Source organism: Marivita geojedonensis, from assembly GCF_002115805.1.
Lineage (GTDB): Bacteria > Pseudomonadota > Alphaproteobacteria > Rhodobacterales > Rhodobacteraceae > Marivita > Marivita geojedonensis.
In genome coordinates, this window is record NZ_JFKC01000017.1 from 1 (window position 1) to 54,764 (window position 54,764).

General features: G+C 61.5%; 63 protein-coding genes (1 of these 63 running past the window's edge). 21 read left to right on the top strand and 42 right to left on the bottom strand.

Translation table 11 applies throughout. The annotated features are described in order from the left end of the window. Positions 1–271, top strand: a 271-nt coding sequence (locus tag MGEO_RS14795; RefSeq protein ID WP_408607524.1) for an AMP-binding enzyme, incomplete at its 5' end; no start/stop codon positions are given. Positions 272–419: 148 nt separating this feature from the next. Beyond that, complete coding sequence (locus tag MGEO_RS14800) at positions 420–680, top strand: hypothetical protein (protein ID WP_085639415.1); 261 nt, start codon at positions 420–422, stop codon at positions 678–680. Here the strand turns inward: MGEO_RS14800 and MGEO_RS14805 are convergent. After that, the gene (locus tag MGEO_RS14805) at positions 643–2,145 is read right to left on the bottom strand and encodes a class I adenylate-forming enzyme family protein (RefSeq protein WP_085639418.1); all 1,503 of its coding nucleotides are present in this window, start codon (positions 2,143–2,145) and stop codon (positions 643–645) included. The two genes, MGEO_RS14800 and MGEO_RS14805, sit on opposite strands and share 38 nt — an antisense overlap. Positions 2,146–2,291: 146 nt before the next feature. Between MGEO_RS14805 and accB the strand changes: the two genes are divergently transcribed. From accB to aat, 3 genes are read left to right on the top strand one after another with little or no spacing between them, the layout of a single operon-like run. Further along, positions 2,292–2,783, top strand: a complete 492-nt coding sequence (gene accB / locus MGEO_RS14810) for an acetyl-CoA carboxylase biotin carboxyl carrier protein (protein WP_085639421.1) — start codon at positions 2,292–2,294, stop codon at positions 2,781–2,783. Between the two features lie 13 nt (positions 2,784–2,796). Further along, the gene (accC, locus tag MGEO_RS14815) at positions 2,797–4,155 is read left to right on the top strand and encodes an acetyl-CoA carboxylase biotin carboxylase subunit (protein WP_085639424.1); all 1,359 of its coding nucleotides are present in this window, start codon (positions 2,797–2,799) and stop codon (positions 4,153–4,155) included. Positions 4,156–4,195: 40 nt separating this feature from the next. Then, positions 4,196–4,831 (top strand): leucyl/phenylalanyl-tRNA--protein transferase, encoded by a 636-nt coding sequence (aat, locus tag MGEO_RS14820; RefSeq protein ID WP_085639427.1) that lies wholly within the window; start codon positions 4,196–4,198, stop codon positions 4,829–4,831. Here the strand turns inward: aat and MGEO_RS14825 are convergent. The 5 genes from MGEO_RS14825 to MGEO_RS14845 form a co-directional block, all read right to left on the bottom strand. Then, positions 4,795–5,157, bottom strand: a complete 363-nt coding sequence (locus tag MGEO_RS14825; RefSeq protein WP_085639430.1) for a DUF2155 domain-containing protein — start codon at positions 5,155–5,157, stop codon at positions 4,795–4,797. The two genes, aat and MGEO_RS14825, sit on opposite strands and share 37 nt — an antisense overlap. A gap of 42 nt (positions 5,158–5,199) precedes the next feature. Further along, the gene (locus MGEO_RS14830; RefSeq protein ID WP_085639433.1) at positions 5,200–5,583 is read right to left on the bottom strand and encodes an NADH:ubiquinone oxidoreductase subunit NDUFA12; all 384 of its coding nucleotides are present in this window, start codon (positions 5,581–5,583) and stop codon (positions 5,200–5,202) included. Between the two features lie 67 nt (positions 5,584–5,650). Beyond that, entirely contained in the window at positions 5,651–6,019 is a 369-nt protein-coding gene (locus MGEO_RS14835) for a RidA family protein (RefSeq protein WP_085639683.1), read from the bottom strand. 65 nt (positions 6,020–6,084) lie between these two features. Continuing rightward, complete coding sequence (gene clpX, locus MGEO_RS14840) at positions 6,085–7,350, bottom strand: ATP-dependent Clp protease ATP-binding subunit ClpX (protein WP_085639436.1); 1,266 nt, start codon at positions 7,348–7,350, stop codon at positions 6,085–6,087. Positions 7,351–7,501: 151 nt separating this feature from the next. Further along, a complete protein-coding gene (locus MGEO_RS14845) occupies positions 7,502–8,131 on the bottom strand; it encodes an ATP-dependent Clp protease proteolytic subunit (RefSeq protein ID WP_085639439.1) in 630 nt (209 codons plus the stop codon). A gap of 146 nt (positions 8,132–8,277) precedes the next feature. Between MGEO_RS14845 and MGEO_RS14850 the strand changes: the two genes are divergently transcribed. Continuing rightward, the gene (locus MGEO_RS14850; RefSeq protein WP_085639442.1) at positions 8,278–9,483 is read left to right on the top strand and encodes an FAD-binding domain-containing protein; all 1,206 of its coding nucleotides are present in this window, start codon (positions 8,278–8,280) and stop codon (positions 9,481–9,483) included. Between the two features lie 143 nt (positions 9,484–9,626). On the opposite strand, the gene MGEO_RS14855 is transcribed toward MGEO_RS14850, so the two are convergent. From MGEO_RS14855 to MGEO_RS14905, 11 genes are all read right to left on the bottom strand, one after another. After that, a complete protein-coding gene (locus tag MGEO_RS14855; protein ID WP_085639445.1) occupies positions 9,627–10,895 on the bottom strand; it encodes an NAD(P)/FAD-dependent oxidoreductase in 1,269 nt (422 codons plus the stop codon). Positions 10,896–10,947: 52 nt separating this feature from the next. Beyond that, entirely contained in the window at positions 10,948–11,607 is a 660-nt protein-coding gene (locus MGEO_RS14860) for a c-type cytochrome (RefSeq protein ID WP_233139943.1), read from the bottom strand. A 397-nt stretch (positions 11,608–12,004) separates the two neighbouring features. Beyond that, positions 12,005–13,189, bottom strand: coding sequence for a c-type cytochrome (locus tag MGEO_RS14865; RefSeq protein WP_085639452.1), 1,185 nt, complete (start codon positions 13,187–13,189; stop codon positions 12,005–12,007). Next, the gene (soxC, locus tag MGEO_RS14870; RefSeq protein ID WP_085639456.1) at positions 13,173–14,447 is read right to left on the bottom strand and encodes a sulfite dehydrogenase; all 1,275 of its coding nucleotides are present in this window, start codon (positions 14,445–14,447) and stop codon (positions 13,173–13,175) included. The genes MGEO_RS14865 and soxC overlap by 17 nt, the downstream gene beginning before the upstream one ends. A 20-nt stretch (positions 14,448–14,467) precedes the next feature. After that, entirely contained in the window at positions 14,468–16,165 is a 1,698-nt protein-coding gene (soxB, locus tag MGEO_RS14875; protein ID WP_085639459.1) for a thiosulfohydrolase SoxB, read from the bottom strand. Positions 16,166–16,259: 94 nt separating this feature from the next. Next, positions 16,260–17,111 (bottom strand): sulfur oxidation c-type cytochrome SoxA, encoded by an 852-nt coding sequence (soxA, locus tag MGEO_RS14880; protein ID WP_085639463.1) that lies wholly within the window; start codon positions 17,109–17,111, stop codon positions 16,260–16,262. A 59-nt stretch (positions 17,112–17,170) separates the two neighbouring features. Further along, the gene (gene soxZ, locus MGEO_RS14885; RefSeq protein WP_085639466.1) at positions 17,171–17,497 is read right to left on the bottom strand and encodes a thiosulfate oxidation carrier complex protein SoxZ; all 327 of its coding nucleotides are present in this window, start codon (positions 17,495–17,497) and stop codon (positions 17,171–17,173) included. Between the two features lie 31 nt (positions 17,498–17,528). Further along, on the bottom strand, positions 17,529–17,945 hold the full coding sequence (gene soxY, locus MGEO_RS14890) for a thiosulfate oxidation carrier protein SoxY (protein WP_085639469.1): 417 nt from the start codon (positions 17,943–17,945) through the stop codon (positions 17,529–17,531). Positions 17,946–17,974: 29 nt separating this feature from the next. Beyond that, a complete protein-coding gene (soxX, locus tag MGEO_RS14895) occupies positions 17,975–18,454 on the bottom strand; it encodes a sulfur oxidation c-type cytochrome SoxX (RefSeq protein ID WP_085639472.1) in 480 nt (159 codons plus the stop codon). A 128-nt stretch (positions 18,455–18,582) separates the two neighbouring features. Next, the gene (locus MGEO_RS14900) at positions 18,583–19,161 is read right to left on the bottom strand and encodes a thioredoxin family protein (RefSeq protein ID WP_085639475.1); all 579 of its coding nucleotides are present in this window, start codon (positions 19,159–19,161) and stop codon (positions 18,583–18,585) included. Positions 19,162–19,190: 29 nt separating this feature from the next. Next, the gene (locus MGEO_RS14905) at positions 19,191–19,928 is read right to left on the bottom strand and encodes a cytochrome c biogenesis CcdA family protein (RefSeq protein ID WP_085639478.1); all 738 of its coding nucleotides are present in this window, start codon (positions 19,926–19,928) and stop codon (positions 19,191–19,193) included. 69 nt (positions 19,929–19,997) lie between these two features. On the opposite strand from MGEO_RS14905, the gene MGEO_RS14910 reads away from it, so the two are divergent. The 4 genes from MGEO_RS14910 (at position 19,998) to MGEO_RS14925 (ending at position 23,098) form a co-directional block, all read left to right on the top strand. Further along, positions 19,998–20,402: a thioredoxin domain-containing protein gene (locus MGEO_RS14910; RefSeq protein WP_085639481.1), complete on the top strand. Its 405-nt coding sequence runs from the start codon at positions 19,998–20,000 to the stop codon at positions 20,400–20,402. A 9-nt stretch (positions 20,403–20,411) separates the two neighbouring features. Next, positions 20,412–20,747 (top strand): ArsR/SmtB family transcription factor, encoded by a 336-nt coding sequence (locus tag MGEO_RS14915; RefSeq protein ID WP_085639484.1) that lies wholly within the window; start codon positions 20,412–20,414, stop codon positions 20,745–20,747. 80 nt (positions 20,748–20,827) lie between these two features. Continuing rightward, positions 20,828–21,889, top strand: coding sequence for a YeeE/YedE family protein (locus MGEO_RS14920; RefSeq protein ID WP_085639487.1), 1,062 nt, complete (start codon positions 20,828–20,830; stop codon positions 21,887–21,889). A 144-nt stretch (positions 21,890–22,033) separates the two neighbouring features. Further along, positions 22,034–23,098: a Hint domain-containing protein gene (locus tag MGEO_RS14925; RefSeq protein WP_085639490.1), complete on the top strand. Its 1,065-nt coding sequence runs from the start codon at positions 22,034–22,036 to the stop codon at positions 23,096–23,098. Between the two features lie 15 nt (positions 23,099–23,113). Here the strand turns inward: MGEO_RS14925 and MGEO_RS14930 are convergent, their stop codons facing one another. Next, on the bottom strand, positions 23,114–23,635 hold the full coding sequence (locus MGEO_RS14930) for an SH3 domain-containing protein (RefSeq protein WP_085639686.1): 522 nt from the start codon (positions 23,633–23,635) through the stop codon (positions 23,114–23,116). A gap of 118 nt (positions 23,636–23,753) precedes the next feature. Between MGEO_RS14930 and MGEO_RS14935 the strand changes: the two genes are divergently transcribed. Genes MGEO_RS14935 through speB form a run of 4 tightly spaced genes read left to right on the top strand, consistent with a single transcriptional unit; the run spans position 23,754 to position 26,872 of the window. Next, on the top strand, positions 23,754–24,740 hold the full coding sequence (locus MGEO_RS14935) for a 2-hydroxyacid dehydrogenase (RefSeq protein WP_085639493.1): 987 nt from the start codon (positions 23,754–23,756) through the stop codon (positions 24,738–24,740). Between the two features lie 51 nt (positions 24,741–24,791). Further along, positions 24,792–25,472 carry a ligase-associated DNA damage response endonuclease PdeM gene (gene pdeM, locus MGEO_RS14940; protein ID WP_085639496.1) on the top strand — a complete coding sequence of 227 codons (681 nt, stop codon included), beginning with the start codon at positions 24,792–24,794 and terminating at the stop codon, positions 25,470–25,472. A gap of 26 nt (positions 25,473–25,498) precedes the next feature. Then, positions 25,499–25,912 (top strand): PaaI family thioesterase, encoded by a 414-nt coding sequence (locus MGEO_RS14945; protein WP_085639689.1) that lies wholly within the window; start codon positions 25,499–25,501, stop codon positions 25,910–25,912. 12 nt (positions 25,913–25,924) lie between these two features. Further along, positions 25,925–26,872: an agmatinase gene (gene speB, locus MGEO_RS14950; RefSeq protein WP_085639499.1), complete on the top strand. Its 948-nt coding sequence runs from the start codon at positions 25,925–25,927 to the stop codon at positions 26,870–26,872. A gap of 25 nt (positions 26,873–26,897) precedes the next feature. Here the strand turns inward: speB and folD are convergent, their stop codons facing one another. From folD to MGEO_RS14965, 3 genes are all read right to left on the bottom strand, one after another. Next, on the bottom strand, positions 26,898–27,797 hold the full coding sequence (gene folD, locus MGEO_RS14955) for a bifunctional methylenetetrahydrofolate dehydrogenase/methenyltetrahydrofolate cyclohydrolase FolD (protein ID WP_085639502.1): 900 nt from the start codon (positions 27,795–27,797) through the stop codon (positions 26,898–26,900). A gap of 133 nt (positions 27,798–27,930) precedes the next feature. Continuing rightward, complete coding sequence (locus MGEO_RS14960; RefSeq protein WP_085639505.1) at positions 27,931–29,607, bottom strand: formate--tetrahydrofolate ligase; 1,677 nt, start codon at positions 29,605–29,607, stop codon at positions 27,931–27,933. Positions 29,608–29,755: 148 nt separating this feature from the next. Then, positions 29,756–30,352, bottom strand: a complete 597-nt coding sequence (locus MGEO_RS14965; RefSeq protein ID WP_085639508.1) for an MOSC domain-containing protein — start codon at positions 30,350–30,352, stop codon at positions 29,756–29,758. Between the two features lie 159 nt (positions 30,353–30,511). Here MGEO_RS14965 and MGEO_RS14970 point away from each other — a divergent pair, with 159 nt between their 5' ends. Continuing rightward, positions 30,512–30,943 (top strand): hypothetical protein, encoded by a 432-nt coding sequence (locus MGEO_RS14970; RefSeq protein WP_085639511.1) that lies wholly within the window; start codon positions 30,512–30,514, stop codon positions 30,941–30,943. Positions 30,944–31,098: 155 nt separating this feature from the next. Here the strand turns inward: MGEO_RS14970 and ftsH are convergent, their stop codons facing one another. From ftsH to ruvC, 13 genes are all read right to left on the bottom strand, one after another. After that, a complete protein-coding gene (gene ftsH, locus MGEO_RS14975; protein WP_085639514.1) occupies positions 31,099–33,018 on the bottom strand; it encodes an ATP-dependent zinc metalloprotease FtsH in 1,920 nt (639 codons plus the stop codon). Between the two features lie 78 nt (positions 33,019–33,096). Continuing rightward, positions 33,097–34,446, bottom strand: coding sequence for a tRNA lysidine(34) synthetase TilS (gene tilS, locus MGEO_RS14980; protein WP_233139939.1), 1,350 nt, complete (start codon positions 34,444–34,446; stop codon positions 33,097–33,099). Then, on the bottom strand, positions 34,443–35,261 hold the full coding sequence (locus MGEO_RS14985; RefSeq protein WP_198948116.1) for a tetratricopeptide repeat protein: 819 nt from the start codon (positions 35,259–35,261) through the stop codon (positions 34,443–34,445). Before MGEO_RS14985 ends, tilS begins: the two co-directional genes overlap by 4 nt. An 11-nt stretch (positions 35,262–35,272) precedes the next feature. Next, entirely contained in the window at positions 35,273–35,791 is a 519-nt protein-coding gene (gene pal / locus MGEO_RS14990) for a peptidoglycan-associated lipoprotein Pal (RefSeq protein WP_085639517.1), read from the bottom strand. 134 nt (positions 35,792–35,925) lie between these two features. Further along, positions 35,926–37,251 (bottom strand): Tol-Pal system beta propeller repeat protein TolB, encoded by a 1,326-nt coding sequence (tolB, locus tag MGEO_RS14995; RefSeq protein WP_085639520.1) that lies wholly within the window; start codon positions 37,249–37,251, stop codon positions 35,926–35,928. Further along, positions 37,248–38,393, bottom strand: coding sequence for a cell envelope biogenesis protein TolA (locus tag MGEO_RS15000; protein WP_085639523.1), 1,146 nt, complete (start codon positions 38,391–38,393; stop codon positions 37,248–37,250). The genes tolB and MGEO_RS15000 overlap by 4 nt, the downstream gene beginning before the upstream one ends. 8 nt (positions 38,394–38,401) lie before the next feature. After that, entirely contained in the window at positions 38,402–38,872 is a 471-nt protein-coding gene (gene tolR / locus MGEO_RS15005; RefSeq protein ID WP_085639526.1) for a protein TolR, read from the bottom strand. A gap of 3 nt (positions 38,873–38,875) precedes the next feature. Continuing rightward, positions 38,876–39,571 (bottom strand): protein TolQ, encoded by a 696-nt coding sequence (gene tolQ, locus MGEO_RS15010; protein WP_085639530.1) that lies wholly within the window; start codon positions 39,569–39,571, stop codon positions 38,876–38,878. A gap of 117 nt (positions 39,572–39,688) precedes the next feature. Continuing rightward, a complete protein-coding gene (gene ybgC / locus MGEO_RS15015) occupies positions 39,689–40,078 on the bottom strand; it encodes a tol-pal system-associated acyl-CoA thioesterase (protein WP_085639533.1) in 390 nt (129 codons plus the stop codon). After that, the gene (locus tag MGEO_RS15020) at positions 40,078–40,719 is read right to left on the bottom strand and encodes a hypothetical protein (protein ID WP_085639536.1); all 642 of its coding nucleotides are present in this window, start codon (positions 40,717–40,719) and stop codon (positions 40,078–40,080) included. The genes ybgC and MGEO_RS15020 overlap by 1 nt, the downstream gene beginning before the upstream one ends. Before the next feature lie 76 nt (positions 40,720–40,795). Continuing rightward, complete coding sequence (gene ruvB / locus MGEO_RS15025) at positions 40,796–41,824, bottom strand: Holliday junction branch migration DNA helicase RuvB (protein ID WP_085639539.1); 1,029 nt, start codon at positions 41,822–41,824, stop codon at positions 40,796–40,798. Between the two features lie 4 nt (positions 41,825–41,828). After that, positions 41,829–42,497 (bottom strand): Holliday junction branch migration protein RuvA, encoded by a 669-nt coding sequence (gene ruvA / locus MGEO_RS15030; protein WP_085639541.1) that lies wholly within the window; start codon positions 42,495–42,497, stop codon positions 41,829–41,831. After that, on the bottom strand, positions 42,494–42,982 hold the full coding sequence (ruvC, locus tag MGEO_RS15035; RefSeq protein WP_085639544.1) for a crossover junction endodeoxyribonuclease RuvC: 489 nt from the start codon (positions 42,980–42,982) through the stop codon (positions 42,494–42,496). Before ruvC ends, ruvA begins: the two co-directional genes overlap by 4 nt. 316 nt (positions 42,983–43,298) lie before the next feature. Here ruvC and MGEO_RS15040 point away from each other — a divergent pair, with 316 nt between their 5' ends. Then, a complete protein-coding gene (locus tag MGEO_RS15040) occupies positions 43,299–43,490 on the top strand; it encodes a DUF1127 domain-containing protein (protein ID WP_085639547.1) in 192 nt (63 codons plus the stop codon). 90 nt (positions 43,491–43,580) lie between these two features. Here the strand turns inward: MGEO_RS15040 and MGEO_RS15045 are convergent, their stop codons facing one another. Beyond that, positions 43,581–43,928: a hypothetical protein gene (locus MGEO_RS15045; RefSeq protein ID WP_085639550.1), complete on the bottom strand. Its 348-nt coding sequence runs from the start codon at positions 43,926–43,928 to the stop codon at positions 43,581–43,583. 133 nt (positions 43,929–44,061) lie between these two features. Further along, on the bottom strand, positions 44,062–44,937 hold the full coding sequence (locus MGEO_RS15050; protein WP_085639553.1) for a 50S ribosomal protein L11 methyltransferase: 876 nt from the start codon (positions 44,935–44,937) through the stop codon (positions 44,062–44,064). Between the two features lie 148 nt (positions 44,938–45,085). Between MGEO_RS15050 and MGEO_RS15055 the strand changes: the two genes are divergently transcribed. After that, positions 45,086–45,475 carry a hypothetical protein gene (locus MGEO_RS15055; RefSeq protein WP_085639556.1) on the top strand — a complete coding sequence of 130 codons (390 nt, stop codon included), beginning with the start codon at positions 45,086–45,088 and terminating at the stop codon, positions 45,473–45,475. A gap of 3 nt (positions 45,476–45,478) precedes the next feature. Here MGEO_RS15055 and MGEO_RS15060 read toward each other — a convergent pair whose 3' ends face one another. Further along, the gene (locus MGEO_RS15060; protein WP_085639698.1) at positions 45,479–46,714 is read right to left on the bottom strand and encodes an MFS transporter; all 1,236 of its coding nucleotides are present in this window, start codon (positions 46,712–46,714) and stop codon (positions 45,479–45,481) included. A 242-nt stretch (positions 46,715–46,956) separates the two neighbouring features. On the opposite strand from MGEO_RS15060, the gene MGEO_RS15065 reads away from it, so the two are divergent. Together MGEO_RS15065 and MGEO_RS15070 are read left to right on the top strand one after the other, a co-directional pair. Further along, positions 46,957–48,018, top strand: a complete 1,062-nt coding sequence (locus MGEO_RS15065) for a YeeE/YedE family protein (RefSeq protein WP_085639559.1) — start codon at positions 46,957–46,959, stop codon at positions 48,016–48,018. A gap of 168 nt (positions 48,019–48,186) precedes the next feature. Then, positions 48,187–48,516: a hypothetical protein gene (locus MGEO_RS15070; protein WP_085639562.1), complete on the top strand. Its 330-nt coding sequence runs from the start codon at positions 48,187–48,189 to the stop codon at positions 48,514–48,516. 40 nt (positions 48,517–48,556) lie between these two features. On the opposite strand, the gene MGEO_RS15075 is transcribed toward MGEO_RS15070, so the two are convergent. Together MGEO_RS15075 and MGEO_RS15080 are read right to left on the bottom strand one after the other, a co-directional pair. Next, positions 48,557–49,318, bottom strand: coding sequence for an ABC transporter permease (locus MGEO_RS15075; RefSeq protein WP_085639566.1), 762 nt, complete (start codon positions 49,316–49,318; stop codon positions 48,557–48,559). Continuing rightward, a complete protein-coding gene (locus MGEO_RS15080; protein WP_085639568.1) occupies positions 49,315–50,247 on the bottom strand; it encodes an ABC transporter ATP-binding protein in 933 nt (310 codons plus the stop codon). The genes MGEO_RS15075 and MGEO_RS15080 overlap by 4 nt, the downstream gene beginning before the upstream one ends. Positions 50,248–50,341: 94 nt before the next feature. On the opposite strand from MGEO_RS15080, the gene MGEO_RS15085 reads away from it, so the two are divergent. After that, entirely contained in the window at positions 50,342–51,376 is a 1,035-nt protein-coding gene (locus MGEO_RS15085; RefSeq protein ID WP_332908320.1) for a DMT family transporter, read from the top strand. A gap of 49 nt (positions 51,377–51,425) precedes the next feature. On the opposite strand, the gene hemE is transcribed toward MGEO_RS15085, so the two are convergent. Beyond that, positions 51,426–52,460, bottom strand: coding sequence for a uroporphyrinogen decarboxylase (gene hemE / locus MGEO_RS15090; protein ID WP_085639571.1), 1,035 nt, complete (start codon positions 52,458–52,460; stop codon positions 51,426–51,428). Positions 52,461–52,561: 101 nt separating this feature from the next. Between hemE and hemC the strand changes: the two genes are divergently transcribed. Beyond that, positions 52,562–53,524 carry a hydroxymethylbilane synthase gene (hemC, locus tag MGEO_RS15095; protein ID WP_085639574.1) on the top strand — a complete coding sequence of 321 codons (963 nt, stop codon included), beginning with the start codon at positions 52,562–52,564 and terminating at the stop codon, positions 53,522–53,524. 12 nt (positions 53,525–53,536) lie between these two features. Here hemC and MGEO_RS15100 read toward each other — a convergent pair whose 3' ends face one another. Both MGEO_RS15100 and MGEO_RS15105 read right to left on the bottom strand, forming a co-directional pair. Further along, positions 53,537–54,343, bottom strand: coding sequence for a DUF4198 domain-containing protein (locus MGEO_RS15100; RefSeq protein ID WP_085639577.1), 807 nt, complete (start codon positions 54,341–54,343; stop codon positions 53,537–53,539). Beyond that, on the bottom strand, positions 54,340–54,764 hold the 3' portion of the coding sequence (locus MGEO_RS15105; protein WP_085639580.1) for an SRPBCC family protein. 43 nt of this gene lie beyond the right edge of the window; only the last 425 of its 468 coding nucleotides appear in the window; the start codon falls outside the window, past its right edge; the stop codon is at positions 54,340–54,342. The genes MGEO_RS15100 and MGEO_RS15105 overlap by 4 nt, the downstream gene beginning before the upstream one ends.

Genomic DNA, 54,764 nt, shown 5'->3' on the forward strand with positions numbered 1-54,764 from the left:
TTGCTACGTCACCCTGATGAACGGCGTGGAGCCGAGCGACGAGCTGATGAAAGAGCTGCGCACCTGGGTCCGCACCGAAATCGGCCCGATCGCCTCTCCCGACCTCATCCAGTGGGCCCCCGGCCTGCCGAAAACCCGCTCCGGCAAGATCATGCGCCGCATCCTGCGCAAGATCGCCGAAAACGACTACGGCGCCCTCGGCGACACCTCAACACTCGCTGACCCATCCGTCGTCGATGACCTCATCGAAAACCGGATGAATAAGCGCTGATTGTTCGGGTTTTCCAAAAAAAGGGCGGTCTACGGGCCGCCCTTATTCGTTGCGCCGGTATTAACCAGTTCCCCAGTCTTCAGCAGAAATCGAACGCGGTCTGAGCTATGATGCACCATGTGGGGGCTCCAGATCTTCGGAGCAGAAAATGTCATTGATCCAGTCAACCATGCCCAGCGCGGCATCGCACGTGATCCGAAAACCAGACGCGACAGCGCGCATTCAGCCGGTTTTCATAACGGTTCCACCTGTGGCACAGGCCAGCCCGGACCACAGAACCACGAATGATCAGGTCGTGGCACCGGCGGCACCGCCCTCAGCGGTTCAGCTTCAGATCAAGGCACTGATCAGCGAACAGGTTCAGACAGTGGTTAACGCACAGCAAGGCGTGCCCGCAGATCCGTCTTGAGCACCTTGCCATAGTTGTTCTTGGGCAGGTCGCCGACGAAGTGATACTGCTTAGGCCGTTTGAAGCGCGCAATATGTTCAAGGCAGTGCGCCCCCAATGCCTCTGCATCGCACTGCGCGCCGTCCCGAAACACCACGAAGGCGACAACTTCCTCGCCCCATTCGGGATGCGGCTGCCCCACCACGGACACTTCGGACACGGCGGGATGCTGCAGAAGAACGTCCTCTACCTCGCGCGGATAGATGTTCGACCCGCCGGAAATGATGACGTCTTTCGAGCGGTCCATCAGAGTCAGGTAACCCCTGTCATCCAACGCGCCCATGTCCCCGGTCCGCAGCCAGCCGTCCCGAAGGGTCTTGGCCCTGGCGTCCGGAGCATTCCAGTAACCGGCCATGACCGTGTCGCCCTGCACCTCGATCTCGCCAATCTCGCCGGGCGCGGCGCTACTGCCGTCCTGCCGCCGGATGCGCAGATCGACCGCAGACTGCGCACGGCCAACCGAGTTCAACCGCGCACGCCACCCTTCCGACTGCCGATCCGCAACCTCTGACTTGGTCAGCGCGGTGATCCCCATCGGGCATTCCCCCTGCCCGTAAATCTGCGCGAAGACAGGGCCGAAATGCGTCACCGCGCGCAGAATGTCGGCCTCGTACATCGGGCCGCCGGCATAGACGACGGTTTCCAGCCCGGCCCCGTCCTGCCCGGTGGCAATGGCAAAATCCGTCAGGCGCTTCACCATGGTCGGCGCAGCAAACATGTGGGCCTGTCCATGCACCCGGGCCAAGTCCAGCACCTCGGATGGATCGAAGCCACGCGACGGCGGAAACACGTGTCGCGCCCCATGCAGAACATGCATCAGGCTGTAGAGCCCCGCTCCATGGCTCATCGGCGCGGCATAGATGGCACAGTGATCCGCGCGCACTGCATCGACATCACCCTGATAACAAAGGCTCATCGAGATCAGGTTGCGGTGGGTGATCTGCACCCCCTTGGGCCGTCCGGTGGTTCCGGAGGTATAGAACAGCCAGGCGGTATCGGATGCCTCGCAGACCGCTGGGGCAACCTCAGCCGCTGGCAGCCCAGCGGTGTCCTGCTCGATCACCGCACAAGGCACATCGATATCGCAAAGCGCTTCCGCCAGCTTCCCCTGAGACAGACACAGGCGCGCGCCCGCGTTTTCGAGAATCCAGGCCACCTCTTTCGCGTGCAGCTTCGCATTGACCGGAACGGCAATTCCTCCGGCATACCAGATACCGAAAAGATGGATCAGGTAATCGGGGCAGTTGGGCAGGACCAAAGCCACACGGTCCCCGCGTGAAATGCCCTGCCCCATCAGCCAATGCGCCACCCGCTGTGCGCGGTCATGACACTCTGCATAGGTTCCTACCTGGATGGTCCCGTCGAAAAGCGCGGGGCGTTCTCCGTGCGCCAGTGCTGTTCTCTTGAGCCAGAATGCGATATTCATGATGCGCTTCCCCTTGCTCCTGCCATTTAATCGGTGCAAGGAAAGACGTGCAATGCGGGTGGTGCCCGTAGGTAAAGCGAGCCCTCGGCCCCTTACCCAGCGGGGCCGTTCCATGGGCCAAGACAAAGAACCGGGCGAGGAACAGCATGACCAAGACCAACCATGAAGCAGACGTGGCTTTTATCGAGGCTCTGGCGAAATTGCTTCGTGAAAACGATCTGACCGAGCTTCAGGTCAAGCGGGAATACGGGGAAGATGACAGTCTGAACGTCCGGGTCAGCCGTGTGACCCAAGCCGCGCCGGTCGTCGCGTCTGCACCTGTCGCTGCGCCCGTTGCGCCGCAGCAAGCTGCGCCCGCCGCTGCGACAGCATCCGCCACCCCACCGGAAGACCCTGCAGCGCATCCCGGTGCCGTGACATCGCCGATGGTCGGCACGGTCTATATGCAGGCCGAGCCTGGCGCGCCCGCATTCATTTCCGTTGGACAGCAGATCAACGAAGGCGACACGCTTCTCATCGTCGAGGCGATGAAGACCATGAACCACATCCCTGCCCCGCGCAGCGGAACCGTGAAACGCATTCTTGTCGAGGACGGAGCCCCCGTCGAATACGGGGCACCTCTCGTGATCCTCGAATAACCGGGGCGCTGGCATGTTTGACAAAATCCTGATTGCCAACCGGGGCGAGATTGCCCTCCGTGTCGTCCGCGCCTGCCGCGAGATGGGAGTGGCAAGTGTCGCAGTTCATTCGACCGCCGATTCGGACGCGATGCATGTGCGCATGGCAGACGAGGCCATCTGCATCGGACCGCCGTCTTCGGCGGACAGCTACCTGTCGATTCCCGCAATCATCTCCGCCTGCGAAGTCACCGGGGTACAGGCAATTCACCCGGGCTACGGTTTTCTGTCCGAGAACGCGCGCTTCGTTCAGATCGTTGAAGACCACGGCCTGACCTTCATCGGCCCGACCGCTGAACACATCAGGATCATGGGTGACAAGATCACCGCGAAGGACACGGTGAAAGCGCTCGGCGTGCCTTGCGTGCCCGGCTCCGATGGTGGCGTGCCTGATCTGGCGACCGCAAAGGCCATCGGCGAAGACATCGGCTATCCGGTGATCGTCAAGGCGACCGCTGGCGGTGGCGGGCGCGGCATGAAGGTTGCGAAATCCGCAGCCGAGATGGAACGTGCCTTTCAGACCGCGCGCTCCGAGGCTAAGGCGGCGTTCGGCAATGACGAAGTCTATATCGAGAAATACCTGACCACGCCGCGCCATATCGAGGTGCAGGTGTTTGGCGATGGCAAAGGCAAAGCCGTTCACCTTGGAGAGCGTGACTGCTCTTTGCAGCGTCGCCACCAGAAGGTGCTGGAAGAGGCCCCCGGCCCCCGCATCACACCGGAAGAGCGTGCCGAAATCGGGCGGATCTGCGCCGATGCCGTATCGAAGATCAACTATGCAGGCGCGGGAACGATCGAGTTCCTGTACGAAAACGGCGAGTTTTATTTCATCGAGATGAACACCCGCCTGCAGGTCGAACATCCGGTCACTGAAGCGATCTTTGGCGTAGACCTTGTCCGCGAGCAGATCCGCGTGGCTGCCGGCCTTCCCCTGTCGTTCGAACAGGACGACCTGACGATCAACGGCCATGCCATCGAGGCACGGATCAACGCAGAGAAACTTCCGAACTTTGCACCGTCGCCGGGCCGCATCACGCAGTATCACGTCCCCGGCGGTCTTGGTGTGCGGATGGACAGCGCGCTTTACGACGGCTACCGGATTCCGCCCTATTACGACAGCCTGATCGGAAAGCTGATCGTGCATGGCCGCGACCGGGATGAAGCGCTCGCCCGCATGTCGCGCGCGCTGGGAGAGTTGATCGTCGATGGCGTGGACAGCACCGTGCCCCTGTTCCGCGATCTGATGCAGGATCCGGACGTGCGCAGCGGCGATTACAACATCCACTGGCTCGAACACTGGCTTGAGCGCACCTATGCGAACCCGCAAGGATAAGGCCTGCGCCGCAACCCGCCGAGGCACCCGGCCATGACCCATGACCGTCACGCCTGACCTTCTACTCGAAGCCTATCGGGCGGGCGTATTTCCCATGGCCGAGCATCGGGACGACCCGGACTTGTTCTGGGTCGATCCGCGCAGACGCGGCGTGTTTCCCCTGGATCGGTTCCACATCTCGCGCAGCCTGGCGAAAACCCTTCGGCGGGACGCATACCGCGTGACGCGCAACACGGCGTTTGCCGAGGTGATCGACGCCTGTGCGGATCGCAGCGAAACATGGATCAACCACGATATCCGCGTGCTCTATGAAGAGCTGCACAGAAGGGGCGACGCCCATTCGCTTGAGGTGTGGATGGGTGACCGTCTGGTGGGGGGCGTCTACGGCGTAACGGTTGGTGCGGCGTTCTGCGGGGAAAGCATGTTTTCACGCGAACGCGACGCGTCCAAGATCGCGCTCGCTTGGCTTGTCGATCTTCTGCGCAGAACCGGTTTTGTGTTGTTCGACACGCAGTTTCTGACCAATCACCTCGCCTCGCTGGGCGCGGTCGAGATCACGCGGACCGATTACCGCACGCAACTGGCCCGCGCGCTTACGCTGTCAGCCGATTTCAACGGCGAGCCTCTGGCTGCGTCGGGTCAGGACGTCGTGCAGCGCAACACCCAGACGTCGTAGCGCTGGTGATCCATGGGGTTCAGCGCCGGAGATGATGCGATCATCCATCCCTGAAACACAGGAGCCTCTTTCCCGACTTCGGTGATGACAAGCGACGCATAGGCTTCACCGGCGGGATTCCCCTCGGGATAGCGGCACTCATTCACCGTTACGGTGATGCGGCCATATGTTGAAGATTGCCGCGAGGCGATCTGAAGGTCCGCGACCTTGCCGGTGAGCTTGTCCAGAGCACGAACGGTGACGCCCGTGCCGGTCGATGTGGCCAGCTGCGCCATGCCGACACTGGCCAGCATAAGCGAAGTGACGAAAACAATCAGACGTGCCATCAGCGGTTCGCCTCTGATTCAGCCTGCCAAAACCGGGCGGGCTTATTCCGGGCTCCACGCCTCGTAGTCGCGGCGTTCCTGAGGTTCGGGGCGGCGGAGCGAGCCAGCGGGTGCATAGGCCAGCGCCGTACCCGTCAGGTTTTCCTGATGCGGCTTAACCCAGTCTTTCTTGGGCAAAGGCCGCTCGGTCGGCGGCTCCTTGAAGGTGTGGTGCAGCCAGCCATGCCAGTCCGCATCAACGCGGCTTGCCTCAGCCTCGCCATTGTAGATGACCCAGCGCTTCTTCCCGTCCCGCGTCTGGTAGAAGATGTTGCCCTGGGTGTCCTCACCCACCTTTTCGCCCTTACGCCACGTATAGAACTGTGTGCCAAGCGTCTGCCCGTTCCACCAGGTGACAGCGCGAAGAAGGGTATTGAGAATGCCCATGGAACGACTCCTCGGGGGTTGGTTTGGCGCCGTTATAGGGCGCTTTGCGGGGTGAGGTCCAGCGCAGCTATGACGCAGTCGGTGCCAGCGCCGTCACTTCAATTTCGATCCGGTATTTCGGGTCGATCAGCCCACATTCGATCATTGTCGCAGCTGGCGGGTTGTCGCCGAAGGTCCGGGCCAGGATTGCATGGCACGGTTCGAACTCGTGGCGGTCCGGCAGGTAGTAGGTGACACGGACAACATCGGCCATGCTTGCGCCCGCTTTCTCTAGCGCTGCCGAAATGGTCGCGAGCGCGCTTTCACATTGTTCGGCCACGGTATCGCCCTGGCCGACTGTTCCTGCGACATGAACAAAGCCCCCGGCGACGACTGCCCGGCAATAGCCGATCTTGGCTTCGAATTCCCCGCCCGAGCGGATGCGTGTGATGGTCATATGTGTGTTCCCAAAAAGAAAGGCGGGCAAAAAGCCCACCTTTCTCCATGTCTGCCGCGATGCCCTTAACCGGCTTCGGCGGGTTCCTTTTTCTGATCTGCGTAGATCATCAGAGGTTTGGCCTCGGAGGTGACCGCCTCTTCGTTGACGACCACTTCGACCACCTCGTCCATGCCCGGAAGTTCGAACATCGTGTCAAGGAGAATGTCTTCGAGGATGGAGCGCAGACCCCGCGCGCCCGTTTTGCGTTCAATCGCCCGCTTCGCAATAGCGCTCAGTGCGTCGTCGGTGAAGGTCAGGGTCGTGTCCTCCAGCTCGAACAGGCGCTGATACTGCTTGACCAGAGCGTTCTTCGGCTGTGTCAGGATGATCACCAGCGCGTCCTCATCGAGATCTTCGAGCGTGGCGATCACTGGCAGACGGCCGACGAATTCGGGGATCAGACCGAATTTCAGCAGATCTTCCGGCTCCAGCTCTTTGAAGGTCTCGCCCACGCCCGCGTCGCTTTCATCGCGCACATCGGCTCCAAAGCCCATGGCCGAGCCTTTGCCGCGCTGCTTGATGATCCGGTCGAGGCCGGCAAAGGCACCGCCGCAGATGAACAGGATGTTCGTGGTATCCACTTGCAGGAACTCCTGCTGCGGATGTTTGCGCCCACCCTGCGGCGGCACAGAGGCCACGGTGCCTTCCATCAGCTTCAGCAGCGCCTGCTGCACACCTTCGCCCGATACGTCACGGGTGATCGACGGATTTTCGGACTTCCGGGTGATCTTGTCGACCTCGTCGATATAGACGATGCCGCGCTGCGCACGTTCGACGTTGTATTCCGACGCCTGAAGCAGCTTGAGAATGATGTTCTCGACGTCCTCGCCGACATAACCCGCCTCGGTCAGGGTGGTGGCATCGGCCATGGTGAACGGCACATCCAGTATCCGCGCCAGTGTCTGCGCAAGAAGTGTCTTGCCGCACCCGGTCGGGCCGATCAGCAGAATGTTCGACTTCGCCAGTTCGATATCCGAGGACTTCTGGGAATGATTCAGGCGTTTGTAGTGGTTGTGCACGGCAACGGACAGAACCCGCTTGGCCAGCGACTGACCGATCACGTAGTCATCAAGCACATCGCAGATCTCGCGCGGGGTCGGGACGCCATCGGTCGACTTCAGGCCACCGCCCTTGGTCTCTTCACGGATGATATCCATGCAAAGCTCGACGCATTCGTCGCAGATGAAGACGGTCGGCCCGGCGATCAGCTTTCGGACTTCATGTTGGCTTTTGCCACAGAAGCTACAGTAGAGGGTATTTTTGCTGTCGCCGCCAGAATTCGTCGCCATGTCTTTACCTTTCCTGACACATTTTTAGGAGAGTCATCCGAAGAAATATCGCCCTAAACGTGCGTCATGTTTTCTTCCCAGAACCTTAGGACAGCACAGGATGGGCCACAACGCCAAAAACACATCTGTGACGGCGTGGCCCGATCACGATTTACTCTCCGTCTGTTCCTTTGGCGCGGCTCTCCACGATTTCATCGATGAGACCCCAGTCCTTCGCCTCTTCCGGCGACATGAAGTTGTCGCGCTCCAGCGCCGCTTCGACCTTTTTCAGCGTCTGGCCGGTATGCTTCACATAGATCTCGTTGAGGCGCGTCTTGAGCTTCTGGGTTTCCTGCGCGTGGATCATGATATCCGTCGCCTGCCCCTGATAGCCGCCCGAGGGCTGGTGCACCATGACCCGGCTGTTGGGCAGCGAGAAGCGCATCCCCGGCTCACCTGCCGTCAGCAGAAGCGACCCCATGGAGGCCGCCTGTCCGATGACCAGCGTGCTGACCTTGGGCTTGATGTACTGCATGGTGTCGTAGATCGACAGACCGCTGGTCACCACACCACCGGGGCTGTTGATATACATGCTGATTTCCTTGGAGGGGTTCTCGGCCTCGAGGTGCAGAAGCTGCGCCACGATCAGCGAAGACATGCCGTCATGCACCGGTCCGCTCAGGAAAATGATCCGTTCCTTCAGCAGCCGCGAGAAAATGTCATAAGCCCGTTCGCCACGGCTTGTCTGCTCGACCACCATGGGAACGAGGGTATTCATATATGTCTCAAAGGGATCTTTCATCTGTGCCTGCCATGATGATGCGCCCGCCGGATGCCGGGCTTGGTTGCGAGTTGCCCTGAGACTAGTGTCGGGTTCTGGGGGCTGCAAGGGGCAGCGGATCACCCCCGCGACTTGACCCTGCGACCAACGGATTTACCTCGCCCCGCATGTCAGATCTCTTTCCCCCAACCCGAACGGCTGCTCTTGAAAAGCTGTCGGCCTTCGTGCCCAAAGCCGGCCGTGACTACACGGCGCAGCGCAATTATGATCGTGGACTGGGACATCACGACGCTGTCTCGACCCTGTCGCCCTATCTGCGTCACCGCCTCATCACCGAGGCCGAGGTCCTGGAGGCGGTGCTGGGTCGCTACTCCCTGAGCAGCGCCGAGAAATTCGTGCAGGAAGTGTTCTGGCGCACCTATTGGAAAGGCTGGCTGGAAATGCGGCCTGCGGTCTGGGGTGGCTATCAGCAGGGCCTTCTGCGGGCATGGGATCAGGTCCAGACACAGTCCGGACTGCGCAGCGAATGGGAAGCGGCGTGCAAAGGCGAGACCGGGATTGACTGCTTCAATCACTGGGCGCACGAATTGGTCGAAACCGGCTATCTGCACAATCACGCGCGCATGTGGTTTGCATCGATCTGGATCTTCACCCTGCGCCTGCCCTGGGAACTCGGCGCGGATTTCTTCCTTCGTCATCTCTACGACGGAGACCCGGCCTCCAACACGCTGAGCTGGCGATGGGTGGCCGGGTTGCAGACGCAGGGCAAGAATTATGTCGCCCGTGCCTCGAACATCTCGAAATACACCGAAGGGCGGTTCTCGCCGCTCTATCAGCTCGCCTCGAATCCCGAGCCGCTGCAAGGGCCGCCACATCCGCCACGCATGGATGCCCCTGTGGGCGACACTCTCGACCCGTCAAAACCTTCGGTGCTTGTGCTGCACGAAGACGACCTCTGCCCCGGATGGCTGTTCGATCTGGGCCTGAAGCCGCTGGCCACCGCCACGCTGGATGCCACAGGCCAGATCAGCCCGCTGCACGTTGCACCTCGGGTCAAAGCGTTCAAAACCGCGATCATGGCCGACTGCGCAAGCCGTTGGTCGGCGTCGCTTGGCCCGATCACCTCGGGCATGTCCACGGCACAGGAGATTGAAGACTGGGCCCGCGCCGCCGGAGCTGACCAGATCGTCACCTCCTACGCCCCCGTCGGGCCCGTCGCAACGCTACTGAACGACATCCGCGCGCTGCCGGTGATCCGGCCGCTGCGCGCCTATGATCGCCGCGCCTGGCACCATGCCACAGCCGGCTTTTTCAAGTTCAAAGCCAAAATCCCGGAATTCGTGGGCGCGATGAAGGGGCTGCAACCCGTCTGATCTTCATCTTGCCAATCAAACTCCGGGGGGTTTGGGGGGCTGGCCCCCCAAACGGATCGGATCGCGCCGCGATCCGAGACACCCCAAAAAGCGAAAGGCCGGGACATGAAGCCCGGCCTTCCCCAAATACCTGAATCAGAAGATCACCCGAACATGTCGGTTGTGATCCCCTCATACCAGCCGATGCTTTCCTCGTAAGTCGCCTTGCGCAGCGCTGCGTCCTCGCCCGTCTGGCTGACAAAGCTCGACACGCTGGCGATCTTTTCGTCGTTCGGCTCGTAAGCCGCGCCGACTTTCACGCCATCATCGGTTGCAATGAGCGACCAGCAGGTGTTCGAGAACTTCGCCAGGAACACGCGGCTGCCGGTGAGCGCACCGCGCACCGCCATCGCTGCGACCTTGGCCTGCGAATTCGCGGAATAGCCGGATTTCGGCATGTCGCCCTGATTGGTGGCGTCGCCCAGAATGTGGATGTTTTCATCCAGACGCGACACCATGCTGTGCCCATCGACAGGCGCCCAGTTGCCCTCGGTCAGACCGGCAGCGTCGCAGATCAGACCCGCCTTCTGCGCCGGGATCACGTTGACCACGTCAGCCTTCACCACTTCGCCGTCGATGTTGACGGTCATGGCGGCTGGATCGACCGTCACGTTGCCGCCACCGAAATCCGGACCGATGCGTTCGACCATGCCGGTGTAATGCTTCTGCCAGCCTTCTTCGAACAGCGCCTGTTTCGAGAACTTTTCCTTCGGATCGGCAATGATGATCTTGGCCGTCGGATTGGTCTCTTTCAGGACATGCGCCACCATCGAGATCCGTTCATACGGTCCCGGCGGACAACGGTACGGATTGGGTGGTGCGACCATCACATAGGTGCCGCCTTCGGGCATCGCCATGATCTGTGCCTTGAGCAACTCGGTCTGGCTGCCAGCCTTGTAGGCGTGGGGCATCGCGTTCTGCGCCGAGAGGTCCCAACCGGGCACCGAGCCTTCGACGAAGTCGATACCGGGGCTGAGAATCAGCCGGTCATAGGGAACCGATCCACCACCGGCCAGAGACACGGTCTTGGCATCGCGGTCCACCCCTGTGGCCCAGTCATGCACCACGTTGATTCCGTATTCCGAGGCCAGTTTGCCGTAGGAATGCGCGATGCTGTTCAGATCCCGGAACCCGCCGATATAGAGGTTCGAAAAGAAGCAGGTGTAATAGGTGCGCGTCGGTTCGATCAGGGTCACGTCGATCTCGCCCGCGCTGTCCTTGGCGATGTAACGGGCGGCGGTCGCGCCCCCGGCACCGCCGCCGACAACCACCACCTTGGGTTTGCCGTGCGAGGCCGCATGCACCATGGGCGCGCTCAACGTCGATGCGGCCGCCATCCCGGTGCCGACAAAGACACGTCTGTTCAGTTTCATGTTTCTCCTCCCGTTCACAAAACAACCCTTACTCGGAGGCTTCTCGAGAGCCTTACTCGAGCTGGGCAAAATACGCCGCGAGCGCGGCGATCTCTTCGTCCGACAACCGGGATGCCATCATCTGCATCACCGGATGTGGTCTGATCTGTCTTTTGTAAGCGTGCATGGCGACCACGAAATCTTCGGTCGGCCACTGAATGATCGAGGGAATCCCCTGATCAGATCCGTCCTGCTGGTGGCAGGTCTTGCACTCGCTGGCGAGGTATTCGCCGTAGTCCGTGTCGCCCACGATGGCCAGCACCTCAGGAGACAGCTCGACCTCGCGCGCCTGCGCGGTGGGCGCGGCTTCGGGAATGTTCTGCGGGCTGGCCGAGAACTGGCGCAGGTAGGCCAGGATGTCCGACCGGTCCTGGGGGTCTTTCAGACCGGCGAAATTCATCCGCGTCCGCGACACCAGCGCCTTGGGGTTTTCGAGATAGGCGTTGAGGGTTTCAAGCTCCCAGGTCAGACCGTCTGATCCCATCATCGCCATATCGTCGGAATAGCGGAAGCCGTCATGCGCGCCGGCGCGCCGTCCGAAAATTCCGTTAAGATGCGGTCCGATCCGGTCCGTCGCGCCCTGCCCGATCTGGTGGCAGGACCGACATTGCGCAAAAACCTCTTCGCCGCGAGACGGATCACCGAATTCGAGGCCGGTTGCATCGGCCACAATGGTGTCTGGTTCAGGTGCTGCAACAGGCGGCTCCGGGGCAGCAGCCGCAGTCTTCGCGGCTTCCACCGCTTCCAGCGCGGTTGCAAGCGATGCCTCAAGTTCCGATATTTTTTCTTTTAATTCCGCGCCTTGCGCAATCTGATCGACCAAGGCGGCATTGCTGGATTCGAGCTGTGACAGGCGATCCGTCAGCGCGGCAAGCTCCTGCGACCGGTAATCGCGTGCGGTCCACCCGTATGCAGCGCCAAGCACAAGCGCAGCACCGCCAAGAACCGATACGAAGATACCCGCAGTGTTTGCCATGATCACTCGTCCCAGTGAGCCCGAACACGGGCAAGGCCTCAAATCATACTCGCACAAAAGCCGCGGCGGGGCAGTCCCCGCCGCGCTGGCAATTTTACTTGAAGGTCGACAGATACGCAGTCACGGCCGCGATATCTTCTTCGCTCTTCAGGCCCGCAAAGCTCATCTTGGTGCCCTTGGCGTACCCGCGCGGGTCCGCAAGGAAGGCTGCGAGCGTTTCCGGAGTCCATGTCCCGTCCATTTCAGACAGGGTCTTGGAATACTTGAACCCGTCAACCGCCGCGATGTCCGCGCCGACAACACCGTTCAGGACCGGACCGGAGCGGTTCTTCGCGCCGTCTCCAACCTGGTGACAGGCCTTGCACTTGCCAAAGACCTTTTCACCAGCGGCGACCAGTTCCGGGTCCGCGCCAGCGTCCGCTTCGGCAGCAACCTCGACAGGCGCAGCTTCGGCCGCTTCGGCAACAGGCTCTGCAGCTGCTTCCTGCACGACGGGTGCCGCTTCGGTTGCGGCTGCCGCGCCTTCTTCCTCGGGCGTCACATCCAGCACGGTTGCGCGCATGGTGATCTCCACGCTGTCCTTGCAGTTTTCCATGCAAGGCTCGCTGCGCCAGATCGAATATTCTGTCTCGGCGCGGTCATCGATGATGAAGCCATTGGCATTCGGCATCTCGACTTCGAGGAAGTTCTCGTTGCTCAGAACGAAATCGTCATCGACGAGGAAGTTCGAATACAGGATGTAAGCCACGATGGCATAGACATCGTCATTGCTGAGCGTCTGAGCGTTGCCATAGGGCATGGACCGGTGGACATAATCCCACGCAGTCGACAGATAGGGCCAGTAGCTGCCCACGGTCTTGACCGGGTCTTCATCTGCCAGCGTGCCTTCGCCGCCTGCCAGTTCGGGCCAGTTGTCCACACCTTCGGCAAACTCGCCGTGGCAGACCGCGCAGTTCTCCGAGAAAATCATCTCGCCGTCTGCAACGGAACCCGATCCGACCGGAAGACCGGTGCCATCCGGGCTGACATCCACATCCCATGCGGCGATTTCTTCGGGCAGAGCCGGGCGGCCAAGACCGAGTTTGCCTTCGCCTGCGCCGGTCGAGGCATTCGCCGCACCGACCAGAGCGCTGGACACGACAACCGGTTCGATGGTCGTCATGACGGCGGGGTTCTCAGGAAAATCGGCAATGTTGCGGTCGGCAAAGTTCACCGCCATCGTCAGCACAGCCAACGTGCCGAGGCCAGCGCCGCCGAATAGTTTAAGAGACTTCGACATTTTCGGCCTCCCCGTTTGGCATCACGTGCCAGGTCTGAATGCAGTTGTTGTGGTAGATGGAGTTCTCACCGCGCACTTCGCGCAGCTGTGCCTTGGTCGGCTGAACATATCCGGTTTCGTCAATGGCGCGGGATTGCAGCAGCATTTCTTCGCCGTTCCATTCGGTGTCGAGATAGAAGCGGGTCAGTGCCATTTTCTCGCCCGGCTTCGCCAGACGCGCGGTTTCCCATGTCTTGCCACCGTCCTTGGACACGTCCACGCGGGTGATCGCGCCGTGGCCGGACCATGCAAGGCCCGTGATAACCAGCGGTCCTGCGCCATGCGTGATGGGCGACTGCGGGCTGGGCGAGGTGATGACGGATTTCGCGTCCATCACCCATGTCCACTTGCGGCTGGTGCCGTCGGCCAGAGTGTCAGTGTATTTCGACGTTTCCTCGCGGCTTTCGACCGCGTTTGCCGTGACCTCAATGCGGCGGAGCCACTTGACCCACATGTTGCCTTCCCAGCCGGGAACGACAAGGCGGACAGGGTAGCCGTGCTCTTTGCGCAGCGCCTCACCGTTCGCCTTGAACGCGACCAGAACATCGTCCAAAGCCTTGTCCATCGGGATCGAGCGACCGTTTGAGGACGCATCCGCACCTTCGACATAGACCCACTTGTCGGCCAGATCGCCGGCGGCTTCGAGACCTGCTTCGTTCAGAAGGGTACGCAGGGACACGCCGGTATATTCCATGTTGTGGATCATACCGTGGGTGAACTGCGCGCCGTTCAGCTGAGCGCCTGCCCATTCCATGCCGGTGTTCGCGGCACATTCACAGAAATAGACGTGGTTCTCGCGCGGGAAGCGTTCCAGATCGGCATAGCTGAACACCAGCGGTGTATCGACCAGACCGTTGATCATCAGGCGGTAGTCTTCCTTGCGCAGTTCGATCGCGCCCGAATGGTGGCGTTCAAACGCACAGCCCTGCGGCGTGATCGTGCCGTCCAGCGCGTGAATCGGGGTAAAGTTGATCGAGCTTGTCGTATCAGCGGTCAGCCATTCCACGTTGCGGCGCACCACATCGCTTTCATACTGGATCGGCAGGCCGTATGGCGTGGCGTCCACGCCGTCGCCGAACACGGTGGCCCATTCCTGCACTTCGGTGATCAGCGGATCGGGACCATTTGCCCGCGCAGCGCCCGCAGCGGTCAGCCCCGCCGCAGCCGCAGCAGAGCCCCGCAGGAACGCGCGGCGGGAGGGTTTGAGCATATCAGACATATCTCACACTCCGGTTGAAGTTACGCGCCCACGACCGTGACGCTGTCATTGGGTTGAACGGTGACGGTGCCGAGCTTCTTGATATGTGCTTCGACCACGTCCCAGATTTGCGGACCTTCAGTGCCCTCATTGACGGACGCCCAGCCAGCGACGACATAATTCTTCGCTGGATCAATGGCTTCGCCTGTCTTGAGCAGGGTCATGTCGGTGATCCGTTCGCCCTGCGGCTTGGACACATCGATGCGGTAGCCCATGCCACCGATGCGCACCATGTCGCCACCCTGCTGGTAGTAGGGATCGGGGTTGAAGATGTTGTCGGCCACGTCTTCGAGGATCACCTTGATGAACTCGCCGGTCATCTCGGTCCGGTACGCCTTGCCATAGGTCATGGACGTGACGTTCCAGATGTCTTCGCGGGTGATGTCGTCGCCCGGAATGAGGCTCGGACCCCAACGCACGCCCGGCGACATGGCGATATCGGCCTCGCGTTCGCTCATCAGGGCGTCGCAGATCAGGTCGTCCCATGTGCCGTTGAAGTTGCCACGGCGGTACAGCAGGCTGTCGGTCTGCCCGATCACCTCTTCCAGCTCGGCCTTGAATGGCGCGCGCTGTTCGTCGATGAGCGCGGTCATTTCCGCATCGGGTTCGATCACATCCGAGAAAATCGGGATCAGCTTGTGACGGAAGCCCATCATGCGACCGTTCTGAATATCCAGATCGACACGGCTGACGAACTTGCCGTTGGAGCCGGAGGCCACGATGATCGTTTCGCCCACCAAAACCGGTTCCGGCAGCGCATCATGTGTGTGGCCCGACAGGATCACGTCGATCCCGGTGACCTTGCCCGCCATGCTCTTGTCCACGTCAAAGCCGTTGTGGCTGAGGCAGACGACACATTCGGCACCCTGGGCGCGTACTTCGTCGACCATGGCCTGCATGTTCTCGTCGCGGATACCGAAGGAGTATTCCGGGAACATCCAGCCGGGGTTCGCAATCGGCATGTACGGGAAGGCCTGACCGATGACTGCGATTTTGACGCCACCGCGTTCGAAGAACTGGTAGGGCGGGAACAGCTCGGCCGGTTCGTCCCATTCGGCGTCAAAGATGTTCTGTCCCAGCGCGGCAAAGGGAAGACCTTCGACAATCTCTGCCACACGATCCGATCCAAGGGTGAATTCCCAGTGGAAGGTCATCGCGTCAGGGCGCAGCTGGTTCATCACGTTGACCATGTCCTGCCCCTCGGTGTGGTAGCAAGTGTAGGACCCGTGCCATGTATCACCACCATCCAGCAGCAGAGCGTCGGGACGGTCGGCCCGGATCGCGTTGACCACTGTGGCCACGCGATCCAGTCCCCCTACGCGCCCGTAAGCCTTGGCCAGGGAGGAGAAGTCGCCAGAGCTGAGCGCGTAATGCGATGGGCTGCCGTCATCGATGCCGTAAAGCTTGCGGAAATCGGCCCCGGTCACGTGCGGTACCGCACCCCGGTTGTCGCCTACCCCGATGTTCACCGACGGTTCGCGGAAATAGATCGGCTTGAGCTGAGCGTGGATGTCCGTGACGTGGATCAGCGAGACATTACCAAAGGTGTCGAACTGCAAGAGCTGGTCTTGCGTCAGTGCCTGCTGTGCCGCCAGCCGGGACCAGTTGCCAAAGCCGGACGCGCCCACCAAAGCGGACGCGGCCATCGACACCTGAAGGAAATCGCGACGTGATATCATGGGAGGGCCTTCTTGGATTTCCGAACACACATTCGCATGTGTGAATAGGTTGGGTGGAAGAAAGCCCGCGCCATCAATGACGCGGGCCCTCAGGTTATTGACGGACCGACGGTCCTTCGACGCTCAGGCCGTTGCCGCGAGAGGCGACGTAGACTTCGAGCGCGACGAATTCAGGCGAACCGACGGCGAATGTCTCGGCACGGGTGTCGCGGATACAGCCGCGGAAGCGGTTGTGCACCTGAACGAGCCCAGCGTTCTTGAGACGGTAAGTCGGGAACCCGTTGATCTGGCCCTGAGACAGGTGGTCGGCACGGATGTAGTTGCCGTAGTTCTGCTCATGGCAGCTCGCACAGGACAGTTCGAGCTGGCCGTAACGGGTGTAGTAAATTTCCTTGCCTTTTTCGTAGTACTCGGCGGCGGGGCCGTCGATTGCCACGTTCACCGGCATACCGCGCGACTGAACCGTGATGAGCGCTTCCATCGCGGTCATTTCGGCTTTGTCGTACTTGTAAGGCTCTGCGCCCATCTGTTCGGTGCGGCAATTGTTGATCTGCATCGCCAGGGTGCGCATTTCACCGGCTTCGGCATTCCACTTCGGATACACCGCGCGAACGCCCTTCATGCTTTCGGGGCCTTCGTGGCAAGACGCGCAGGACTTCTCAGCAGTGCCTTCGACAGTGTTCCAGGCGTCCATTGCCTGATCCACGGCGATCATGCCGGGGTTGTCGAACGTGTCGAGCTGCATCGCCTGAGTGTCATCCTCGCGGAAGTGCCAACCCGAGATGATCGTGTCGATCCCGGTTTCTGCCATGTGCGCAGGCGCTGCTGTCTTGGAGATCATCTCCTGACCGTCGATGACAAGCGCATCATCATCCGCGCCACCGGCGAAAACCATCGGAGCCGAAATCGCCAGCGCGGCCAACGCTGTCAGTGACTTATATTTCATTCTGTTCCCTCCCAAAATTACCCCTGCCCCGTGATATCGGGACAGGGAGGAGCTTCTGCTCAGACCGTGATGGCTTTGTTGTCGTTGTAGACAGACCCGTCATCGTCATACCAGGTGAACGCGAATTCACCGGCTTCGGGCACTGTGGCCTCGAATTCGAAATACGGGTTGGTCGAAATCGCCGGTTCCATTTTCACGTCGATGACGCTCTGGCCGTTGAACTCGCAGGTGAAGCGATTGATGATCGAGCGCGGGATCGGGTTGCCGTCGCCGTCCTTACGCTGGCCCGATTCCATCGGGTGGCTGATCAGCGTCTTGATGGTGATCGCTTCACCAGCAGAGGCGGACTTGGGAACCTTGACGCGGGGTTTTACACCGGATGCCATGTTTTCTCTCCTGAAATCTGAATGTTGACCGTTAGCCGCCGCAGCCGCCGATGGTGACCTTCACGGTCTTCGCGCTGCGTGCAAAGCTGCCATCTGCCAGTTTGGCAATGGCGACCACGTCCTGCGTGCCGGCAAGACGCATGCGCGTGCTTGCGGATTGGGACGCGGCCAGCGGGCCAAAGTTGAACGTCGCGACGCCCGGTGTCGGGTTGCCTGCGGCCAGAACCATGATTGCGGATGCACCCGGAGCCGAGACCGAAATCGGAACCGTGTTGCCGTTCTCGGCAATCTCGGGCGCGGTCAGTTCCACACCTGCGCCGCCGATTGCGGCACCGCCGGTGAATTCTGCGATTGCATCGTCAACCGCTGCGTTGGCGCGGAACGGCAGGACGAAGGTCAGCGCCGCTGCCCCACCCAGTGCCAAGGTTTCGCGTCTCGTGAAATCCATGTCTTATCTCCTAATCCAGTGACAGCAGATCAGCTGCCCTTAAGCGTCAGCAGGAACGCCACCACATCTTCGATTTCCTGCGCCGTCAGAATGGGCGACAGGTCTTCTTCTTTTGCACCCTTGCCGGTGTAGCCATCACCGGGGCGGATGAATCCACTGGTCTTGTAGAAGGCGGGCATGACGCTGCCTTCAAAGGTCATCTTGGCGTTGGCCACGATGCCGCGCAGTTCTTCGGCGCTGCGATAATCCGCGATGCCATCGAGGCTCGGACCCACTTCGCCATGGAACGGCGCATCGTTCAGCGCAGTCACGGCGTGGCACGCAACGCAGTTGCCCTTGCCGCGGTTGGTCATGATCTTGGCACCATTGGCAGCGTCGCCGTCCGTGCCGGACAGCGATGCAGCGATCGCGCCGTATTCGTCGAATTGCACCTCACCCGGAGTGATCGGGTTGGCGATTGCTGCGGTCGCGCAAATCACGACTGCTGCGGAAATACCTGTTAGCTTCATTGTCCCTCCCTTACCGCCCGGGTGTAGGCCCAGGCTGACATATGGCTTTGTATACCGTAGGCCACTGACCTTGATTCATGCAACATCAAATTCACAAAAGTGAATAATTGAGTATGAATTTTTTTGTGTCAGTCCGTTTTGCCGTCGTTCCGTTCCTGGATTCTGCGGGCGTGATAGCGCTGAAAATCTTCATCGTTATCAAGAAGATACCGCTTCTCATTGACCCAGGTGAACATGTCGATCGTGGTGCCCTTGGCGAAAGCCCCCGGCATCACGGCAACCGATGCTTCGATCGCATTTTGCCCCTCGGGCACCTCTTCCGGAAGGAACACGATGTTCGGAGTGAACAGCACGCGCCACTTCCGCGCCATGTCCTTTTCGGACAGAGTTTCCCCATCGAAATCGGTGACTTCGATGTCTCCGTGCAGGTTCAGCTGCACCACAAAGTAGTTCTCTGCGATGTAGTCACTGATTCCCGGATCCGAGAACACCTCTTCGTGCATCTTCGAGCAGTAGATGCACCCGCGCTGTTCAAAGAACAGAACCAGACGCTTGCCTTCGGCATTTGCCTCGCCAAGGTCCTCGCGCAGGTCTTTGAACGTGTCGCGCATCCATGGCTGCTTGTGCAGGCCGTCATCGCCCAGCTCTGCCGCCGCCACCGGAAACGCCATCAGAAGCGCCAGTGCACCACCCAAAACGTGTCTCATCTTCCTTCCTCCTCCTGAAAGGTTGGCGATCATCCAAGCGATGACCAGTTCGGGAACCAGCGCAGCATCGCATCTGCAATCAGGTTCACAGTATCGGTTGCGATCAACAGCGCAAACAGGATCAGCATCGCGCCCATGACCTTTTCGGCATAGCCCAAGAATGCCCGGTTGCGGGCCGTCCATCGCAGAAACGGTCCGGAAAACAGCGCCGCGATCACAAAGGGCGCCGTCATCCCGACGCCATACACAAAGAGCAGCAGCCCGCCCTGCACGATATCGCCCATGCCACCGGCAATCATGAGAATTGACGCAAGTGCCGGACCGACGCAGGGTGTCCAGCCAAAGCCGAAGGCAAGGCCCATCACGTAGGCCCCTACAAGCGTGGTCGGTTCCGTTTTCGCCTCGACCCGCGCTTCGCGGTAGAGAATCGGGATACGTACGATCCCAAGGAAATGCAGCCCGAACGCCGTCAGAACCGCTGCCGCGACATAGCGAAGGGGTTCGCGATAATCGGCAAAGGCCTGTCCCACTGCCGTGGCCCCCATGCCCAGAAGCACGAAGATCGTTGTGACGCCCAGTGCGAAGAGACAGGCAGACAGAACGAGGTTCCAGGCAATACCCTTGGGGACGTCTTCCTCGCCCTTCAACTCGTTCATTGAAATCCCGGCCATATAGCACAGGTAGAACGGAACCATGGGCAAGATGCAGGGGGTAAAAAAGCTCAGTATCCCCGCAAGTGCCGCGCCCGCGAACGAAATGTCGAACATATGCGGAGATTCCTTGAATTATTCACATATTCAGATTAAGTGTTTTGTTGTGATGTCGTCAATTGGTGAATGATGCGAGTCCTGAACGCCCTGGCAATCGCCGCCGCTTTTCTTGTCAGCCCGTCCTGGGGTTCTGTCGGTGCGGCCGAGCCATATCTCGTGATGGTTGAACAGCACGGATGCGTCTATTGCGAACGCTGGGATGCCGAAATCGCACCTGCCTACCCAAAGACGGCCGAGGGCCGGTTTGCGCCACTTATTCGTGCAGATTTGCGTGAAGGCCCGCCAGAGGGTATGACATATGCGCGTCGCGTTGTTTTCACGCCGACTTTTGTTCTGATAAAAGACGGTACGGAACAGGCACGGATCGAAGGGTATCCGGGTGAAGACTTTTTTTGGCCGCTTCTGTCGAAGCTGCTTGAGGACCACACAGAGTTTTCGCCGACAGCAGAGATCGAAACGGTCCGGAATTAGAGGCACGGCATGGCACTTCCCCAGCTTAGTCCAGATCTGAACGAAGACGAACTTGACCGCATCGTGGACAAGGCGACCACCGCATCGAACTTTCTCAAAGCGATCAGCCATGAAGGTCGCCTGATGATCCTCTGTCATTTGGTTACCGGCGAGAAATCGGTGACCGAACTGGAAGAATTGCTTGCGGCTCGGCAGGCAGCCGTCTCGCAGCAACTGTCCCGGCTGCGCCTCGAAGGGCTGGTGATCCCACGCCGCGACGGCAAGACGATCTATTACCGTCTGGCGGACAACAGACCGCGCAAGATGCTGGAATGCGTCTACGATCTCTTCTGCAAAGACGACTGATCGCGCCCTACTCTCTCCTTGCTCTCACATCGCCCTGACCGCATACTTGCTGCGGGAGCCTGTCTTGGGAGGACAGCATCATGCTGGAGAGCGTTCCGGAGCACATTCTTGTTGCAATCGTCGGTTTGTTCGGCGGCCTGCTGCTGGGCCTTGCCGCCCGTCTGGGCCGGTTTTGCACATTGGGGGCAATCGAGGACTACCTTTATGGCGGATCCGACACACGAATCCGGATGTGGGGCATCGCCATCGGCACCGCTATTCTTGGCAGCTTCGGGCTGATGGCCACCGGCTTTGTCGAAGCCAGCAGCACCTATTACCTTTCAATCAGATGGCTGCCCTGGGCATCGGTCATTGGGGGATTGATGTTCGGCTACGGCATGGCGCTTGCCGGAAACTGTGGTTACGGCGCGGTCGCCCGGCTCGGCGGGGGCGACTTGCGCAGTTTCGTCATCGTTCTGGTCATGGGCGTCTCAACCTATGTGGTGCTAAGCGGACCGCTCGCACCGTTGCGCGATGCCCTTTTCCCGCAAAGTCCGGTTCTTCCCGGTGACATTCCACCCGGCATTGCGCATGCCACCCAGCACTGGACCGGCATCCCGGCAACAGCGGTCGGCTTGGCCCTTGGTTTGGCCATTCTCGTCGCTTCGATTGCCTCGCGGGCGTTCCGCGACAACCCGAAATCCGCGATTTGGGCCGTGGTTGTCGGCATCGCGATCATCAGCGGCTGGGCAGGAACGAGCTGGGTCGCCAATAACGGCTTCGAAGCCGTGCCCGTTGTCTCGCACAGCTTTGCGGCCCCGCTTGGGGAATCGATCCTGTGGTGGATGATCGGCTCTGCCCAACCGGTCAGCTTTGCCGTCGGATCAGTCGCCGGTGTCTGGGCCGGCGCCTTTATCGGCTCGCTCATCAAGGGCCATTTCCGCTGGGAAGCCTGCGAAGACCCGCGCGAACTGCGCCGTCAGATCTTTGGCGCGGCGCTCATGGGTGTGGGGGCGGTCATCGCTCTGGGATGCACCGTGGGTCAGGGGATCAGCGCGTTTTCGATGCTGGCCTTCAGCGCACCGGTCACATTCATCGCGATATTTGCCGGGGCGTCATTCGGATTGCGGCAGTTGATCGTCGGTTTCAACCCCGCCGAGTAGCAGAGGCTCCCAAGACCCGTTGCCAAAGAATCACGCTTGGCCGGAAAGTACCCACCCTGATTCGCTCAGGCGAAAATTCGCCTGCAATCGCGTTCGCGCTTGGATACGTTCAAGAAAAATAAAAATGATCGGGCAGGCGGTAACATGGGAACGGCGTACAAAGGCACGTTCGTCATCTCTTGGTCGCAGACAACCATCGACACACTCCAATCGGCTCCGGTCGATTTTCTGAGAGTGGGTGTCGCGTGGAGTTGGACAGGTGACGCGGTTCGGGTGGATGGCCCGAACGATCTGGTGCGACTGGACGAGGCAGAGGGCGAGGCAGACCGACGCAGACGCGCGGCCCGGATGGTTCGGAGGCTGGTTGGCGCGGCGATGGAGGACATCCCTGATCCTGCGGCGCTTGCCGTCGATCACCCGATCGCTGACAAGAGCTTTGTCGTCACCGATGGGGGCACAACCTATACCGTGACCCTGATCGAAACCGGCCCACAGAAACAACCGCTTCTGATGTTCCTCGATGGGGTTCCGCCGCGCGACCATGATCTCTGGGTGGTCCACGCCACGTTGGCGACGGTCGTCACCCAGACCGATGCCGAACATCAGGGAGCAGTGATCTGCTTTACGCCCGAAACGCGCATCCTGACCCCAGATGGGGTCAAACTCATTCACGAGCTGCGCGAAGGGGACTATGTCCAGACCAAGGACAACGGCGCCCAGCCGATCCAGTGGATGGGCCAGCGCCGGATGAGCGGCGCGCGTCTGTTCGCGATGCCCAAGCTGCGCCCGATCCGGATCCGTGCCGGCGTGTTCGGGTTGGACGAGCCGGACGAAGACCTGTTGGTCTCACCGGAACACCGGATGCTGATCAAGGGTCGGGTCGCCATGGATCTGTTCAACACGCCCGAGGTTCTGGTGGCTGCACGCGATCTCGTGGACCACGAACGCGTGTCGGTCGATCTCAATGTCCGCGAGATCACCTATGTTCACATGCTGCTCCCTCAGCACGAAATCCTGTTCGCCAACGGCGTTGAATCGGAAAGCTTCCACCCTGCCAACGCGGCTCTGTCGACGCTCGACCCGCAGGATCGCGACCGTCTGGGCCAGATGTTGCCCAACGTGGAATACAATCCGCAAAGCTACGGAAGTTACGCGCGGCGCAATCTGTCGGCGTCCGAGACAGCCATCCTGCTGCACGAAGCCGCCTGAACAAGGCTTTCGGGTCTACTCGAAAACCTCGTCGCGCTTGACGCCCCAATACGCGCCCTTGCGCGCCCAGCCCTTGTAGCCGCCGGCGGACAGTTCACACCAGTCCTGCTGGCACTGGCGCACCTCAGCCACGACCCCCAGCGACAGCTGTGCATTCACCTGAGTCGATGAATCGGGCCGCGCGTAGAGGTTCAGCATATCGACCTCGACGATCGCCGTCCGGACACCGGACAGAAGCGCATAATGCACCCACCCTCCGGCACCGTCGCGGTCCTGCACGCGCCGCCAGTGACCGTGTTCTGCAGTGATCTGCAACGGCATGTTGCGGCGCTTGTAGACCCAGTCGATCCGGTGAGAAAGCGACGGTCCCCGCCGAACATTCCCTTCGCTCGCCTTCATCGACACGAAACGCGGCAGGGGCAGATTCGTCACAGAGCCGCGCTCTGACGCGAAACCCGGTTGTGTGAAAATCGCCCCGGCAATCAAAACAACGGAGAACACTTTCCCAGACAACGCGCGGACGGAAAGCCAGCTCATGTGATGCGCCTCAATTTGCTCGGTTTTTTGGTTTTTGACGGCAGGTTCTTGTGCCTGCCGCGCCTTTGCGACACTCTGCCAAAACCTGACACGCCGGGAAAGTAGTGGGAGCGAACGCATGTCATCAAAACGTCTGAGTGTTGTCGTGACGCGACGCTTGCCGGACGCCGTCGAAACGCGCCTCAAGGAACTGTTCGACGTCCGTCTGAGGGACAGCGACACACCGATGACACAGGCCGAACTGACCGATGCGGTGAAGGAAGCCGATGTCCTGGTCCCGACACTCACAGACCGGATCGATGCCGGACTGATCGGCCAGGCCGGGGAGCGCCTGCGTCTGATCGCCAACTACGGCGCGGGCGTGGATCATATCGATGTAGACACCGCACGCAGCAGGGGCATCCTTGTGTCGAACACCCCCGGCGTGGTGACCGAAGACACCGCCGATATGGTCATGGCGCTGATGCTGAGTGTCACCCGCCGCATTCCCGAAGGTCTCAGCGTTATGCAGACCGGAGACTGGGACGGCTGGGCCCCGACCGCGTTCCTGGGTGGCCGCTTGGGTGGTCGCCGTCTGGGCATCCTTGGCATGGGCCGGATCGGCCAGGCTGTCGCGCGCCGCGCCAAGGCGTTTGGCATGCAGATCCACTACCACAATCGCCGCCGGCTGCGCTCCGAGATCGAGGATGCGCTAGAGGCGACCTATTGGGAAAGCCTCGACCAGATGGTCGCGCGCATGGACATCCTGTCCGTCAACTGCCCGCACACGCCATCGACCTTCCACCTGCTCAACGCCCGCCGGTTGAAACTTCTCAAACCCAGCGCGGTGATCGTGAACACCTCGCGCGGGGAAGTGATCGACGAAAACGCCCTGACCCGCATGCTGAAGGCGGGCGAGTTGGCCGGCGCAGGCCTCGACGTCTATGAACACGGCCATCGCGGTAACCCCGAACTGCGCAACATGCCGAATGTTGTCATGCTCCCCCATATGGGATCGGCCACGCAGGAAGGCCGACTTGAGATGGGTGAGAAAGTCATCATCAACGTCAAAACATTCGCTGACGGCCACCGCCCGCCCGATCAGGTCGTGCCCGCCATGCTGTGACAGGGGCCATTGGCCCTTGCCATCAGGTTAAAGTCAGGCGATGAACAAATCATGAACGCGCTTGAGTTTTCATTCCGCTCTGAAATCCTGCACGCCCTTCCCACGGGTGCGCTATTTTGGCCTGCGCAAAGGCTGCTTGTCGTGTCCGACCTGCATCTGGGCAAATCCGCCCGCGCCGCGCGGTTTGGCGGGGCGCAACTGCCTCCCTATGAGACCACCGAAACCCTGACGCGCCTCGCCACAGATCTCGACGCGACCAAGGCCCGGCGCGTGATCTGCCTTGGCGACAGCTTCGATGCGCCGACCCTGCAAACGGCCCTGCCCGAAGCCGATCTGCTCACGCTGACCACCCTGCAAGCCGGTCTCGATTGGACCTGGATCGAAGGCAATCACGATCCCGGCCCCGTGCAACTCGGCGGCACGCATCGGTACAGCCTGTCCATCGGCGCTCTGCACTTCCGCCATATCGCGGAGACGACACCGACGCCCGGCGAGGTCACCGGCCATTATCACCCCAAGGCAACGCTGTCCCTGCGCGGTCGTGCGCTGACACGTCCCTGTTTCCTGTTCGACGACACCCGCCTGATCCTGCCCGCTTACGGGGCCTTCACCGGCGGGTTGCACTGTAATGACCCTGCCCTCACCCGCCTGATGAGCCCCGGCGCACAGGCCATTCTGACCGGGACAAAGCCCTGCAAAATCCCGATGCCGGGCCTCGCCCCCTTGTCTTGACCCGCGCGGCATGCTCACTGTTTGGCATGACCACGAACCCCCGCATTCAAGCCAGCTTCGACAGCCAGTCCATGATGGCCACCTTGGGCGCCAAACTTGTCGAAACCGGCAACGGCACCGCAACCATCGCCGCGCCGATCCTGCCCGGATCGCGCCAGCAGCAGGGCTTCGGCCATGCCGGGCTGACCTTCTCCATCGGTGACAGCGCTGCAGGTTATGCCGCCCTGACGCTGATTCCCGACGACCAGGAAGTCGTGACCGCCGAGATCAAGATCAACCTGCTGGCCCCGGCCACAGGCGACCGTCTGATCGCACGTGGTCGCGTGATCAAACCGGGTCGTCGTCTGATCGTCGTCGCCTCTGACGTCTATGCCGAAACCGATGGCAAAGAACGCCATATCGCCAGCCTGATGGGCACCATGATGCCTGTCGATCTCTGAAGGAACCGCAACATGCCGACATTCAATCAGCCTTTGGGCGGCAACGACTCGCCCCGGTTTTCCGGCCCCAACACGATGATGCGCCTTCCCGCGCAGCCCACCGCCGAAGGGCTCGACGCCTGTTTCGTCGGCATCCCGATGGATCACGGCGCCTCAAACCGCCCCGGCACCCGGCTTGGCCCGCGCCAGATCCGGGAAGAAAGTCGTATGATGCGTCCCTACAACATGGCCACCGGCGCGGCGCCGTTCGAATGTATGCAGGTCGCCGATATTGGCGATGTGCCGATCAACACCTTCGATCTGAAGAAAACCATCGGCATCATCACTGACCATTACCGTGAGATCCTGAAGCACGGCACGATCCCCCTGACCCTCGGCGGCGACCATACGCTGACATGGCCGATCCTGCGCGCGATCAAGGAAAAACACGGGCCTGTCGCGTTGATCCATGTCGACGCCCATGCCGACACCAGCGACGAAATGTTCGGCGAGAAAGAAGCCCACGGCACCCCGTTCCGCCGCGCGTGGGAAGAAGGCTGCCTGCAGAACGACAAGGTCTGGCAGATCGGCCTGCGCGGATCAGGCTACTCCCCCGAGGATTGGGACTGGGCCAGAGACAAAGGTTGGACCGTGATCCCGGCGGAACAGTGCTGGTACAAGTCCCTCGCCCCGCTAATGACCGAGATCCGCGCCAAGATCGGGGATGCGCCGGTCTATCTGAGCTACGACATCGACAGCCTCGACCCGGCCTTCGCCCCCGGCACCGGCACGGTTGAAATGGGCGGTCTCAGCACATGGCAGGCGTTGGAAATCGTGCGCGGCTGCGCGGGGCTGAACCTTGTGGGGGCCGACCTCGTTGAAGTCTCCCCACCGTTCGACACCACCGGCACCACAGCGCTGATCGCATCGAACCTGCTGTTCGAAATGCTCTGCGCGCTGCCCAAGGCGCAGAAAAAGTAAGGCCGGGCAACCGCTCGGCCTATCGTTACGCTGTCAAACCTTCCGGCTCGGCCAAGCCATGCGCCCGGCAACAGGCGGTCAGGGTGTTGGCAAGCAGGCAGGCGATGGTCATCGGCCCCACACCACCCGGCACGGGCGTGATCGCCCCTGCCACCTCGGACACCTCTGCAAAATCCACATCGCCCAAAAGCTTGGTCTTCCCCGGTTTCTCGGGATGCGGGATCCGGGTGATACCCACGTCGATCACGGTTGCGCCCGGCTTGACCCAGTCGGCCTTGACCATCTCGGCCCGGCCCACTGCCGCAACAAGAATGTCCGCACGCCTGCAGACGCCCGCCAATTCCTTGGTCCGCGAATGCGCAATCGTAACCGTGCAGTTCTCCTGCAAAAGCAATTGCGCCATCGGCTTGCCGAACAGGTTTGACCGACCAATGACAACCGCCTCCATGCCCGACATCGCGCCAACCTGATCGCGCAGCAGCATCAGGCAGCCCAGCGGCGTGCAGGACACCAGACCCTTTTCCCCGCTCGCCAACAGCCCCGCATTGACGACGCTCAACCCGTCCACATCCTTGGACGGATCAATCCGTGCGACGACCGAGCGTTCGTTCAGATGATCCGGAACCGGGAACTGGCACAGGATGCCATGCACATTCGGATCGGCATTCAACTGGTCGATCAGCGCAAAGAGATCCGCCTCAGACACATCCGCAGGCAGCTTGTGCTCGAACGACGCCATGCCGACCTCAACGGTCTGCCTGTGCTTGGCCGCGACATAGACCTCGCTCGCCGGATCTTCGCCCACCAGCACCACCGCAAGCCCGGGCGTGATGCCGTGATCGGCCTTGAGCCGTGCCACGTGGTCCGCGATCTGCCCGCGCAAATTTGCTGCAAAGGCTTTTCCGTCGATGATCTGAGCGGTCATGATCCGTCCTTCTTCTTTTCTCAAATACGCAAATGCACCCGATCACATCCCCGAGCAAGGGTCTGTCAGGTGCATATTGCGGGATGGCGGGTGGGGCGATGGGCGATAGCCCGAGCGCCCACCTGCCATCAGTTCAAAACAGCCCTTCAATCTGGCCCGCGTCGTTCAGGCGGATGTTTTCCGCTGACGGCACACGCGGCAAGCCCGGCATCGTCATGATCTCGCCGCAGACCACCACGATGAACCCGGCCCCTGCCGACAGGCGCACTTCGCGCACCGGCACCGAATGGCCCGTCGGCGCACCGCGGCGGTTCGGATCGGTGGTGAAGGAATACTGCGTTTTCGCCATGCAGACCGGCAGGTTGCCATAGCCCTGCTCTTCCCAAAGCTTGAGCTGATCGCGGATCTTCTGATCCATCAGCGCCTCATCCGCACGGTAGATGCGCTTCGCGATGGTCTGGATTTTCTCGGACAGAGACATCTCGTCCGGGTAGATCGGTGCGAAATTCGCCTGACCCGCATCAGCCACTTCGGCCACCTTGCGCGCCAGATCGGCGGAGCCTTTCGACCCCAGTTCCCAGTGACGCGACAGGACCGCTTCGGCGCCGTGTTCCTTCACATAGGTCTTGATCGCCTCGATCTCGGCATCGGTATCGGTGACGAAGTGGTTGATCGCCACGACAACCGGCACGCCGAACGACTTGAGGTTCTCGATGTGGCGGCCAAGGTTCGGGCAGCCCTTCTTGACCGCATCGACATTCTCGGCACCCAGATCGGCCTTGGCCACACCGCCATTCATCTTCATCGCACGCACGGTGGCGACGCAGACCACGACCGAGGGCGCGATCCCGGCCTTGCGGCACTTGATGTTCATGAACTTCTCGGCACCCAGATCGGCCCCAAACCCAGCTTCGGTCACAACGTAATCTGCCAGCTTGAGCGCGGTAGTCGTTGCGATCACCGAGTTGCAGCCATGCGCGATGTTCGCGAACGGTCCGCCATGCACAAAGGCCGGGTTGTTCTCGAGCGTCTGCACGAGGTTCGGCTGCATCGCGTCCTTGAGCAGAACGGTCATCGCGCCCTCAGCTTTGATGTCGCGGCAATAGACCGGGCTGCGGTCGCGGCGGTAAGCCACGATCATGTCGCCCAGGCGCTTTTCCAGATCCTTGAGATCTTTCGCGAGGCAGAGGATCGCCATGACTTCGGAGGCCACGGTGATGTCAAAACCCGCTTCGCGCGGGAAACCGTTGGCGACGCCGCCGAGCGAACAGGTGATCTGTCGCAGCGCGCGGTCGTTCATGTCGACAACGCGCCGCCAGACGACGCGACGGATGTCGATCTCCTGCTCGTTGCCCCAGTAGATGTGGTTGTCGATCATGGCAGACAGGAGGCTGTGCGCGCTGGTGATGGCGTGAAAATCGCCGGTGAAATGGAGGTTCATGTCCTCCATCGGCACCACCTGCGCATAGCCACCGCCAGCCGCGCCGCCCTTCATACCGAAGTTCGGTCCAAGCGAGGCTTCGCGGATGCAGATCATCGCCTTCTTGCCGATATGGTTCAGGCCATCGCCCAGACCCACGGTCGTGGTGGTCTTGCCCTCGCCCGCCGGGGTCGGGTTGATCGCGGTCACGAGGATCAGCTTGCCGTTCGGGCGATCCTGCACCGAGTTGATGAAGGACTGGCTGACCTTGGCCTTGTCATGGCCATAGGGCAGCAGGTCGTCCGACCCGATTCCGATTTTCTCACCGATCTCCATGATGGGGCGCTTCTGCGCCTCGCGGGCGATCTCGATATCCGACTTATACGACATGAAAAGGCTCCCCTGTTCGGAACGTCATTTGCCCCACGCATACAGTTGCACACCAGAGCGGTGGCGCGGTGAAACCGACACTTCCAAGCAAAACTGCGGCGGGATCGACTTCGGATCGTCGCCAATCGGAAACCTTTCCCGGATTCGCCTAACCGCGCGCCTCGTCGAGGTGCGGCCAGACTGGCTGATCCGGCACATGAAGACGAAGCGTGTCCCCTACGCCAAGACGCCCCGGGCGCTCCACCCAGGCTGTGACACCCCGTCGGTTCTTCGCCGCCGTCTTGAACGCTTTGCCTTTGCCGGGAAGCACGTTCTCGATCTCGCGCGCCGGCAGATGGCATGGGCGATTTTCCATGTCGATGACCAGCGTCACGCCGTCCGGTCCCTGCAGGCGTGACGATGGCGGAACCAGCGTAAAGTCGGGGATACCCTCGATCACCAATGTCGCGCCCAGCCAGACCGGGTTGATCCCATCCAGACCCATCGCATCGGCAATCCGGGCAAGTTCTTCCGCAGAAACGATGGACAACTGACGCACGTTGGCAATCTCGGTCCCGCGCGGGTATTGCGACACAAGGCGGCTGCAGGACGGACGGGTGCGTCCGGAATGGCGTTCCCCAACCGGTCCGTCAAAGCTCAGTTCAAGCTCGTCCGCCGGGGACGACACGATCGACTCACCCTCTACAGGGACCCGCCCGATCCAGCGGATTGTTGCGGAAAACTCGGTAGGTTTAAGCGCGGGCATATGCGTTTCCTTCGTGATCTCGCACGCACAAAACCCTGTGCATCGGGCCAGGGCAACCCGAAACCGGACAGATTGCAACGTCCATTTTTGCCCACGCGGGCGCCCCAGACTCGTCTCATTCCTGCGCTACACCGACAGCGACGCATTAGGAGAGACCCTATGGAACTCCACACTTTTCCACGCCAGCGGCCGGAGGCCGGACACCGTCCGGGCCTGTCGGTGACCTTGCGATTCGATGCCGTGCATTTTCGCGAAGACTGCGCCGAACTCGCCCGACATGAGGACGGAACACCCTGCCCTATCGACGCGACCCGCGCGGATTTTCCGGGCATGTCCGATGGTGACTGGATGTGTGTCCAACATGACCTGGATGTACGCAGTTGCCTGATGGCACATAAAGCTGACAGTTTCTGGGATCTGCCTGCGGCACACCAGGAGCGGTTGGATCTGATGGCTTCCGCATTTCTGTGTGAAGATGATGAGCTTTCCACGCTGCTGAGCCATGTCGCTGACGCGGATCTCGTTGCACGGGTCAAAGACCTGAACCGCAAATGGACCGCTGCGGCCACCGTCCCCGGATCAGCATCCTAGAGCATGCTGCGCACACGCGGCTGAACTCCAATACCACCTCACCCGCGATCGATCCGCGGAGGTAGGTCACATCGGTACGGCCTCGCTCCCTGACCAACCCAAAGAAAAACGGCGCGAACCATGTCCGCGCCGTTATTCATTATTTATTGACCGGATCAGGCGGTCGGTTCCGGCTCGAACCCGCCATCCTCGGAGCGCGGTTTGGATTTCGCCTTCGTTTTCGGGATCGCCGTGATGCTCGGTTTGTCCGACACCTCGCCCGAGGCGTCATCATCGCCGGAATGCGGCGGCTCGCCCCGGATCACACGCTTGATCTCGTCGCCGGTCAGGGTTTCGTATTCAAGCAGGCCCTGCGCCAGACGTTCCCATTCCTCGTTCTTGTCAGTGAGGATTTTGTAGGCACGCTCGTAGGCTTCCTGAATGAAACGCTTCACCTCTTCTTCGATCAGTTCTTTGGTGTGCGCCGAAACCGAGAAACCAGCGGTATTGCCGCTGTAGCCTTCGGCGGCTTCACGGTAATCGATATTGCCGACCTTGTCCGACATGCCCCACTGCAGCACCATCGCACGCGCCAGCGCAGACGCCTGCTGGATGTCGCCGGCCGGGCCATTCGAGACATTCTCGGGTCCGTACTTGATGATCTCGGCCGCCTTGCCCGCCATGGTCATGGCCAGCTTTTCCTCGCATTCGGACTTGTGCCAGTTCAGACGGTCTATCTCGGGCAGAGAGACCACCATCCCCAGCGCGCCGCCACGCGGAATGATCGTGGCTTTGTAGACCGGATCACATTGCGGCAGTTCGAGCCCGACAATGGCGTGACCGGCTTCGTGATAGGCGGTCTTTTCCTTCTGCTCGGTCGTGAGAACCATGGAGCGGCGCTCCGCCCCCATCATCACCTTGTCCTTCGCGTTCTCGAAGTCTTCCATCGTGACAAAGCGACGTCCAACTCGCGCCGCCATCAACGCGGCTTCGTTCACGAGGTTCGCCAGATCTGCCCCCGAGAAACCCGGCGTTCCGCGCGCGATGATGCGCAGGTCCACGTCCGGACCAAGCGGTGTCTTGCGGGCATGGACGCCCAGGATTTTCTCGCGGCCCTTGATGTCGGGGTTCGGCACCGTCACCTGACGGTCAAAGCGGCCCGGGCGCAGAAGCGCGGGGTCAAGCACATCCCGACGGTTTGTGGCCGCCACGATGATCACACCCTCGTTGGCTTCAAAACCGTCCATCTCGACCAGAAGCTGGTTCAGCGTCTGTTCGCGTTCATCGTTGCCACCGCCATATCCGGCCCCACGGGCGCGACCCACGGCGTCGATTTCGTCGATGAACACGATGCACGGCGCGTTCTTCTTGGCCTGTTCGAACATGTCCCGGACACGGCTTGCACCGACGCCGACGAACATTTCCACGAAATCCGAACCCGAGATGGTGAAGAAGGGCACGCCTGCCTCGCCGGCAATGGCCCGCGCCAGAAGCGTCTTACCGGTACCCGGAGGACCGACAAGAAGCGCGCCTTTCGGAATCTTGCCGCCCAGCCGCGAGAACCGCTGCGGATTGCGCAGGAATTCGACAATCTCTTCAAGCTCTTCCTTGGCTTCGTCGATGCCCGCGACGTCGTCGAAAGTCACGCGGCCATGCTTTTCCGTCAAAAGCTTTGCCTTTGACTTGCCAAACCCCATGGCACCACCGCGACCACCGCCCTGCATCCGGTTCATGAAGTAGATCCAGACGCCGATCAGCAGAAGGAAGGGCAGCAGGCTCAGCAGGAAGGACTGGAAGCCCGATTGCTGCTGCTGCTCTGCCCGGATCGGAACGTCATTTGCGATCAGCAGATCGGTGACTGTGGCGTCTTCCGGTTTGATCGCGACATAGTCCTGACCGTCAGTGCTGCGGAACCTGACCTGTTCGCCGTCCAGTGTAACGGAACTGACCGTGTCGTTCTCAACCGATGCGACGAAATCGGAATAGCTGATTTCGCGGCTCTGCAGGGTGTTTCCACCGCCCGAGAAGATGTTGAAAAGCGCAAGGATCAGAAGGAACAGAACGACCCAAAAGGCGATATTTCGTGCGTTGCCCAAGGAAAATTCTCCTGAATCTGACAGGGGCGGAAAGGCCCGCGTCTCTTGGCCTATAACATAGACATGCGCGGCCCGTGTTCAATGCGAAAGACAAAATGCCTCAAAACCGGTGTCGGGCCGGCCCAGCACGTATCGCTGCAACCCGAAATCCGGGCCAAATCCAAGCGCGGGACAGGCCAGAAGACTGTCCCCCGACCATACGGACGGCAGCGCGCGGGCAGCCCGGTACGGAACGCTGAACGCCGAGCGATCGGCAAAGCTCTGCCATCCGTCGTCACCGAGCGCGCGCATTTCGCTGCCCGTCGGCCACTCTGTGTCACGCTCTGTTATGGCCCATTGCCCATCCCAGAGCGCATCCAGCGCTGCCACGCTGTCTTTCACCGCAGCATATTCGCGGAATACCCGCAGATGCGCCGTGTCCACGACGATCTCAGCGCCATGCAGCGTGCCGCCACGCCCTGAGAGCACCTGCTCCAACAGCGCCTCGCTCGCTGCTGCGCGCGGCTTGTAGGGCGCGGATGAGACATAGCAGAGCGCCGCCGAAAGCATCCGCAACTGCGTTTCCGCCTCAAGCGCCGCAAAACCGTCCCGGTCGATCCGCACCTGTCCCAAGGGTGCATCCCGCCCAACCCGCGCAACGGCTTCCGCAAGCCGGGCCTGCAACCCGTCACGCGCGCGCGCCATACGCCGTGCCGTGTCAGCAAGACCCGAAGTCGTGATGCCTTCTTCGCGCAGAAGATTTAACAAATGGCGAACGCGAACCCGGTGATATCCGCGATCCTCGTTTGTCGGATCGTCGACCCAGCGCCCTTGCAGCACCCGGATATAGTGCCGCAATTCCTCGCGCCGCATGTCGAGACATGGGCGCACAACGTCAAACCCCGGAATAGCCGCGCCGCGCGGAGGGCACCGGCCCGACACCTGCTCTTCGGTCAGGTCCGGAATACGCGGCGCATGTGGAACCACCGGTCGCCGGGGGCGCATTCCCGACAGACCATCGACACCCGAACCACGCGCCAGGCGCATCAGCACGGTTTCCGCCTGATCGTCCTGGGTATGCGCAAACAGAACGTGTCTCAGAGATCCGCGCCACCGGTCGACAAGCGACAGACGCGCCTGCCGCGCTGCGTCCTGCACGTTGCCGGTGCCATCCCAGCGCCAGCGCAGTATCGCGTGGGGCCAACCCAGCGCCGCACATTCCTCGGCCACCATACTGGCCTCGGCGGCACTCTCGGACCGCAATCCGTGATCCACCGTCACCACCCAAAGGCGCACACCATAGTCCCGGGTCCAATTGTGGGCGAGGCACAGCATCGCCATGCTGTCACCGCCCCCCGAGACGGCAAGACCGATGTCAGACGGAAATTCCGGGCCAAGCAACTGGCCCATCGCGTCGGCGAACCGCTGCCCGAGCGGTGCCTCGGTCACTGGCAGTTGAAGCGGGCTTTGGCGGCGTCGGCCTGAGCAATGGCATCGCCACTGCCCGGATAGCGCCCCGCAACCTCACTCAGGGTCACGCAGGCTTCGGCCACATTGCCGAGATCCCCCAGCGCCGCCCCCAGACGCCAAAGCGCCTCTGGCCCGGCGGAATCGTCAGGATACCCTGCGTATGCCTCAAGATATCGCCGCGCCGCTTCCCGCGTGTCGCCCAGCCCTTCGAGCGCCCGGCCCTCGGCCACCAGCGCCTGGGCTTCTAGCGGTCCGCCCGGGTAGGTCTGGCGGAAGGCCGCAAACTGGTCTGCGGCGGATTGAAAGTCACCCTGGGCGAGCGCCTCCCCGGCTCGCCGAAAGTCTGTTTCCTCACCCACCGCCAGTTCCGTGCCCCCGGTCGCAGGCGCCGGTTGCGGCGTTGCCGGAGCGGGCGCGGACGCCGCGCCACCCAAGGTCGGGCTTTTGCCCAAGGCGCCGATATCGCAGCCTGCTTCGAGTTCGCACAGCCGGAATTCCAGATCGCCCAGCCGCCGCGCGCCATCCTCGGCGACCTGGCTCACCCGGAAATCGAGTTCTTCTGTCTTGGCCGTCAGCCTTTGCAATTCTGCCTCGATCGCATTGATCCGGTCCAATGCGCCCGGTGGCAACGCGACGGTGCTGGCCCCTGTCGTGCTCAACTCGCGTTTGAGTTTCTGCAATTCGACAAACAGCACAGACATGTCCTGCCGGATATCGGCAAGAGTCTGCTCTGTCTGGGCCGTCACCGGCGCTGCGGACAGCGCCAGCACAAGTGCAAGGGACATCAGGCGCATTCAGGTCTCCGTCAGCTGCTCAGCCCGGCGGAGATGATCGTCACCGCCCGGCGGTTCTTGGCATAGCACGCCTCTTCCGAGCAGATTTCAATCGGACGCTCCTTGCCATAACTGACAAAGCGCAGTCGGCTCGCCGGGATGCCCTGTGCGATGAGGTATTCCATCACGGCATTGGCCCGGCGTGCGCCCAGCGCGAGGTTGTAGGCACGGGTGCCCTGTTCGTCGGCGTGGCCCTCGATCACGGCGTTGTAGTCGGCATTGGTCAGCAACCACTGAACCTGACCGTCCAGAGTGGCCCGTGCTTCCGGGCTCAGCGAAGACTGGTCCACGGCAAACAGCACCCGGTCTCCGACCGTCTGCTGGAAATACGCGGGTGAGCTTGGGTCGCTCGCGCTGCCGGGCACAATACCGCCTGCGCTGCCTGTGGCTGCGTTGAGATCGACCGCTCCGTTGTCGAACCGGTTTGCATTGGTGCATGCCGATACGGCCAGAACGGCCATCAGCATCGTGAGTTTCGCGGGTAGTCGCATAGGATGTCCTGCTCTTTTATGATTGGTCCGAAAGTACCACAGCCATGTGGCTGCGCCTAGTCATCTGCCGAGCGCCGGATTTTCGTCAGAAAACCCGGAACGCCCCGCAGTCATTTCTTGTGAACGCACAAAGATCACTGAAGCGCCCCCCAGCTTGGGTCCGAAGCCCCTTCCGGCGTGCGAACACGCTTCAGATTCCGGCCCGAGATATCCACGGTATAAAGCGAGGACGACCCCTGCGCCCCCTGCGTTTCACGGGCGAACATGATCACGCGCCCGTTCGGTGCCCAGGTCGGTCCTTCGTCAAGGAAGGAGGCCGTCAGCAGACGCTCTTCGGATCCGTCGGTCCGCATCACCCCAATATGGAACCGACCCGCGTTCTGCTTGGTGAAGGCGATCATGTCGCCCCGGGGCGACCAGACAGGGGTTGAATACCGCCCCTGACCAAAGCTGATCCGCCGTGCTTCACCGCCGCTGGCGGACATCACATAGAGTTGCTGCGTGCCCGACCGGTCGCTTTCGAATACGATCTGGCTGCCATCCGGCGAATAGCTCGGCGCGGTTTCGATCGACGGCGCGCTGGTCAGCTGGCGCACGCCGCCGCTGCCAATGTCCATTGCCCAGATGTCGGTGTTCGACCCTTGGGTCAGCGAATAGACCACGGTTTGCCCGTTCGGCGCAAAGCGCGGCGCGAAACTCATCACACCGTCCTGTCCCTGCAGAATCCGGCTCTGCACGGTGCCGACTTCAAGCACATGCACGCGCGGCATACCTGTTTCATAACTGGTATACAGCACCCTCTGACCGTCATCGGAAAACCGCGGTGCGAGCACAAGCGCGTTGCTGCCCGTCAGGAACTGCACATTGGCCCCGTCATAATCCATGACGGCGAGGCGCTTGACCCGCTGATCCTTCGGTCCGCTTTCCGAAACAAAGACCACCCGGCTGTCGAAATACCCGCTTTCACCGGTGATCCGGCTGTAGACTTGGTCCGCCACCTTGTGCGCCATCCGCCGCCAGCCGTCAGGCGTTCCTGCAAACTGCATACCCTGCCCCAGCTCGGTGCCGGCGAACACGTCCCAGACCCGGAATTTGACGATCACGCGATTGCCGTCGGAACTTACGGCTCCGGTCACAAGCGCCTGCGCGTTGATCGCCTTCCAGTCCGCAAACTGAACCGGGCTGCCAAAACTGGTGATCTGGCTGATATGTGCCTCACGGGGCACCTCGCGGAACAGACCGGTTCCCGTCAGATCCTCGGCAACGACCCGCGCGATCTGCTGGGCCAGTTGCTGCGCACCTGCGCTTTCGGCGACGAAATCCGGCACCGCATAGGGCAGCGGTTCGACCACGCCCTCGGTGATCTCGATCCTGAGAGGCCCGCTTTGCGCCATGGCCACCATCGGCGCGCTGACCGCCATTCCCAAAACCGTCAACAGCATAGCGACGACCTGTTTCATCGGATCCTCATACTCTCGGGGTTGAATGTCATCTCGACAGTCTTCCACTGATCAAATTTCTCTGGCGGCAGGTTATACCCGTCGCCCTGACAGCGCAAAATCGCGCGGCGCGCAGCCTGAAACGCAGTTTCCACGGCAGAACCGCTGCCGCCCTCTGCCGCCAGCATCCTCAGGCTTGAACTCACGACACGCCCGGATCGATCCATGTCGAACCCAACTGTGACCGTCACGTTGGCCGCCTGTGAGCCCACATCGACCACCCAGCAATCCTGAACGGCAATGCGAAACCCGTCGGTTTCACCCTGTGTCAACGGGGGTCCGCTCGGGCCGTCCGTGGCTCCGCCGGACAGAGCTTCTTCCAGCGCGCCTGCAATCGCCGAGGCTGTCGCATCGGCTGCGGCTGTGTCTTCCTGTGCCGGGGGACTGGCCTCCGGCGCAGACGCCGGTTCCGACGGCGCTTCTGCCGTCTCCGTCTGCGGGGGTGTTGGCGCGGGTCGGTTCGGTCTCACCTGCGGACGTACAGATGCCGAGGGCGCACGCGCCGGTTCTTCCGCTTCCGTCACGATCTCGGTGGTCGCGGCCTCGGGCGCCGTGGCCTGCTGCTCTTCCGCGTCCGTCACATCCGGCGTCTCGGACCGTTCGACCGTTTCCTGCACCTCAGGCGCAACCTCTGCATCCGGTGCGGGCTCGGGCACGGCCTCGGGTGCCACACGCGGGGCGGGGCGCGGGATCGGTCGCAGGGCCACTTCGGGGGCCTCGACCTCGGGTACCGGTTCAGGGGCCGGGGGCTGCGGCAGCGTCTCGACCACTTCGGGTTCGGGTTGCGGCAACACTGGCTGCGGCGCCGGATCGGGGTCCGACACCTCGGGTTCAGCCGGTTCCGGCGGCGGTGTTGGCTGCGCGTCCTGGACCGGTGGTTCAGGCGGTTGTTCTTCGATCTGGGGCTGAGGCAGCGCCGCCGGCTCGGCACCCAGTTGCGGAGCCGCCTGCGGCTGCATCATCGCGGCGAACTGCGCCTCGGAGATGACCGAAACCTCAGCCACCTGAACCTCGGGCGGATCGCTGCGGAACATGCCGCCAAACAGCGCCCAGAGGATCAGAATCCCATGGGCACCACCAGAGATATAATGGCCCGTATGCACCGCCCGCCTCAGCCATCCGACCCGTCAAGCACGGGACCCCCGGTATCGGTCACCAACCCGATGGAACTGAACCCACCCGCGTTCAGCGCGCCCATGATCTGCGCGACGATCTCATAGGTCACCGCCCCATCGGCCCGCAGGAATACCCGGTCGTCCGAGCGTTCAGCGGCGATTGCCCGCAACCGCGACACGAGATCTTCGCGCGCCACTTCTGTGTTCTGGATCGACACCGTGCCGTCTGCTGAAATCGTAATGGTCAGCGGCTCTTCAGTTTCCGAAGGCAAGGTCGAAGCTGCGGTTTTGGGCAATTCGACCGGAACGCCGACCGTCAGCAGAGGGGCCGCCACCATGAAGATGATCAAGAGGACCATCATCACGTCGACAAAGGGCGTGACGTTGATTTCCGACATGGGCACAGCGCGGCCCTTGCGCCGCCTGCGCCCGCCGCCACCACCGGATTTGACCACGCCTCCGCCCATGGCTCAGCTGTCCAACTGACGGCTGAGGATCGTGGAGAACTCGTCGGCAAAGGATTCGTAGCCCGCCAGGATACGGTCACTGTCCGCCGACAGCTTGTTGTAGAAAACAACCGCCGGAATCGCCGCCAGAAGGCCCAGACCGGTGGCCAGCAGCGCTTCGGCGATACCGGGGGCAACGACCACCAGCGACGTATTCTGCTGCTGCGCGATTTCGACAAAGGCGTGCATGATGCCCCAAACGGTGCCGAACAGACCCACAAACGGCGCCACCGACCCGACGGTTGCAAGAACCGCGAGGTTCTTCTGCAGATCCTCGGCTTCTTTCTGAATCGCCACATCCATCGACCGGTCGATCCGGGCATGCGCCCCGGCAATCAGCCCGCCATCGTCCCTGTGAGACCGTCGCCATTCGGTCATGCCGGCCGCAAAGACGCGCTTTGCCCGTCCCTGCGGCTCGGGTCCGATCTCGTCGAACAGCTCGTCCAACGGCTCGCCCGACCAGAACGCCCGGTCGAACTCCGCCGCCTCGGCCCGCGCCTTGCGATAGGCGATCAGCTTTTCGAAAATGATCGCCCACGCCCAGAACGACGCCAGCATGAGCATGATCATGACAATCTTCACCGTCAGTGTGGCGCGCGCGAAAAGGCCCCACATGGAGAAATCAATCTCCTGCGCCAGCGCAAGTGTTTCTGCTTCCATCTGCCTGCTCTTTAGCCGGTTGGCCCCAATTCTCCGGGCTCTGATTACCAGCCTCAATACCGCAATTGCAGGGGAAACGCCAACACAATGGCGTCAGAACAGCCGCAAACGGTCCGTCTAGTGAATCTGACGGCGGATATTTGCCGGAAGCCGTGCGGGCGCACCGCCCTCTCCGACGCAAACCACCGTCACTTCGGCCTGAAACAGCAGGTCATCGCCCCGAACCACCTCCTGCGACATGATCAACCGCACGCCGGTGACGGCTTTGACAACGGTGCGCACAAGAAGCTCGTCATCGAATTTCGCGGGCCTGAGGTAGTCGGCCTCAACCCGGCGCACGACAAAGACAACGCCATCCTCTTCGCGCATCGCATTCTGGTCGACTCCCAGCGACCGCACCCAGTCTGACCGCGCCCGTTCGATATAGCGCAGGTAATTGGCGTAGTAGACGATCCCGCCCATGTCGGTGTCTTCGTAATACACCCGGATCGGCAGTTCATGCACCATCAGTTCACCTCTCCCTGGGCCACCTGCATCCGTGCGGCAAGGCGCAGCGCGTGGCTTGCATCATCCGCCTTCGCCGGCATCACCGGATCGTACCCAGCGCGGATCAGCGCACCGATCTCTGGCCGCAGCACCACCCGTCCATCCTCCAACTTTCCCAAAGGCGACCGGTCGGTGAACGCCACATCGGACCAGAGCAGCATCGACTGCACCACCTGGCTCAGCGCCAGTGTCTCGGCGGGTTGCGCCGACATCACCTCGTCCATCCGCAGGAATATGAAACAGGCCTTGATCGCGCCCGCCTCATCAAACCGGAACACGCGGTACTGGTTCGCCTCCGCCTCCGCAAGCCGCTCCACAAGAGGGGCAAGACCGTCGATCAGCCGGTCCAGATCGGGAACCGCCAGCAATTCGTCCCATTCACGGAAGAAGAACACCATCACATTGGTGCCAAGCTCCGGATCCGTCTCGGCCATGTGATGGCCCGCCATGGCACAGACCGCTTCGAACGCGCCTTTGACAACGGACAGCGTGGCGTCCTCGACACCGAACACGATCGGCGCAATCGGACGTCCCCAGCGGGCAAACAGATAGCTCCCATCGGACCGGGTGAAAAACCGCTCGACCTCGGCTGCGTCCATCATGGGCACCGCCCCCTTGCTTCTTCTTTTTCCAAATATGCAGTCACGACCACTGGCACAGGGCGCTCCGCCGGGCAAGTCACGCCTGTCCGAACAAATCCGACTGCTGCGGTCCCTTCGGTGCCGCCAACCCCAGATGGCTCCAGCCCTTCTGAGCCAGCATCCGGCCGCGCGGCGTGCGCTGGATCAGACCCTGCTGCAACAGATAGGGCTCGATCACCTCTTCCAGCGCGTCCCGGCTTTCCGACAGCGCCGCCGACAGCGTTTCGATCCCGACAGGCCCACCGGCATAGTTCTCGGCAATCAGCCGCAGATACCGGCGATCCGCCGCATCGAGGCCCAGCCCGTCGACCCCCAAACGGGTCAGCGCGCCATCGGCCAGTTCGCGCGTGACGACGCCATTCCCTTCGACCACCGCGAAATCGACCACCCGCCGCAAAAGACGCCCGGCAATCCGCGGCGTCCCCCGCGACCGCCGCGCAATCTCGCGCGCGCCCTCAGGTGCGGCCTCGACTCCAAGCTTCACCGCGTTGCGCGACACAATCGTGTTCAGCTCGTCTTCGGTATAGAAATTGAGCCGCGTCGGAATGCCGAAGCGGTCCCGTAAGGGCGTTGTCAGCAGCCCCAACCGCGTCGTCGCCCCGACCAGTGTAAAGGGCTGCAATTCGATCCGCACCGTCCGCGCCGCCGGCCCTTCACCGATCACGAGGTCCAGCTCGTAATCCTCCAGCGCCGGATAGAGCACTTCTTCCACAGCCGGGTTAAGACGGTGGATTTCGTCGATGAACAGAACATCCCGCGCTTCGAGGTTGGTCAGGATCGCCGCCAGATCGCCGGCCTTGGCCAGAACCGGCCCAGAGGTCATGCGGAACCCGACCCCCAACTCGCGCGCCATGATCTGCGCGAGCGTCGTCTTGCCCAATCCCGGCGGGCCGTGGAACAGCGTGTGGTCCATCGCCTCGCCGCGCTGCCGCGCCGATTGGATGAACACCCGCAGATTCGCCCGCGCCTCCGCCTGCCCGATGAAATCGTCGAGCATCTGCGGGCGCAACGCGCGGTCACGGTCTTCGGGCAGCGGGTCGGGCCGTACGATCGGATCAGAGGCCATGTCCCTACCCCTTCGGCGCCAACAGTTTCAACGCGGCGCGGATCAAAGCCGGTGTATCGGCCTCCGGGGCGTCCCCTGCCGCCTGCGCCACCGCGCTCGCCGCCTCGCCCGGCGCATAGCCCAGATTGCTGAGCGCTGACAGCGCCTCGGCCTGTGCAGAAGCACTCGGAGCGGGCGCAGGCACTACCGGGGCTGCGGCCGCAGGTTCGATCACCGCATCCTCATCCGAGGCGACAGCCGCCATCGAAGCAGACCCGCCCATCGCCATCACCGCAGGGGCCTTGTCCTTCAATTCATTGACCACCCGCTGCGCCGTCTTCGGACCGATCCCCTTGGCCGCCTTGACAGAGTTCCAGTCCCCCAGCGCAATTGCACGGCTGACCCCGTCCGGCCCGAGTGCTCCAAGAATGGACAGCGACGCCTTCGCGCCGACGCCCTGAACCGACATCAGCAACCGATGCCATTCCTTTTCCACGAGCGTCGGAAACCCGAAAAGCTGCAGGATGTCCTCGCGCACCAGCAGGTCGGTATAAAGCGCGGCCGCCTCACCGGGGCGTCCGATCTGCGACAGCACCCGGTCCGAGCAATAAACAACATACCCCACACCGCGCACGTCGATCAGAACATGATCATCGGCCTTGTATTCGATCCGCCCCGCTATCCGCCCGATCATGCCCGCATCCTCATCCCCGGCCCCGTCATGTGATGCGCATGGCAGATCGCAATGGCCAGCGCATCCGCCGCGTCGGAACCGGCGATTTCAGCACCCGGCAACTGCATCTTCACCATGTGCTCCACCTGCCGCTTATCCGCGTGACCAACCCCGACAACCGTCTTCTTCACCGAGTTCGGTGAATACTCTCCGATCTCAAGCCCGAACTGCGCAGGCACCAGCAAGGCGACGCCCCGCGCCTGCCCCAGCTTAAGCGTCCCGACAGCGTCCTTGTTCACAAAGGTCTTTTCGATAGCCACCGTTTCCGGCTGGTAGCGGTGGAACACATCCGTCAGCGCGGTGTGCAAAGTGAGCAGGCGCATCGCCAATTCACCGTCCCCGGACAGGCAGACACCGTTCGCGACATGGCGCAAGCGACTCCCCTCGGCTTCGATAACGCCCCATCCAAGGAAGCGCAGCCCCGGATCGATCCCCAAAACACGCATACTGCTCGCGCCTTTGTTGCTTTTAAATCACGGCTAGCACGAAACGCGAACAAACGCCAAGCATTCAAAACAAATCCGAGGCACGAAAACGGGTGTCGAAAACGGACGCCGCCCTGTCGCCTCTGGATGCCACAGGCGAAATACGACATCGAAAATGTCGTATTTTTCCAACTTTTCCCAGTCACTTACCAAGCCCCGCAAGCTATGCACAAATCGCATAAAAACTATGCAAAAAGGACAATTGAAGCCGCGAAATTCCACAACTAGATGCGCGTCAGACAAACAACTTCTCCCCCCTTTCTCAAGGAACATGGCAATGGCCGCTTTTGACACATCCCGTCCGACATATGCCGCAGGCCAACAAGGCTTCGGCGCTTTCGCAGCATCTCTGATCGCCGCATTCACCGCATGGAACGATGCGCGTCAGACCCGTATCGCACTGAGCCAGCTCAGCGATCACGAGCTTGACGATATCGGTCTGACCCGGGGCGACATCAACTCGCTCTGAGTTTCGTCCGGATCGACAGCAAAAAAGCCGTGTCAGGTTTCCTGACACGGCTTTTTTCATGTGTGAGCAAAAGAGAGACGGCCGGAGAGATCAGCCGATGATGGCCCCCAGCAGCTTGGCCAGCGGCGCCGTGATCGGGTCGAGCTGCATGAAGATCGCACCGACCTGCTCAACAAAACCACCGTCGCGCAGAAGATCGACCTGTTGCACATAGGCTTCCTCACCCAGAATGGTGACGATACACGCCTTGAGGAAGAACAGGATCCCGAACGGCAAGAGCAGCGCCGAGAAGTTGAAGGACTCGCGGATGTGGTTCAGCGGAATGTGCGCAACGACCCCGTTCTTGTCCATCTTGGTGACATAGCCCCGGGACAGTTGGCGGTGGCGGCGAAGAACCTTGCGGTACCGTTCGTCGAACATGTCCTGCTGTTTGGTCATTGTTAGCAGCCTTTTTTCCGGCCCCCACCGGATGTGTCCGAGATAGGGGCGGAATGTGGCAAGAATGGGGCAATCAAGGCAGATTTTACGAAAATGCGGCAAAAACCTGCGGGAATTGGCAAATGCGGCGGATTTATGATCCGCCTTTTTTGAGCGTCAGCGTCGTCCAGTCACCAATCTCCTCGCGATGCCAGGTATTGATGCCATTTCGTGCATAAACCTCTGCCACTTCATCGCCTTGATCGTTCAGGATGCCCGACAGGATCGCGAATCCCCCGTCCGCAAGGTGGCTCGCCATGTCCGGGGCAAGGTCGATCAGCGGCTGTTTGAGGATATTGGCAAAGACCAGATCGAAGGGCGCGGCAGCATGCAGCTGCGGATGTTCGAACCCCATCGCCTCCAGACAGGTGACGCGTCCGCTCAGGCCATTCGCGCTGACATTCGCCTCAGCGACATCAACCGCCACCTGATCCATATCGCTCGCCAGCACGGTTTCGGGCCAGACACGCGCCGCAGCCATCGCCAGAACTGCCGTGCCACAGCCGATATCCGCCACGTTGTGACAGACCACCCCCGCGTCAAGCAGTCGATCCAGAGCACGCAGGCAGCCCTGCGTCGTTCCGTGGTGCCCGGTGCCAAAGGCCATGGCCGCTTCGATCAGCAGCGGTTCAACCCCTTCCGGCACGGTCTCGGCGTCGTGGCTGCCATAGACATAGAAGCGCCCGGCATGAACCGGCACCAGTTCGCGCCGCACCTTGGCGACCCAATCCGTATCCGGCAGTTCCGACACCACGAACGGCTTGGCCTTATGTGCCGCCGCCAGCAGCGCGAGGGCCACCTCGTCCGGAGCTTCGAGGAAATAGCCGCCCACTTCCCACATGCCGCTGCCGTCCTCGATCTCGAACACGCCAACGCCGTAGGGTTCGGTCGTCAGATCCTCCAAGGCAGCGCCCAGCGCCTCGGCCGACTCTTTGTCAGACAGTGTGGTGAATGCTGTGAAGGTGGTCATGGATGCCCCCGTTTGTATTGAGCCGGGGCTTACTCGCCTTTGTCGCTGCTGACCAGCAGGAAAGGCCTGACCCACATGAGAATGGACAGATCGGCTTTGCCGAATTTATCCTCGACGCCACAACACTCGTTTATTGCTTGGGGCTCCCATGAAAAAATTCCTGAAAATCGCCGCGATCATTGTCGGCGTATTGGTCCTACTGGGTGCGGTGGGGTATTCTGTCGTTATGTACGCATCTTCCGGCGCGCGCTCCACGGCTCGCGACTTCATCATGCTCAGCAGCACCGGCAACCATGACGAGGCAAACGCGTTCCTGCATCAATCCCTGAGAACAGAGGAAAACATCCAGAAGATCGCTGCCATCTTCGACGGGGTCGACCCTTACACCGAGGTTTCGTTTTCGGGCGTGAGCATGTCCGGAGGATCAACGTCGTTGGAAGGCACGGCCAAAACGGGGGAAGGCTGTGCTTCGAAAGTCGAGATGCAGATGGTCGAAGAACAGATCACCTATTTCAACATCTCGCCGCTCTGTCGCTGACCGTCACTCAGCAGGGGCCGCCGCCACATAGCGAGAGAAGACAGTCTCGTTGCCCGGCTCGGGATGGCGCGGGATCAAAAGCGCCAGCATGAGCGAGACCAGCGCCATGCCCGCCGCCAGAGCAAAGACCGCGCCCGGAGAGATCAGCCAGAGATACCCCAGCAGTGCGGGCAGGAAGACCGCCGCGATATGGTTGATGGTGAACGCCACAGCCGCCGTCGGCGCGATGTCGCCCGGATCAGCGATCTTCTGGAAATAGGTTTTGATCGCCAGCGCCAAGGCGAAAAAGATGTTGTTCGCGATATACAGCACCGTGGCCAGCGTCACCCCCCAGCCGAACCAGTATATTCCGCCGTACAGAACGAAGACGATCACCAGACCCACATACTCCACCGCCATCGCGTTGCGCTCACCGAACCGGTGCACGATCCGTCCCAGCACCGGTGCCAGCACCATGTTCGCCACCAGTGTCACCAGCATCAGCTTGGTAATCTGGTCCACGTCCAGCCCGAACCGCTCCACCATCATGAACGCGGCAAAGACGACAAAAATCTGCCGCCGCGCACCGGACATGAATTGCAGCGCGTAATAGAGCCAATAGCGTTTGCGCAGGATGAACTTCTTGACCTGCGGGTTGGGTGCTTCAAACTGCGGCATCATCACAACGCAATAGGCGACGATGATCAGCGTCAGTGCGCCTGACACCATGTAAACGAAGTTGTAGCTCAGGTCATAGGCGCGCCAGGTGACCACGATCACCCCGTAGGCGACAAGCGTCGCTGCGGATGCCGCCGACACCAGCAAGCCCAGCATCTGCGGCGCGCGGTCCTTCGGCAGCCATTGCAGCTGCAACGACTGGTTCACCGTTTCATAGTAGTGAAACCCGATCGAGCTGATCAGCGTCACAAAGAGCAACCCGCCCATGGATGGGAAATAGGCCGTCAGCGCGGTCGCGATCCCCAGCATGGCAAGCGAGATCATCGCAAGCGTCTGTTCGCGGATGAAAATGATCACCGCGATCACCCCAACGGCAAGAAACCCCGGAATTTCCCGCACCGTGTGCAGCCACCCGATGTCGGCCCCATCGAACTGCGCCACCTCGATGACGAAGTTGTTGAGCAGCGCCGACCATGTCGAAAACGACAGGGGCATGGCAATCGCCATCAGGAACAGCAGCGTGATGGGCCGGCGATAAATCGGCAGGTCACGCGCATCTGCAAGGGGAACAATGCGGTTCATCATCTCCCTTTACGCCTGCTCGCAGCCATTGGCGAGAGCCAAGCAGGCCGGGAACAGCCGGTGTGCATCGATTCACATCAAGCGCTTGATCCGTCCTGAATGGGCGCAACAGGAGATCCGAAACCCGAATTGGGCGCGAAACCCGGCGATTTGGGGCAAATCGGCATACGCCATCTGATCCAAATCAAGGCGAACACATTCACGCTCGCGCATGCATGGCCAACCCAAGACCGGAGACCGCCATGGACCTTGTCACCCTTGTGGACCGCATCGGCGAAGCACCCACCGCCGCCCTGTTCGGACTGATCACCGGCATCACCTTCGGGGTTGCCGCCCAGCGTTCGCGTTTCTGTCTGCGCGCGGCCACCGTCGAATTCGCCCGTGGCATGATGCAGGACAAGGTCGCGGTGTGGCTGCTCACCTTCTCGACCGCCGTGGTCTGGGTACAGGCAGCGCAGATGTTCGGCCTGATCGACACAACAGAAGCGCGCATGATGGCCGTCCCCGGAAGCTGGTCCGGCGCCATCATCGGCGGGCTGATGTTCGGTGCTGGCATGGTTCTCGCACGCGGCTGTTCCGGGCGGCTTCTGGTTCTGGCCGCAACCGGCAACCTGCGATCTGTCGTGTCGGGCCTGATCTTTGCCGTGGTCGCACAGATGAGCCTCACTGGCTGGCTCGCTCCGATCCGCGACAGTCTTGCCGCCATGTGGATCACATCCGGCGGGCGCAATTTGGACCTTTTGACTGCGCTGCACCTTCCCGAGGGTTCGGGCCTTGTGTTCGGCCTCGCCACCGCGCTGCTGGCTCTTGAGCTGTCACGACGCAACCAGATCGGCTGGCAGCGTCTGGTCTTCGCCTCGGGCGTTGGTTTCGCCGTCGCGATGGGGTGGGCTTTCACCTATGCGCTCAGCCTCGTCGCGTTCGAACCTGTCCAGATCGAAAGCGCCACCTTCACCGGGCCGTCCGCCAACACGCTGATGTTCTTCCTCGACCGGTCGTCTGTTCTGGAATTCGACATCGGTCTGGTGCCCGGCGTGGTGATCGGCTCTTTCCTCGCGGCTCTGTTCACTGGCGAGTTGAAGTTCCAGGGCTTCGAAGGTCCGACCCCCATGCGCAACGCGATGATCGGCGCAGCGCTGATGGGCTTTGGCGGGATGCTTGCGGGCGGCTGTGCGATCGGCGCAGGCGTCACCGGCGGATCGATCTTTGCCGGCACAGCGTGGCTCGCCCTCTTCTGCATGTGGATCGGCGGGATGAGCATGGATCTGGTGATGGGCGGACGGGGGCAACCCGCCGCAGTCTGACGCCAGCGGTCCGCGCAGGGCGGTCATTGTACAGCCTGACATGCACCCCTAGCGTATCGCTGAAATCGGCGTGAGGGACGGATTTCCTGTCTACACAGGACCCCAAACCGTGCTATCCTGAATCATTAATTAATTTTTCGACCACCCTTTTTAACAAATGGTAATCCCATGCTTGTTTTCGATCTATTTTCGAACAAGGCCTTTTTGGTCATCACTGCCGGTGTCGGCTATGCTGTTGCAACAATCCTGATGAAGCTCGCGTCCCAGGACACGACAACGATCGTCGTCGGCGCAATCGCCCTCATGTTGGCGGCCGTCGTTACCGCTGAAATCCTCCTCTTGCGTCAGGTCGATCTGGGTCTCGCCTACATTGCCATCATGGCAACCGAGACGCTGCTTGTCCTCTGCGCAACCTACTTCGTGGGGCAACCGCTCAGCAGTCGCGAACTTGCCGGAGGTGCGTTGGTCGTGGCGGGCGTTATCGTCGTCAGCATGTGACACGCAAAAACAGCCTGCGGGCTTTGACCCGCAGGCAGTGTCACTGACGGATGCGCCAGCCTGTCTTGAAGATCAGCCAGATGATCGCAAGGCAGAGCAACGTAAAGCCCGCGATCGCCAGAAGGCTCAGACCGATGGGCACATCGGCCAGTCCGAAGAACGACCAGCGGAAGCCCGACACAAGGTACACCACCGGGTTGAAGAACGAGATCGTCTGCCACACCGGTGGCAGCATCGAGATCGAATAGAACGACCCGCCAAGGAACACCAAAGGTGTGACCACCAAGAGCGGGATCAGCTGCAGCTGTTCGAAATTACCGGCCCAGATGCCGATGATGAACCCGAACAGCGCAAAGCTGAGACAGGTCAGCACAAGGAAGGCCAGCATCGCAAGCGGGTGCTGGATGCTCAGATCAACGAAAAGCGCCGAGGTAGCAAGGATCACCACCCCGATGAACAGCGCCTTTGTCGCCGCCGCACCGACATAGCCCAGAACGATTTCCAGAAAGTTGATCGGCGCGGACAGCAGTTCGTAGATCGTGCCGATGAATTTCGGGAAGTAAATCCCGAAAGACGCGTTGGAAATCGCCTGCGTCATCACCGACAGCATGATCAGCCCCGGCACGATGAACGCGCCGTAGGACACACCCTCGACCTGATCGATCTGGCTGCCGATGGCGGCACCAAAGACCACGAAATACAGCGAGGTCGAAATCACCGGAGACACGAAGCTCTGCAACAGCGTTCGGAAAAAGCGCGACATCTCGAAGACATAGATCGCGCGGATGGCCTGCCAGTTCATGCCGCATCCTCCTGTTTGGACACCAGCCCGACGAAAATATCCTCAAGCGAGTTCTGCCGAGTCTGCAGGTCCCGCAGCACCAGACCCGCCTCGCTCACTTCGCGGATCAGCGTTGCGATCCCGGTGCGGTCCTGCGCGGTGTCGTAGCAATACACCAACACCTGCCCGTCCTCTTCGATCCGCAGACCCCGATCAGCCAAAGCCTCGGGCAACGCGTCAACCGGATCGTGCAATTCGATCCGCAATTCCTTCTGTCCCAACCGCGTCATCAGCGCGGTCTTTTCCTCGACCAGCAGAATTTCACCCTTGTTGATCACCCCAATCCGGTCGGCAATCGCCTCGGCCTCTTCGATGTAATGAGTGGTCAGGATGATCGTCACACCGGCCTCTTTCAGCCCGGCCACGATCTCCCACATGTCGCGGCGCAACTCGACATCGACACCCGCTGTCGGCTCATCCAGAAACAGCACACGCGGCTCATGAGCGAGAGCCTTGGCAATCAGCACCCGCCGCTTCATCCCACCGGACAATTCCATGATCCGGTTGTCGCGTTTGTCCCAGAGCGAGAGTTCCCGCAGGATGCGCTCCAGCAGCGCATCATCCTTGGGTTTACCAAACAGCCCGCGCGAAAACCGAACCGTGTTCATCACCCGCTCGAACGGCTCCAGATTGATCTCCTGCGGCACCAGACCCACCAGCGACCGCGCGCCGCGATAGTCCGTGACAACGTCATGCCCGCCCACGATGATCGTGCCGGAGGTCGGCTGCGTGATCCCGCAGATCGTCGAAATGAGCGTCGTCTTGCCCGCGCCGTTGGGGCCAAGCAGCGCCAGAATCTCGCCTTCGTGAATATCGAGCGATGCGCCTTTCAGGGCTTCGAACCCATCTTTGTAGGCTTTGCGGACATTGCTGATCCGGACCATCGGCATGACGCGGCCCTCCTTTTCAAACGGACAGAGGACTTACCTAATACAGCGCCCGCCAGACGCAATCCCGATTGCCGTGCATCAGAACGCAAGAGGTGTGCAGGTCGTTTTTGGACCTGACGTTTCTGCCCGCTGCGCCTATGGCTGGGTCATGACCTCCCAATCCGACTCGAACGTTGCGCGTGGCATCACGTTGATCTGCATCGGCGTCTTTGCCATTTCGATCAACGACATGCTGATCAAGGCGCTGTCCGGTGGCTACCCGCTGCACCAGATCGTGTTCACGCGCACGGCCATCGGGATCTTCTTCTCCGCTCTGATGCTGCATCTTGAAGGCGGGCTGTCGCTCCTGCGCACCAGCCGCCCCGGCCTGCATGTTCTGCGCGGGCTGACACTGGTCGCTGCAAACATGACCTTCTTCGCCTCGCTGGCGGTCCTGCCGCTTGGCCTGACCACCGCGCTATTCTTCGTCGGCCCGCTTTTCATCACGCTGTTCAGCTTTCTCTTCCTCGGGGAAAAGGTCGGCCCGCTGCGGCTCGGCGCGATCGTCTTCGGCTTTCTCGGCGTGATCGTCATGCAGGAACCGTGGGGCGACGGCTCTGTCTACGGGCCACCGTGGCTCTTTGCTCTGCCCATGATCGCCGCGTCGCTTTATGCCGCGATGGCCGTGATGACCCGAGCACTGGGGGTCAAGAGCACCGCCGCCGCACTGACCATCTACAACCAGCTGATGTTTCTCGCGGTCTCATCGCTGTTCTTCCTGATCGTCGGGGACGGCAAGGCCGATCCCGGCCCCGATGCACCCAGCCTGCACTTCCTGCTGCGCGCCTGGGTCTGGCCCGGCAATCAGGACTGGCCGCTCTTCATCCTGACGGGCATCTGCAACGGCATCATCGCCTATTGCGTCACTGCGGCGTACCGCATGGCCCCGTCGGCCAGCATCGCGCCCTTCGAATATATCGGCCTGCCACTGGCGATCTTCTGGGGTTGGCTGTTCTTTGCCGAATGGCCCACACCCGCGATCTGGGCAGGTTGCGCGATGATCCTCGGCGCGGGCCTTTTCGTATTCCTGCGCGAGCGTCAGAAGGGCAAGGTCATCGTCCCAAAACGCCCCGGCAGCCGCACGGGCTGACACCTCCGGTATCGGAGGTGTCAAAACGCGTTCACGGGTTTTGGCGGGTTCAGGCGCCGCGCACCGTGTCGATCATAAGTTTCACGTTCTCGGGGTCTGCATCCGGCGTGATCCCGTGACCAAGATTGAAGATATGCGGCCCGTTCTTGAGCGCATCCACAACCTTGCGGGTCTCATCGACCAACTCCTGCCCGCCTGTCACCATGTGGCGCGAGGCCAGATTGCCCTGCACACAGCCACCCGGCTGAACATGCTCGGCCACCCATTCCGGCGTCACGCTGTCATCGACGGCGACGCAGTCCGCGCCGGTTGCTGCGTGGAACCCGATATACCCGTCGCCCGCCTGACGCGGGAAGGCAATCACGGGAATCCCCGGATGACGGCGCTTGATCTCTTCGGTGATGACCTTGGCGGGGTACTTGGCGTAGCGCTCGAAATCGTCGCCCTTGAGCGATCCGGCCCAGCTGTCGAAAATCTTGACCACCTCGGCACCCGCGTCGATCTGCGCCGACAGGTAGTCGATTGTGCTTTCGGTCAGCCGTTCAAGAATGGCCTCGAACAGCGCGCGGTTTTCTTCCTTGAGCGCATGCGCCGGCCCCTGATCGGGCGTGCCGCGCCCTGCGATCATATAGGTGGCCACCGTCCACGGCGCTCCGGCAAAGCCGATCAGCGTGGTTTCTTCCGGCAATTCGCGGCGCAGGATGCGCACGGTCTCGTAGACCGGGTTGAGCGTGTCGTGGATCATCTCGCCCTTGCCCAGCTTGTCGAACTCGGCCTGCGTGGTGATCGTCGACAGGCGCGGGCCTTCGCCCGTCACAAACCAAAGATCCGCGCCCAGCGCCTGCGGCAAGAGCAGAATGTCGGCAAACAGGATCGCCGCATCGAAGCCGTAGCGGCGGATCGGCTGCAAGGTGACCTCGGCGGCCAGCTCGGAATTGTAGCAGAGCGACAGGAAATCCCCGGCCTGCGCGCGGGTCGCGCGGTATTCGGGCAGGTAACGTCCGGCCTGACGCATCATCCAGATCGGCGGGGTCGGAAGAGTTTCGCCCGCAAGGGCACGGAGGATGGTTTTTGTCTGGCTCATCAGGTCTTTCCTTGTCACTAGCCTTCGGATCAACCCTCTAAAGCCATATGTCAAGACAAGCATGGTTGTCAGGACAAGTTTACACGCATAAAGATCGATTCATGACGATAGACCTGCCCACACCCGACCAACCCCTGAACATCGGCACCCGCGGTTCCCCGCTGGCATTGGCTCAGGCCTACGAAACCCGCGAACGCCTGTCCAAGGCCTTCGATCTGCCGTTCGAGGCGTTCAACATCGTGGTCATCAAGACCACCGGTGACGACCGCACGCTGATCGATGCGGACCGCCCGCTCAAGGAGATCGGCAACAAGGGTCTCTTCACCAAGGAAATCGAAGAAGCGATGCTCGAAGGCCGGATCGATATTGCCGTGCATTCGATGAAGGACATGCCCGTGGCACAGCCCGAGGGTCTGATGCTCGACTGCTACCTGCCGCGTGAAGACGTGCGCGATGCGTTCATCTCACATAATGTCACGCGCATCGCCGACCTGCCCTCGGGCGCGATTGTCGGCACATCGTCGCTGCGTCGCCGGGCACAGCTGATGAACCGCCGGCCCGACCTCAACGTGGTCGAATTCCGGGGCAACCTGCAGACGCGCCTGAAAAAGCTCGAAGACGGAGTGGCCTCCTGCACGTTCCTCGCCATGGCAGGTCTGAACCGGCTCAAGATGGACGACGTTCCCAAGACCGCCATCGAAACCGACGACATGCTGCCCGCCGTAGCCCAGGGCGCAATCGGCATCGAACGCCGGGTGAACGATGAGCGCGCCGCACAGATGCTGGCTGCGATCCACGACACGCCCACAGGCCAACGCCTCGCCGCCGAACGCGCGTTCCTTGAAGCGCTGGACGGCTCCTGTGAAACGCCGATTGCCGGTCTTGCCGAACTTGACGGCGACACGCTCCGCCTGCGCGGCGAGGTGCTGCGTCCGGACGGGTCAGAGGCACATGCGGACGAAATCAGCGGACCAATCGCAAACGGTGCCGAGATGGGCAAAACCCTCGCCCGCACGCTTCTCGACCGCGCGGGTCCGGGCTTCTTCGACTGGCACGGCGCATAAAGCCTGTGCCGGTCACTCCGGCACGGCAAAAGTCAGCGATGCCCAAAGGCTTTCCCAAACCGGGTCATTCTCGGCCTTCGCTTCAAGCGGTCGCAGAACCACCGCATCGGCCAGATAGGCATGGCCCGGCTGCACAGGCAGGCGCACACGTCCCTCGGCATCCGTTCGATGCAGGGTCACGTCGACCTCTCCTCCGGGTGCCATGTCAAAGAGTTCAACCTGCGCATCCGCGCGCGGTTCGCCATTATAGAGAACCCGGATCGGAAACCCGCTGCTCACATCGTCCGTATAGGGGTTCGCCTCTGCGATGATCTCGGTTTCCAGTCCAACCTCGGCGTCTGCCCCGGCCCCGTCACCCACCGCAATCAGGCTCTTGGCGTAGCGACTGTAGAGCTCTACGAACCCGGTCTCAGGCAACCCCCGCGCCGCGTGTTCGGCCAGCACACCCTCGAAATCCTTGTGCTCGACGAAATTCACGAATTTCTGCCACTCGCGATAGGTCAGCGTATAGTCACGGGTCTGGTGAATGATCACACACAGCCCGTCGCGCGGTGCCTCGAAGTTCAAGGCAGGCCGGTCGCCGGCACGCCCGGGGACCGCAGCCACCTCATCGCCGCAGCGCGTATCGAAGCGTTCGAAATTGCGGGGCAGATAGGATTGCTCTGCCCCGCCAAAGTTCTCGCCCACCCGGAGTGTTGCCACGAGCGGTCCGCCCGGCGGCACCTGATAGGCTTCGGGCGCGATCCAGAATTCGTGCGCCACGACCGGCGCCGGAAGCAGCGCGACGGTCAGGGCCAGAAAGGTGTTGCGGACTGTCATGCGGAACGTGCCACCTTGCTTTCGATATCACGCGCATAATCGGCCATACGCTTTTTAACCTTCTTGTTGATGCCCGACCGCGCCAGCTTGAAGGACTGCACGAGAAGCCGCGCCGACAGGGTCTTTGGCGCCATCTTGAACACCAGATTCACCCGCGTCCGGTTTGGCGACAACGGCACCAGTTCGATTCGGGTATTGGTTTCCAGACCACCCGAGGCGCCCGAAAAGGCAAGCAGCTGTGGCGCATCAAGTTCTTCCAGAGCGATATTCGCCGTGCGCTCTTTGCCGCGAAACCGAAATTTTGCCTCCCAGCCCTCGCCCGGCTGAGGCATCGCTCCGCGATAGCTGCGCCGCACGTCGATTCCCCGCCGCATCGCCCGGCGTTCCAGAACGTCAAAAGCGGTCAATTCAGCGAAGACGT

Coding starts and splice junctions, on each gene's coding strand:
- MGEO_RS14800 (WP_085639415.1), top strand. CDS start 420: ATGTCATTGATCCAGTCAACCATGCCCAGCGCGGCATCGCACGTGATC.
- MGEO_RS14805 (WP_085639418.1), bottom strand. CDS start 2,145: ATGAATATCGCATTCTGGCTCAAGAGAACAGCACTGGCGCACGGAGAA.
- accB (WP_085639421.1), top strand. CDS start 2,292: ATGACCAAGACCAACCATGAAGCAGACGTGGCTTTTATCGAGGCTCTG.
- accC (WP_085639424.1), top strand. CDS start 2,797: ATGTTTGACAAAATCCTGATTGCCAACCGGGGCGAGATTGCCCTCCGT.
- aat (WP_085639427.1), top strand. CDS start 4,196: ATGACCGTCACGCCTGACCTTCTACTCGAAGCCTATCGGGCGGGCGTA.
- MGEO_RS14825 (WP_085639430.1), bottom strand. CDS start 5,157: ATGGCACGTCTGATTGTTTTCGTCACTTCGCTTATGCTGGCCAGTGTC.
- MGEO_RS14830 (WP_085639433.1), bottom strand. CDS start 5,583: ATGGGCATTCTCAATACCCTTCTTCGCGCTGTCACCTGGTGGAACGGG.
- MGEO_RS14835 (WP_085639683.1), bottom strand. CDS start 6,019: ATGACCATCACACGCATCCGCTCGGGCGGGGAATTCGAAGCCAAGATC.
- clpX (WP_085639436.1), bottom strand. CDS start 7,350: ATGGCGACGAATTCTGGCGGCGACAGCAAAAATACCCTCTACTGTAGC.
- MGEO_RS14845 (WP_085639439.1), bottom strand. CDS start 8,131: ATGAAAGATCCCTTTGAGACATATATGAATACCCTCGTTCCCATGGTG.
- MGEO_RS14850 (WP_085639442.1), top strand. CDS start 8,278: ATGTCAGATCTCTTTCCCCCAACCCGAACGGCTGCTCTTGAAAAGCTG.
- MGEO_RS14855 (WP_085639445.1), bottom strand. CDS start 10,895: ATGAAACTGAACAGACGTGTCTTTGTCGGCACCGGGATGGCGGCCGCA.
- MGEO_RS14865 (WP_085639452.1), bottom strand. CDS start 13,189: ATGTCGAAGTCTCTTAAACTATTCGGCGGCGCTGGCCTCGGCACGTTG.
- soxC (WP_085639456.1), bottom strand. CDS start 14,447: ATGTCTGATATGCTCAAACCCTCCCGCCGCGCGTTCCTGCGGGGCTCT.
- soxB (WP_085639459.1), bottom strand. CDS start 16,165: ATGATATCACGTCGCGATTTCCTTCAGGTGTCGATGGCCGCGTCCGCT.
- soxA (WP_085639463.1), bottom strand. CDS start 17,111: ATGAAATATAAGTCACTGACAGCGTTGGCCGCGCTGGCGATTTCGGCT.
- soxZ (WP_085639466.1), bottom strand. CDS start 17,497: ATGGCATCCGGTGTAAAACCCCGCGTCAAGGTTCCCAAGTCCGCCTCT.
- soxY (WP_085639469.1), bottom strand. CDS start 17,945: ATGGATTTCACGAGACGCGAAACCTTGGCACTGGGTGGGGCAGCGGCG.
- soxX (WP_085639472.1), bottom strand. CDS start 18,454: ATGAAGCTAACAGGTATTTCCGCAGCAGTCGTGATTTGCGCGACCGCA.
- MGEO_RS14900 (WP_085639475.1), bottom strand. CDS start 19,161: ATGAGACACGTTTTGGGTGGTGCACTGGCGCTTCTGATGGCGTTTCCG.
- MGEO_RS14905 (WP_085639478.1), bottom strand. CDS start 19,928: ATGTTCGACATTTCGTTCGCGGGCGCGGCACTTGCGGGGATACTGAGC.
- MGEO_RS14910 (WP_085639481.1), top strand. CDS start 19,998: ATGATGCGAGTCCTGAACGCCCTGGCAATCGCCGCCGCTTTTCTTGTC.
- MGEO_RS14915 (WP_085639484.1), top strand. CDS start 20,412: ATGGCACTTCCCCAGCTTAGTCCAGATCTGAACGAAGACGAACTTGAC.
- MGEO_RS14920 (WP_085639487.1), top strand. CDS start 20,828: ATGCTGGAGAGCGTTCCGGAGCACATTCTTGTTGCAATCGTCGGTTTG.
- MGEO_RS14925 (WP_085639490.1), top strand. CDS start 22,034: ATGGGAACGGCGTACAAAGGCACGTTCGTCATCTCTTGGTCGCAGACA.
- MGEO_RS14930 (WP_085639686.1), bottom strand. CDS start 23,635: ATGAGCTGGCTTTCCGTCCGCGCGTTGTCTGGGAAAGTGTTCTCCGTT.
- MGEO_RS14935 (WP_085639493.1), top strand. CDS start 23,754: ATGTCATCAAAACGTCTGAGTGTTGTCGTGACGCGACGCTTGCCGGAC.
- pdeM (WP_085639496.1), top strand. CDS start 24,792: ATGAACGCGCTTGAGTTTTCATTCCGCTCTGAAATCCTGCACGCCCTT.
- MGEO_RS14945 (WP_085639689.1), top strand. CDS start 25,499: ATGACCACGAACCCCCGCATTCAAGCCAGCTTCGACAGCCAGTCCATG.
- speB (WP_085639499.1), top strand. CDS start 25,925: ATGCCGACATTCAATCAGCCTTTGGGCGGCAACGACTCGCCCCGGTTT.
- folD (WP_085639502.1), bottom strand. CDS start 27,797: ATGACCGCTCAGATCATCGACGGAAAAGCCTTTGCAGCAAATTTGCGC.
- MGEO_RS14960 (WP_085639505.1), bottom strand. CDS start 29,607: ATGTCGTATAAGTCGGATATCGAGATCGCCCGCGAGGCGCAGAAGCGC.
- MGEO_RS14965 (WP_085639508.1), bottom strand. CDS start 30,352: ATGCCCGCGCTTAAACCTACCGAGTTTTCCGCAACAATCCGCTGGATC.
- MGEO_RS14970 (WP_085639511.1), top strand. CDS start 30,512: ATGGAACTCCACACTTTTCCACGCCAGCGGCCGGAGGCCGGACACCGT.
- MGEO_RS14985 (WP_198948116.1), bottom strand. CDS start 35,261: ATGCGCCTGATGTCCCTTGCACTTGTGCTGGCGCTGTCCGCAGCGCCG.
- pal (WP_085639517.1), bottom strand. CDS start 35,791: ATGCGACTACCCGCGAAACTCACGATGCTGATGGCCGTTCTGGCCGTA.
- tolB (WP_085639520.1), bottom strand. CDS start 37,251: ATGAAACAGGTCGTCGCTATGCTGTTGACGGTTTTGGGAATGGCGGTC.
- tolR (WP_085639526.1), bottom strand. CDS start 38,872: ATGGGCGGAGGCGTGGTCAAATCCGGTGGTGGCGGCGGGCGCAGGCGG.
- tolQ (WP_085639530.1), bottom strand. CDS start 39,571: ATGGAAGCAGAAACACTTGCGCTGGCGCAGGAGATTGATTTCTCCATG.
- ybgC (WP_085639533.1), bottom strand. CDS start 40,078: ATGGTGCATGAACTGCCGATCCGGGTGTATTACGAAGACACCGACATG.
- MGEO_RS15020 (WP_085639536.1), bottom strand. CDS start 40,719: ATGATGGACGCAGCCGAGGTCGAGCGGTTTTTCACCCGGTCCGATGGG.
- ruvB (WP_085639539.1), bottom strand. CDS start 41,824: ATGGCCTCTGATCCGATCGTACGGCCCGACCCGCTGCCCGAAGACCGT.
- ruvA (WP_085639541.1), bottom strand. CDS start 42,497: ATGATCGGGCGGATAGCGGGGCGGATCGAATACAAGGCCGATGATCAT.
- ruvC (WP_085639544.1), bottom strand. CDS start 42,982: ATGCGTGTTTTGGGGATCGATCCGGGGCTGCGCTTCCTTGGATGGGGC.
- MGEO_RS15040 (WP_085639547.1), top strand. CDS start 43,299: ATGGCCGCTTTTGACACATCCCGTCCGACATATGCCGCAGGCCAACAA.
- MGEO_RS15045 (WP_085639550.1), bottom strand. CDS start 43,928: ATGACCAAACAGCAGGACATGTTCGACGAACGGTACCGCAAGGTTCTT.
- MGEO_RS15050 (WP_085639553.1), bottom strand. CDS start 44,937: ATGACCACCTTCACAGCATTCACCACACTGTCTGACAAAGAGTCGGCC.
- MGEO_RS15055 (WP_085639556.1), top strand. CDS start 45,086: ATGAAAAAATTCCTGAAAATCGCCGCGATCATTGTCGGCGTATTGGTC.
- MGEO_RS15060 (WP_085639698.1), bottom strand. CDS start 46,714: ATGAACCGCATTGTTCCCCTTGCAGATGCGCGTGACCTGCCGATTTAT.
- MGEO_RS15065 (WP_085639559.1), top strand. CDS start 46,957: ATGGACCTTGTCACCCTTGTGGACCGCATCGGCGAAGCACCCACCGCC.
- MGEO_RS15070 (WP_085639562.1), top strand. CDS start 48,187: ATGCTTGTTTTCGATCTATTTTCGAACAAGGCCTTTTTGGTCATCACT.
- MGEO_RS15075 (WP_085639566.1), bottom strand. CDS start 49,318: ATGAACTGGCAGGCCATCCGCGCGATCTATGTCTTCGAGATGTCGCGC.
- MGEO_RS15080 (WP_085639568.1), bottom strand. CDS start 50,247: ATGCCGATGGTCCGGATCAGCAATGTCCGCAAAGCCTACAAAGATGGG.
- hemE (WP_085639571.1), bottom strand. CDS start 52,460: ATGAGCCAGACAAAAACCATCCTCCGTGCCCTTGCGGGCGAAACTCTT.
- hemC (WP_085639574.1), top strand. CDS start 52,562: ATGACGATAGACCTGCCCACACCCGACCAACCCCTGAACATCGGCACC.
- MGEO_RS15100 (WP_085639577.1), bottom strand. CDS start 54,343: ATGACAGTCCGCAACACCTTTCTGGCCCTGACCGTCGCGCTGCTTCCG.